Raw genomic sequence first — 55,433 nt, forward strand, 5'->3', positions numbered from 1 at the left:
CACGCTGTTGAGTTCTCAAGGAACGGACGCTTCCTTCGGACCGCCTTCCAGCGGACCCTCCGGGCTTCGTTCTTTCGTGTTTCCAGCTTATCAGACGTTTTCCGCTCCGTTTTCCGGAGTTTCATTCATCGGATTTCCCGAACTGGTCGGGGCCGCTTTCGCGACATCCACCACGTTAGCGCATTCCGAGTGTCACTCGAAATTCACACTCACACCCTGTTGACGGAAACGCCAACGAACCCATGTGAATGGGTTGCGAGAAGTGAGAGTGGGTCTTACCGGACGGGGTGGCTGCTCCAGCGACTCGTTCAACACTAGGCCACCTGGACGACATCGTCAAACGTCGAGGGCCGGATCTGTCCAGATCCGACCCTCGGTGCTCGAAGCCGCAGCTCAGAGCGGGTGCGCTTTCAGCCAGCCGAGTCGGTCGGCCGGCGCGTCAGCCAGCCGAGTCGGTCGGCCGGCGCGTCAGCCGGCGGAGACCAGCTCCGCCGCCGCCAGGTTGCGCTTGCCGCGCCGCAGCACCAGCCAGCGGCCGTGCAGCAGGTCGGCCTCGGTCGGCACCGCCTCCTCGTCCGTCACCTTGACGTTGTTGAGGTAGGCACCGCCCTCCTTGATCGTCCGACGCGCGGCCGAACGGCTCGGCGCCAGGCCGACGGCGACCAACAGGTCGACCACCGGCTGGAGTTCGGAGACCTCGGCCTTGGGGACCTCGGCCAGGGCGGCCGCCAGGGTCGGGGCCTCCAGGTCGGCGAGGTCGCCCTGGCCGAACAACGCCTTGGACGCGGCGACCGCGCGCTCGTACTGCTCGGCGCCGTGGACGAGGGTGGTGAGCTCCTCGGCGAGGGCACGCTGGGCGAGGCGGGCGGCGGGGCGCTCGCCGGTCTCGCGCTCCAGCTCCTCGATCTCCTCCTTCGAGCGGAAGCTGAAGATCCGCAGGAAGTTGGAGACGTCCCGGTCGTCCGCGTTCAGCCAGAACTGGTAGAAGGCGTACGGAGTGGTCAGCTCGGGGTCGAGCCAGACCGTGCCGGACTCGGTCTTGCCGAACTTGGTGCCGTCGGCCTTGACGATCAGCGGCGTGGCCAGCGCGTGGACGGACTTGCCGTCGGCCTTGCGGATCAGGTCCGTGCCGGCGGTCAGGTTACCCCACTGGTCGCTGCCGCCGGTCTGCAGGCTGCAGCCGTAGCGGCGGTTCAGCTCCAGGTAGTCCATGCCCTGGAGGATCTGGTAGCTGAACTCGGTGTAGCTGATGCCCGCGTCGGAGTTGAGCCGTCGGGCGACGGCCTCCTTCGCGATCATGTTGTTGACCCGGAAGTACTTGCCCACGTCACGCAGCAGGCTGATCGCCGACATCCCGGACGTCCAGTCCAGGTTGTTGACCATGCGCGCCGCGTACGGGCCCTCGAAGTCGAGGAAGCGCGAGATCTGGCCGCGCAGGCGCTCCACCCAGCCGGCCACCGTCTCGGGGTCGTTGAGCACGCGCTCGGCGGTGGGCTTCGGGTCCCCGATCAGGCCGGTGGCGCCGCCGACCAGGCCGAGCGGGAGGTTCCCCGCCTGCTGGATGCGGCGCATGGTGAGGATCTGCACCAGGTTGCCGAGGTGCAGGCTGGGGGCCGTCGGGTCGAAGCCGCAATAGAACGTGACCGGGCCGTCCGCGAACGCCTTGCGCAGTGCGTCCTCGTCGGTGGACAGGGCGATCAGCCCACGCCACCGCAGCTCGTCGACGATGTCCGTCACGGTCACGCTTCTCCTTCTGTCGGGCGTCCGCCCGTTTGCGGCCCGGTTCCGTCCGGGCCCCGGGTCGGTACGACTCCAGCCTGATAGAGCCTACGTGGTTCCGGCCAGCGAGTTCTCCCCGAGGCACCCCCTCGTTTCCCCCTGAGCACCCTCCCGGCTGCGGCTCCCCGCTCCCCCGGGCCCCTCCGTGATACCGGAAATTCCGTTGTTCGTCGGCTGCGGGCCCGTTCAGAGTGGTGTCACCGCCGTGCGGCGGCAGTGACGTGTGTGGAGACGGTCGTGCCGCCGTGGCACGCCCGTGGGAAGGGTGTGCCGAGTGCGCAACACGCTGGTTCTGAACGCGAGCTACGAGCCCCTGACGACGGTGTCGCTTCAGCGCGCCGTCGTCCTGGTGCTCCAGGACAAGGCGGTGGTGGAGCAGGCGCACCCGCTGCGCTCGATCCGGGGGACGGGTGTCGCCGTCCCGGTCCCGAGGGTGATCAGACTGCAACGGTACGTACGGGTGCCGTTCCGACAACAAGCCCCGTGGACGCGGCGGGGTGTCCTGGCCAGGGACCAGCACCTGTGCGCGTACTGCGGGCGGCGGGCCACCACGGTGGACCACCTGCAGCCCAAGTCGCGCGGTGGTGCCGACAGTTGGCTGAACACCGTGGCCGCGTGCGCGGAGGACAACCAGCGCAAGGCCGACCGGACGCCGGAGCAGGCCGGGATGAAGCTGCTGCGGCGCCCCTTCGTGCCGACCCCGCAGGCCAGTCTGATGCTGGCGCTCGGCCTGCGCGGCTCGGAGGCGCGGGAGCTCGCGGACTGGCTGCCGCCGGTGCCGGGCCTGCCCGTCCCGGCCGCGTAGCCCCGGGACGGGGGCCGCGGAAGCAGCCCGCCGGCCGGGGACGGCGGAAGCCCCCGGCCGGGGACGGCGGAGGAAGCGGCCTCAGCCCTTCGCCTGGTACCCGGCCGCCGTGCCGTAGTTGGCCGCGTGCTCGGGCACCACGACCACCTGACCGCCGCCGATCAGCACCCGCCCGGAGACCAGCAGCGAGCCGGTCCCGGGCGGGAAGTTGCCGCCGGTCGCCTCCCCGCCGCCGGCCAGCGGGAACCGGGTCAGGTGGGCGGGCTGGTCGCGGCGCTCGTCGGCGGCGACCACCAGCGAGCCGCCGTCGATGCCGACCGCCCGGACGGTGCCCTTGGCGGACATCGGGACCTTCCAGCGCTGCTTGCCGGTCTCCAGGTCGTAGCCGACCGCGGCGGCCGGCCCGCCGCCGTTCGCCGGGGTCAGGGTGGTGACCATGGCGCGGCCCTCGAAGAACACCTCGGGGGTGGCCGTGAAGGCGCCGTGGGTGACGTCCAGCCGGCCGCCCTCCGTGACCACCGGGATCTCGGCGGCCGGGTCCCCGGCGGCGCCCCAGGCGAACACCCGGTCGTTCTCCGGCTTGTCGCCGGTGGTGAGGACCACGGCCGGCTCCGCGGACAGCACGGTCACCGTCTTCGGCTGGTTGTTCAGGCCCCGCCACCAGCCGACCTTGCCGTCCGCGACGTTCAGTGAGACGGCCTGGTCGGCGGGTGTCGAGTCGGCGCAGGAGGAGGCCACCAGCACGGTCTTGCCGCTGACGCCGCCGGAGAGGGTGCAGAACTTGCCCTGCCCGGTGTACTGCCAGACGTCCTTGCCGTCCGCCGACTCCCAGGCCACCGCGTGGTCGTCGCCGATCGCCACCACCTTGTCCTCGGTGACGCCGACCCGCGCGGAGTAGGCGCCCTTGGTGTCCGAGAGGGTCTTGGTCCAGGCCGTCTTGCCCGTCTTGGTGTCCACGGCGGCCACCAGCGCGCAGGGGCTCTTCGGGTCCGCCTTCGGGCGGAACAGCACCGCGCCCAGGCCCGCCTGGTTCACGCCGGTCGACAGTCCGCAGGGGACGGCGCCGGCGGCCGGCGGCTCCACCGACCAGGTCGACTTGCCGCCGGCGCGGTCGTACGCGTGCACCCCGGAGCCGTCGGCCCGGACCACCGCGTCCGTCAGCAGCCAGCTCCCGACCAGCGTGTCGTCGCCCGCGGACTGCCCGGCCGCAGCGGGCTGCGCGGACCACGCCCGGGTGTGCGCCACGGTGAACCCGGGCTCGCCGCCGCTGCTCGCGGCCGCACTGCCGCCGCCTTCCGCACCGACCATCAGACCGGCCGTGACCAGCACCCCCAGTGCGGCCACGCCGGCGCCGGCCCGCACCAACAGGGCCTTGCGGCTGGGCACGTGCTCCCCGGTCAGCACCGCGTCGGCGGCCTTCCGGGCCTTGGCCGACAGCGAGGTGCCGGACTCCGGGCCCGGCTTCGGGCCGGACGCCGTACCCGACGCGGGAACGGGACCGCCGTCACCGCCCCTGCGGGAGGCGGACCGGGAGCGCGCGGCGGACCGGGCGGTGGACCGGGCCTCGGCCTCGGGCTCCGGAGCGTCCTCCCCGGTCGAACCCGGGGTCTTCCCCGGCCCGGTCGGCGCCGACTCCGGCTCCGGCTCGGCCTCCTCGACGTGCACGTAACCGTCCGCCGAGTACTCGGCTCCCGCCGGGACGTACAGCCCCTCCCCGGCCGGCTGCGCGGCGGCGTACGGCGCGTAGTGCTGCGCGTGCTCGGGGTACGGCGCGTACTGCGGGGGCTGCACGGCCTGTGCGTGGTCCGGGAACGGCTGGTACTGGTCCTGGCCGCCGTACTGCCCCTGGACGTAACCGCCCTCGACGTACCCGGTCTGCCCGTAGCCGCTCTGCCCGTAGCCGCTCTGCGCGTACCCGCCGGGGTCGTGGCCGGCCTGTCCGTGGTCGCCCTGTCCGTGGTCGCCCTGGTCGTAGCCGCTCTGGCCGTAGCCGGCGTGCCCGTGACCGGCGTGCGCGTAGCCGGTCCGGTCGTACTGCTGCTGCCAGTGCGCCTGCTCCTGCGCCTGCTGCCCGTAGTACCCGCCGCCCTGCCAGTCCGGCAGGCCCTGGGCCTGCTGCCCCTGGCCCGGCTGTCCCTGGGGGTGCCACGGCTGCTGCCCGGCGTGGGCGTCTCCGACGGGCTCCTGCGCCATCCGTTCCGTCCCTCCGTGCCCGCCTGCCTGCCGATGCGGCAGTCAGCATCTCACGCCCGCTCGGAGGGACGACCCTGGCCCTCGGCGTACGTTCCCGGCGGGCTGGCCGGCCGGGATCAGGCCGCGGACTCGGCGCGCAGTGCCTCGTCGATGCGGGCGGCCAGGGTGAAGTCCAGGCCGGTGAGGCCGCCGGCGCTGTGGGTGGACAGGACGAAGCGCAGGGTGCGCCAGCGGATGTCGATGTCGGGGTGGTGGTCGAGTGACTCGGCCTGCTCGGCGACGGCGACGACCACCCGGATCCCCGCGGGGAAGTCCGGGGCGTCGGCGCTGCGGACGATGCCGTCGCCCTCGCGGGTCCACTCCGGCAGCGCCGCCAGGGCCGCCGTGATCTCGTCCTCGCTCAGCCGTGCCCTGTTGCTCATCGCTGCGCTCCTGCTCGGTCGTCGGTGCTCCGGGCGCCCGGGGTCCTCCGGGGTGCCGGGGTCAGGCGGCCTTCCGACGCGGACGGGCCACCAGCTCGCCGCCGCAGTTCGGGCAGGCGCCGGCCATGGCCTCGGTGCATTCCGGGCAGAAGGTGCACTCGTAGGAACATATCGAGGCGGCGCCGTCGGCGGTCAGCGACACCGCGCAGCGCTCGCAGGTCTCACGCATCTCCAGGGCCATGGCCTACTCCTGTGACTCTCGTACGATCCGACATCTGTACAACGGCGGCCCGACGGCCGCTCACCCCACCAGCAGCTTGGTGACCGCCGCGAGGCCGACCACCACGATCACCCCGCGCAGCACGGCCGGCGGCAGCCGGCGGCCGACCTTGGCGCCGACCAGGCCGCCGACCAGCGAACCCACCGCGATCAGCCCGGCCGCCGCCCAGTTCACGGTCGAGGTGAACAGGAAGAAGAGCGCGGCGACGGCGTTGACGATCATCGCCAGGGCGTTCTTCACCCCGTTGATCCGCTGCAGGTCCTCCTGCAGCAGCATGCCCATCAGCGCCATCAGCAGGACACCCTGCGCGGCGCCGAAGTAGCCGCCGTAGATGCCGGTGAGGAACACCCCGACCAGCAGCACCGAGCTGCCGTCCGGGTCGCCACCGGGCCGGCGGCGGGCGGCGACGGCCCTGGCCACCCGGGGCTGGATCACCACCAGGACCAGCGCGAGCAGGATCAGGACCGGGACGATCGCGTCGAAGGCCGCGCTCGGCAGCTTGATCAGCAGCAGTGCGCCGAGCAGCCCGCCGAGCAGCGAGGCGGTTCCCAGACGCAGCACCCGGCGCCCCTGGTCGGCGAGTTCGCGGCGGTAGCCGATCACGCCGCTGAGCGAACCGGGCACCAGGCCGAAGGAGTTGGAGACGTTGGCGGTGACCGGTGGGATCCCGACGGCGAGCAGGACGGGGAAGGTGATCAGGGTGCCGGAACCGACGATCACATTGATCATCCCGGCGCCGACCCCGGCCACCAGGACGGCGACCGCCTCCCAGAGCGTCATGGGTCACTCCTCCTCTCGGTCCTGTCCGAGGGGATCATGCCGGACCGCCCTCCCGCCCGGCCAGGCCCGCCCACGATTCGGGACGCACGCCACACCGCCGCGGACCGGCGCCGCGGAAGCCCCGAGGGCCCGCCGCCGTACGGGAGGCGTACGGCGGCGGGCCCTCGACGGAGCACGCCTCGACCACTCACTGCGGCCGCGTCACTGCGGTCCGAATCACTCCGGGTCGATCTTGGGGAACTCCCGGGTCGGGTCCACCCGGGGACGGGCGGCGCCCTTGTCGGTGTCCACCGGCCGCGGCCCGGACGCCGGGTCGATCGGCACCTGGGTGGCCGGGGACGCCTTCGGGACGCTCGGCGCCGCGACGGCACCGCCGTTGATCCCGCCGCCGTTGCCGGTCAGGCCGTTGAAGGCACCGCCGAGGCCCTTGAGCGCGTCGCCGACCTCGCTCGGGATGATCCAGAGCTTGTTGGAGTCGCCCTTGGCCAGCTCGGGCAGGGTCTGCAGGTACTGGTAGGCGAGCAGCTTCTGGTCGGCGTCACCGTCGTGGATGGCTTCGAAGACCGTCCGGATCGCGGCCGCCTCACCGTCGGCGCGCAGCACCGCGGCCTGCGCCTCACCCTCGGCCCGCAGGACGTCCGCCTGCTTCTCACCCTCCGCCTTGAGGATCTGCGCCTGGCGCTGGCCCTCGGCGGTGAGGATCGCGGCGCGCTTGTCCCGGTCGGCGCGCATCTGCTTCTCCATCGAGTCCTGGATGGAGGTCGGCGGCTCGATCGCCTTCAGCTCGACGCGGTTGACCCGGATGCCCCACTTGCCGGTGGCCTCGTCCAGGACGCCGCGCAGACCGGCGTTGATGACCTCGCGGGAGGTCAGGGTGGACTCCAGGTCCATCGAGCCGATGATGTTGCGCAGCGTGGTGACGGTCAGCTGCTCGATCGCCTGGATGTAGCTGGCGACCTCGTAGGTGGCCGCGCGGGGGTCGGTGACCTGGTAGTAGATGACGGTGTCGATGTTGACGACCAGGTTGTCCTGGGTGATCACCGGCTGCGGCGGGAACGGGACGACCTGCTCGCGCAGGTCGATCCGGTTGCGGACGCGGTCGATGAACGGGACGACGATGTTCAGTCCGGCGTTGAGCGTCCGGGTGTAGCGGCCGAAGCGCTCCACGATCGCCGCGCTGGCCTGTGGGATGACCTGGATCGTCTTGATCAGCGCGATGAAGGCCACCACGACCAGGACGACCAGGACGATAAGGACGGGTTCCACGGACTCTCCCCTAGACGACCAGGGCGGTCGCGCCCTGGATTTCGACGACGTCGACCTGCTGCCCGGGCTGGTACACCTGCTCCGGGTGGAGCGCGCGGGCCGACCAGATCTCGCCGTTCAGCTTGATCCGGCCGCCCTCCCCGTCGACGGTTTCCGCGACGACCGCGGTGGCGCCGTGCAGCGCCTCGATGCCCATCTTGACCTGAGGGCCCTTCTGGAGCTGCCGGTAGGCGATCGGGCGGACGAAGACCACGAGCCCGACCGAGACCAGGAGGAAGGTCACGGTCTCCAGGACCACTCCCCCGCCCAGCCCGGCCACGCCGGCGGCGGCCAGCGCTCCGACCGCGAACATGGCGAACTCCGGCATCGCGGTGAGAACCAGCGGTATGCCGAGCCCTGCGGCGGCCAGGAGCCACCAGATCCAGCTGTCCACACGTCCATCCTAGGGAGCGAAGGCCTTCGAGGCGGACAGTTCCCGCAGGTCGAGGGGCGGAAACCGGTCGCACGTGCGACCGGTTCCGACGGCCTCGCGCAGGACGGGCGGAGCGGGGGCGGAACGAGGGGCGGAGGAGCGGCGGACGGGGCGTCAGCCCAGCGGCAGGCCCTGGGCCGACCAGCGGTCGCCGTGGCGCTCCAGGGTGAGCGGCAGGCCGAAGCACTTGGAGAGGTTGCGGGCGGTCAGCTCGGTGTCGATCGGGCCCGCCGTGAGCACCTTGCCCTGGCGGATCATCAGGACGTGGGTGAAGCCGGGGGCGATCTCCTCGACGTGGTGGGTGACCATCGCCATCGCCGGGGCGAACTCGTCCTGGGCGAGCGCGCCGAGCCTGCGGACCAGGTCCTCGCGCCCGCCGAGGTCCAGGCCGGCGGCCGGCTCGTCGAGCAGCAGCAGCTCGGGGTCGGTCATCAGGGCGCGGGCGATCAGGGTGCGCTTGCGCTCGCCCTCGGAGAGGGTGCCGAACTTGCGGCCGGTGAGGCCGGCCATGCCGAGGCGGTCGAGCAGCGCGAGGGCGCGGGACTCGTCCGACTGCTCGTAGCTCTCCTGCCAGCTGACCGTCATCCCGTAGGCGGCGGTGAGCACCGTCTGCAGCACGGTCTGCTCGGCCGGCAGCTTGTCGAACATGGCGGCGCCGGCCAGGCCGATCCGGGAGCGCAGCTCGAAGACGTCGATCTCGCCCAGCTTCTCGCCCAGCACGGTGACCTTGCCCGAGGTCGGGAACAGGTACGAGGAGGCGATCTGCAGCAGGGTGGTCTTGCCGGCGCCGTTCGGGCCCAGGATGACCCAGCGCTCACCCTCGGAGATGGACCACGAGACCTGGTCGACCAGCGCGCGCCCCTCCCGGACCACGGATACGTCCACCAGCTCCAGCACGTCGCTCATGCCTACGCCTTCCCCAAAAACAAGATTCTCGGCCGTCGGTGCGGGCGGCACGCCGACTCCGGCAGCCGGTGGGCACGGGTGGGTGCGCCGCACACGCATGGGCAAACCTACGCCACGCGGATGACCGCCGATTCCGTAGGCTGGCCGGATGCTCGCGACTCCTGCCGACAATCCGTACGAAGAGCCCCGTTCGGGGCGGCTGGCCGCCTGGGGCAACTCCCTGCTGGCGGGCCTGGTGCCGCCCGACAACGCCGCCGCGGCCGTGCTGGGCGCCGACGAGAGCCACCGGGTGACCGGGCTGCCCGGGGACGAGCCGGGCGAGCAGCACGGGCTGACCTGGGCGCTGGGCCGGCTGCGGGTGCTGGGGGTGAAGGGCCTGCGCCTCGCGCTGCCCTCGGCCGGGCACCCGCTGGGGCTGACCGGCCCCGGGCCGTTCAACGAGCGCGCGATGGCCGCGGGCGAGGCCGTCCTGGCGGTGGGGGTGCCGCTCGGGCTGGTGCCGGAGGTCGAGGTGTTCGGCCCGGCCGGGGACCGCTCCGCGACCGTGCTGTGGCGCTGCTCCGAGGTGAACGACACACCGCCGGCGGACGTGCCGTCGCTGCACGAGGCCGAGCGCGAGCTGGCGGACGGGCTGCGCGAGGCGACCGTGCTGCTCACCCGGCTCGACGTGGCCGGCGCCGGGCCGGAGGCGCTGCGCGCCCTGGAGGCGTACCGCCGGCGCGGGCACGCCGAGCTGCTGGCGCCCGGCTACCCGCCTCGTGCGGTGCGGGTGCTGGAGTCGGCCCGGCAGGTGTCGGCCCTGCTGTCGATCGCCTCCGGCGGCCACGGCGCGGCCGTCAGCGCCTCCGAGATGGCCGCGCGGCAGTCCGTTCTGGCGCCGCTGCGGCGCACCGCCCGACGGGCCCAGGTGGCCGCCTACAACGCCTTGGTGGACGAGCGCGAGGCCCGCTGAGGGCGCGCGGGACGGCTCTCGCACCTGGCCGGAATCCGACCCCTCGTGCACCGGACGCCGGACCGTTGGACGGTGCGCGCCGCCGGGGCGGGCCGCGGTGTCAACGCCACGGGTCCGCCTCGGCCAGGGCCGCCACCTCCGCCCGGTCGTACCGGCCGTCGGGCCCGACGGCCAGGCCGCCGCGTGCCGTGGCGGGTCTCCCCGGCGCCCCCTCGATGCGGTGTCAGCGCCCACCCTCGCACACCCCGCTGACATCCCCTCAGGCGCCGGTGGCGGCGTCCCGGGCCTCGCCGTTGCGGACCGCCCAGAGCGCGGCCTGCGTGCGGTCCGCGAGGTCCAGCTTCATCAGGATGTTGGAGACGTGGGTCTTCACCGTCTTCTCCGACAGGTGCAGGCTGCGCGCGATCTCCCGGTTGGAACGGCCGTCGGCGATGTGGCCGAGCACCTCGCGCTCGCGTTCGGTGAGGGTGCCGCCGCGGCCCTGCGGGGCGCGCGGGCCGTCGTCGGAGAGCAGGGCCTCGGCCAGCTCCGGCTGGAGCAGCACGTGGCCGGCGTGCACCGAGCGGATCGCCCCGGCCAGCGCCTCCGGGTCCACGTCCTTGTAGACGTACCCGGCGGCGCCGGCCCGCAGCGCGGGGACCATCGTGCGGTGCTCGGTGAAGCTGGTGACGATCAGGATCCGGGCCCGGCTGCCCTCGCCCTTGAGGGTGCGCAGCGCCTCGATCCCGTCGACGCCGGGCATCTTGAGGTCCATCAGGACCACGTCGGGGTCGAGTGCGCGGGCCCGCTCGACGCCCTCCGCCCCGTCGGCGGCCTCCCCGACCACCTCGATGTCGTCCTGGACCTCCAGGAACGTGCGCAGCCCGCGCCGGACCACCTGGTGGTCGTCGACCAGCAGGACGCGGATCGACGGTGTGCTCTCAGGCACCGGGGACCTCCATCTCGACGAGCGTCCCCCGGCCGGGGGACGACTCCAGGGTGAGCGTGCCGCCGACGGCGGCCGCGCGGTCGCGCATCGAGGCCAGGCCGAGGTGGCGGCCGGCCCGGCGGACGGATTCGGGGTCGAAGCCGCGCCCGTCGTCGCGCACCCGCAGCACGGCGCCGCGCGCGGGCGTCCCGGCCAGGGTGACGGTGACCCGGCCGGCCTCGGAGTGCCGCAGCGCGTTGTGCAGCGCCTCCTGGGCGACCCGCAGCAGGGCGGCTTCCTGGGCGGGCGGCAGGGCGCGGACGCCGTCGGCGGCGTAGGCGACGTCGGCGGTGTGCGCCCGGTCGAGGAGCTGCACCTGGGAGGCGAGGGTGGCGCTCAGCCCGTCCTCCTCCAGTGCCGCGGGGCGCAACTCCACGACGACGGCGCGCAGTTCGTCGGCGGCCTCGGCGGCCAGCCGGGCCACCTCGGCGAGTTCGGCGCGGGCCCGGGCCGGGTCGCGGTCGACGAGCTTGGCGGCGGCCTTGGCGGTGAGGCGCAGCGAGAAGAGCTTCTGCGAGACGGCGTCGTGCAGGTCGTGCGCGATCCGGGCGCGCTCGCCGGCCAGGGTCAGTTCGCGGCTGCGCTCGTACAGCCGGGCGTTGGAGAGGGCGAGGGCGGCGTGGGCGGCGAGGATCCGCAGCAGTTCCTCGTCGTGGTCGGTGAAGAGGCCGCCGCCGCGCTTGTTGGCGAGGAAGACGACGCCCAGCACCTGCGGTTCGTCCTCGGTCGCGTCGGTGTCCAGGATCGGCATGCCGAGGAAGGCGTCCATCTCGGGGTGGGCGGAGGGCCAGCCGCCGAAGGCGGGCGCCCGGCGGACGTCGGCGAGGCGGATGGGGCCGGTCTCGTGCAGCATCGCGGCGAGCACGCCGTGCTGGCGGGGCAGCGGGCCGATCGCCCGCCACTGCTCGTCGGTGACGCCGTCGACCACGAACTGGGCGAAGCCGCCGTGGTCGTCGGGCACGCCCAGGGCCGCGTACTCGGCGCCGAGCAGTTCCCGGGCGGAGGCGGTGATGCGGCGCAGCACCTCGCGGACCTCCAGGTGTCGGCTCATGGCGAGCAGCGCCTGGCTGACGGCCTCGATCCCGGACAGGCAGGGGTCGCAGGCGGGCAGTGGGCCCCGGGGGGCCGGGTGGTCTCCGGTGGTGCTGGGCATACCGCCAAACTACCGCCGCGGCCGGGGCGGTCGCGTCCGCCTGCGGCCGGGGCGGTCGCAGGTCCGGGGACCTAGGCCGTCGGACCCACACGGCGCCGTCGGGCCCGCGCCGCGTCGGCAGGCCGCGGTCGGCCGCGGGCCCCGCGGTCGCCACCGGGCCCACGACGCCGAGGGGCGGCCTCCCCGTTCGGGAAGGCCGCCCCTCGGCGGTCGGGCGAGGGCTCAGCCCTTCTGCATGACCTCGGGCTCGTGCCGGCGCTGGAGCCGGGTGACCAGCACGCCGATCGCGACCGAGATCACGACGAGCACGCCCGCGTCGATCGCCCACTGGGCCACCGCGTGCTTCCACAGCGGGTCGTAGTCCGGGTGCTGGAAGTCCTTGTTCCAGGGGCCCATGAGCTTGGACAGGTCGAGCGTGGTGGAGACGATGCCGGTGCCCCAGCGGGCCGGCATCAGCCAGGCGACCTGTTCCAGGCCGGGCTTGCCGAAGATCTGGAACAGGCAGCCGGTGAAGACGACCTGGACGATGGCGAACATGACCAGCAGCGGCATGGTCTTCTCGGCGGTCTTCACCAGGGCGGAGATCATCAGCCCGAACATCATGGCGGCGAAGCTGAGCAGGATCATGCCGATGGTCATCTCGATGATCGGCAGGTTCTTGACGATCAGGCCGTGCTCGGGGAGCTTGCGCGGCAGGAAGCCGACGGCGGAGATGATGGCGCCCTGGATCACGCTGAAGAAGCCCAGCACGATGATCTTGGACATCATGTACGCCGACCGGGAGAGCCCGGTGGCCCGTTCCCGTTCGTAGATCGCCCGTTCCTTGATCAGTTCCCGGACCGAGTTGGCGGCGCCGGAGAAGCAGGCCCCGATGGCCAGGATCAGCAGGATCGTCGCGGCGCCGCTGTTCAGTCCGAGCTGCGACTTCGGGTTCGGCGCGAGCCCCGGTGCGTTGGGGATCAGCACGCTGACCGCGCCGATGACCGCGGGCAGCAGCACCGACAGTGCCAGGAAGCCGCGGTCCGAGGCGAGCACCGACATGTAGCGCCGCATCAGGGTCCACAGCTGGGAGCCCCAGCTCTGCGGCTTCGGCGGCTTGACGGCCTCCTGGGCGACCTGGACGTGCTGCACCTCGCCCGCCTCGACGGTCGGGGCGGAGTACTGCTGGTAGTGCACCGAACCGCGGTAGCGGCCGGCCCAGTCGTGGTCCGGGTAGTTCTCGAAGGCCTGGAAGACGTCCGCCCAGGTCTCGTACCCGAAGAAGTGCAGCGCCTCGTCCGGCGGGCCGAAGTAGGCCACCGAACCGCCCGGCGCCATCACCAGCAGCCGGTCGCAGAGCGCGAGTTCGGCCACCGAGTGGGTGACGACCAGGATGGTGCGGCCGTCGTCGGCGAGGCCGCGCAGCATCTGCATGACCTCGCGGTCCATGCCCGGGTCGAGGCCCGACGTGGGCTCGTCCAGGAAGATCAGCGACGGCTTGGTGAGCAACTCCAGGGCGACCGAGACGCGCTTCTGCTGGCCACCGGAGAGCGCGGTGATCTTGTTGTCGGCGCGCTTGTCCAGGCGCAGCTCGTAGAGCACCTCGTCGATCCGGGCGTCGCGCTCGCGGGCTTCGGTGTCGCCGGGGAAGCGCAGCCGGGCCGCGTACTTGAGGCCCTTCCGGACGGTGAGCTCGCGGTGCAGGATCTCGGACTGCGGCACCAGGCCGATGCGCGAGCGGAGTTCGGCGAACTGCTTGTAGAGGTTGCGCCCGTCGTACAGCACCTCGCCGCGGTCGGCGGGGCGGTAGCCGGTGAGGGCGCGCAGCAGGGTGGACTTGCCGGAGCCGGACGGGCCGATGACCGCGACCAGGCTCTTCTCCGGGACGCCGAAGCTGACGTCGTTGAGCAGGATCTTCTTGGCGCCCTTGTGCTCGACCTCGACGGTCAGGTGGCGGGCGGAGAAGGAGACGGCGCCGGTGTCGACGAACTCCTGCAGCTGGTCGCCGACCAGGGTGAAGGTGGAGTGGCCGACGGTCAGGCGGTCCTGCGCGCCCATCAGCTGACGCTGGACCCGCTGGCCGTTGAGGAAGATGCCGTTGTGGCTGCCGAGGTCGACGATCTCCCAGCGGCCGTCCGGCAGTTGGCGCAGCTCGGCGTGGTGGCGGGACACCTGGAGGTCCGAGACCACGATGTCGTTGTCGAGCGCACGGCCGATGCGCAGCGTGCGCGTCATGTCGGCCAGCCGGCGGATCATCGTCGGCTGCGGACCACCGCCGTCGTGCTGCTGCGGCGGCGGCGTGAAGCCCTGGTCCTGCGGGAAGCCCTGCTGCTGCGGGAAGCCGTGCTGGGCCTGCGGCGCGTACTGCTGCTGCTGCGGGAACGGCTGCTGGGCCTGCTGCTGGCCGGCCCACGCCTGCTGCTGCGGCTGCTGGTACGGGTCCTGCTGCGGCCAGGCCTGCGGCTGCGGCACCGGGCCGCGGGCGGTGGCGGCCTCGTGCACGGGGGTGGTGTGCGGGGCGGCGGCCTGTGCGGGCGCGGAGAAACCGAGCCGGGGGCCGTTCTCCGGGTTGCCCAGGTTGACGACGGCTCCGGGGAACAGCTGGGCCTGCATGGTGCGGGCGCCGGCGACGTACGTGCCGTTGGTGCTGCCGTGGTCGTCCAGCTGCCAACCGCTGCCGTTGAAGCTGATGGTCCCGTGGTGCCAGGAGACCCTGGCGTCGTCGAACGGGAAGTCCGACTGCGGGTTGCGCCCGATGGTGTAGGACCGCCCGGGCTCCAGAGTCCGCTGCTGTCCGTTGATCTCAATGACGAGTTGCGGCACTGCTCGCCTGCCCCGCTCTCTCGGTTCCCCCGAATTTGGCCCCCCGCCGGGGGTGCGATGTTCCTGATGACTGACGGGGGGAATCATTCCAGCCCGCCGACCGCCGATGAAAGTCGGCCCGGGTGACTGTGACCAGGCTGCTACCGGAGCACGCGACCGCGGCGTCCCGCGAGGTGGGACGGGTGCCCTCGGGCCACCCGCCGACGGGTAGCGTGGGAGGCACCATGAACGCATCGCCCCTGGCCGCTGAGCCCCTCCCCGCCGCCCAGCCCCGGACCGCGGACGAGCGCACCCTGCTCGTCAAGGTGTTCGGCAAGGACCGCCCCGGCATCACCGCCGGCCTCTTCGCGACGCTGGCCGGCTTCGGCGTCGACGTCATCGACATCGAGCAGGTCGTGACCCGTGGCCGCATCACGCTGTGCGCCCTGGTCACCCCGCCCGCCGCGCCCGGCGCCGAGGGCGGGCTGCGGGCCACCGTCCACCGCTGGGCCGACGAGCAGAAGCTCCAGGCCGAGATCCTCTCCGGCATCGGCGACAACCGGCCGCGCCGCGAGGGCCGTTCGCACGTCACGGTGCTCGGTCACCCGCTGACCGCCGCCGCCGTCTCCGCGCTGACCTCCCGGATCACCGCGGCGGGCGGCAACATCGACCGGGTCTTCCGGCTCGCCAAGTACCCGGTGACGGCGGTCGAGCTGGCCGTCTCCGGTGTGGCCACCGAGGAGCTGCGGGCCGAGCTGGCCCAGGAGGCGGCCACCCAGCGGGTGGACGTCGCGGTGGTCGCGGCCGGGCTGGAGCGCCGGGCCAAGCGCCTGGTGGTCATGGATGTCGACTCCACGCTCATCCAGGACGAGGTGATCGAGCTGTTCGCCGCCCACGCGGGCTGCGAGGAGCAGGTCGCCGAGGTGACGGCGGCGGCGATGCGCGGCGAGCTGGACTTCGCCGAGTCGCTGCGGGCCCGGGTGGCGCTGCTGGCCGGGCTGGACGCCTCGGTGACGGAGAAGGTCCGTGCCGAGGTCCGCTTCACGCCGGGCGCGCGCACCCTGATCCGCACCCTGCAGCGCCTCGGCTTCCAGGTCGCGGTGGTCTCCGGCGGGTTCACCCAGGTCACCGACCACCTGGTGGAGCAGCTGGGGCTGGACTTCGCGGCGGCCAACACGCTGGAGGTGGTGGACGGCAGGTTCACCGGCCGGGTGGTCGGCGAGATCGTGGACCGGGCCGGCAAGGCGCGCTGGCTGGCCCGCTTCGCCGAGCAGGCGAAGGTGCCGCTGGAGCAGACGGTGGCGATCGGCGACGGCGCCAACGACCTGGACATGCTGAACGCGGCCGGGCTCGGGGTGGCGTTCAACGCCAAGCCGGTGGTGCGCGAGGCCGCCGACACCGCGGTGAACGTGCCGTTCCTGGACACCGTGCTCTACCTGCTGGGCATCACCCGCGAGGAGGTCGAGGCGGCCGACGCGCTGCACGGCACCCCGACCGAGGACGAGTGAGCGCGGCCCGCGGACGAGCGACCGCGGGCGGGTAGCGGCCGAGCAGCGGCCGACCGAGCAGGGCCCGCCCGAGGGCCACGACGACATCGAGGGGCGCGCGGACCGATCCGCGCGCCCCTCGACTGCGTTCCGCGTGCGTACCGGGTCAGTCCTGCGGCGTGTAGTACGAGACCAGCTCGGCCACGCCCGGCTCGACGCCCTTCCAGGAGCCGCTGAAGCTGAGCACCGCGATCGCCGCCGTCGGGAATCCGCCGAGCCGCAGCCGCTCCAGCGCGTCCCGGTCGCCCGCGTCCCCGGCCAGCACCTGGGTCAGGCCCAGCACACCGGGGTTGTGGCCGACCAGCACCACGTCCGCGTACTCCTCCGGGGTCTCCTGGAGGACCGCGATGATCTCGCCCGGGCTGGCCTCGTAGATCCGGTCCTCGTACACGGTCTTGCGGGGCCGCTTGGGCAGCTCGTGCACCGCCAGCTTCCAGGTCTCGCGGGTGCGCAGGGCCGTGGAGCAGAGCACGTAGTCGGGATTGATGCCGGAATCGACCAGCCAGCGGCCGGCGTCCGGGGCCTGGTGGCGGCCCCGGTCGGCCAGGGGCCGCTCATGGTCGTCCACGCCGTTCGGCCAGTCGGCCTTGGCATGGCGGAGAACGATGATCCTGCGGGGCGTGTCGGCGCTCATACCCAGCAAGCTTGGCAGAAAAGCCGCCCGGCGGCGCGATGCTCCCGGTTGCCGCCACCCCCTCGGGTGTCGGGTGCCATCATGCCCCGTTCACCGGGGCTTCGGACGGCGGTCGGGCTACGGTCGGACGGCCGTCAGCCCATCGAGGTGGCGACGGAGGCGATGACCGCCACCAGCACCACGATGGCGGCGAAGGCGAGGGCGATGCGGCCGAGCTGCTTGCGGCCGTCGGTGGGGTTCGGGTCGAGAACGGGCATGTCGGGAATTCTCCCATCCCGAACACGCCCGTCTCCCGGCGGCCCCGCCGCCTTGGCCGGAGCTTGACCTTCGAGCCCGGGGGCCGACCCCGGGGCCCGGCCCCGAAGAGCCCGGGCCCCGGCCGCCCGCGTCCGGCCGCCCGGTGTCAGGCCCGGACGGCCGCCGCCGGACGGACCGCCTCGTCCTCGATGTGGCGGGGCCGGGCGGCCCGCAGGCCGAACAGCATCTGCGGCACCAGCAGCAGCGCCAGGAAGCCCAGCGGCCAGTACCACTCGCCGGTGATCTGGTAGATCGGGCCGATCAGGATCACGCCCAGGACGGAGATCAGGTAGCCGACGCCCTGCGCGAAGACGGACAGCTGGGCCACCCCGCCCGCCGTCCGGGCCCGCAGCCCGATCATGGTCAGCACCAGCGGGAAGGCGCAGTTCGACAGGCCCACCAGGACGGCCCAGACCCACGGCGCCCCGTCCGGGGCGAGCGCCAGACCGGCGTAGCCGGCGATGCCGCAGCAGGCCAGTACCACCACGAAGAGCCGTTGGTCACCGCGCCGGGCGGCCAGGTTGGGCAGCACGAAGGAGACCGGCACGCCGACCACCATGGTGACCGCGAGCAACGCCCCCGAGGTGCCCTTGTCGACACCGGAGTCCTGGAAGATCTTCGGCAGCCAGCCCATCACCACGTACGCACCGGTGGCCTGGAGGCCGAAGAAGCAGGCCAGCGCCCAGGCCGTACGGCTGCGGGTGATCGGCAGCCTGGCGGGGGCGGCGGCGCCGGCGGCCCGCTCACCGCGCTCGCGCTTGGCGATCAGCACCGGCAGCCACAGCACCAGGGCGAGCGCGCCCAGTCCGGCCCAGGCGCCCAGGCCGTGGCGCCAGTCCCCGCCGAGCGCGTTGGTCAGCGGCACGCTGACCAGCGCGGCGAGCGCGGTGCCGGCGGACAGCGCCATGGAGTAGAGGCCGATCATCGGGCCGACCTTCTCCGGGAAGTACCGCTTGATCACCACCGGCAGCAGCACGTTGGCGACCGCCACGCCGGCCAGGGCGAGCGCGGTCAGCAGCAGGAACACCGCGGTCCCGCCGGCGAAGGAGCGGGCCAGCACGCCCGCGGTGATGGCGGCCATGCCGGCCGTGACCACCGCGATCGGGCCGATCCGGCGGGCCGCGGCCGGCGCGGCGAAGCCGAACAGCGCGAAGCACAGCGACGGGACGGCGGTGAGCAGCCCGGCGAGGGTCGGGTTCATCCCGAGGTCGGCGCGGACCGGGTCGAGCAGCGGCCCGAGGCTGGTGACCACGGGGCGCAGGTTGACGGCGGCAGCGGCTATCGCGACGGCGAAGAGCACGCCGAGGTACTTGGAGGGGGTCTTGGAAGGGGCGGAATCGACGGGCCGCTCGGTCTGCGGCCCGGCCTCGTTCCGCGGGGAAGCGGTGGTCTCTGCTGCGGGCATGTGCGCCATCATAGAATGATGGGATGAATTGATGCACCCTGGAATTGGCATGATGTGCCGACCGTTCATCCACCGGTCACGTTCCACCAAGGCCGCCCCGAGCCGTAGTCGCAAGGAGTCCCCGTGGCGCTGTCCTCGCCGAGGCGCACCCCGCTGTCCGACCAGGTGATCGCCCAGCTGCGCGCCCAGATCACCTCCGGGGAGTGGCCGGTGGGCTCGCGCATCCCCACCGAGGCCGCCCTGGTGGAGCAGCTGGGCGTCGCGCGCAACACCGTGCGCGAGGCCGTGCGCGCCCTCGCGCACAACGGCCTGCTCGACATCCGGCAGGGCTCCGGCACCTACGTGCTGGCCACCAGCGAACTGGCCGGGGTGATGCACCGCCGGTTCGCCGACGCCGACCAGGCGCAGGTCGCCGAGCTGCGGGCGGCGCTGGAGACGTCGGCGGCCGGCCTGGCCGCCCGGCGCCGCACCGAGCGCGACCTGGAGCTGCTGGACGGCGCGCTGGCCCGCCGGGAGAACGCCTGGCACTCCGGTGACGCCGAGGACTTCGTCCAGGCCGACGCCGCCTTCCACCAGGCCGTGGTGGCCGCCTCCCACAACGACGTGCTGCTCGCCGTCTACGCCGACCTCGGCGAGGTCACCCGTGAGCACCTGCGGCACGACGTCGGCCCCGAGCTGATCGCCGAGCGCTACATCGGCCACGACACCATCCTGGAGGCCATCCGGGCGCGCGACGCCCAGCGCGCCTCGGTCGAGGCCGGCCGCGCCATCGGCGCCTGCGGGACGACCGAGGGGTGACCCCCGGGCACCGCGGGCCGTCGCACGTCGCCGACGTGCGGGCATGACGGAACGCCGCTGCCCGGCACCCCCTGCGGGAGGGGTGCCGGGCAGCGGCGTACGGGCGGGGTGTCAGGCGCCGATGGCGTGCAGACCGCCGTCGACGTGGATGATCTCGCCGGTGGTCTTCGGGAACCAGTCCGACAGCAGCGCGACGATGCCGCGGCCGGCCGGCTCCGGGTCGCTCAGGTCCCACTTCAGCGGGGAGCGCTGGTTCCAGGTGTCGGCCAGCTGCTCGAAGCCCGGGATGGACTTGGCGGCCATCGAGCCGAGCGGACCGGCCGAGACCAGGTTGCAGCGGATGTCGCGCTCGCCCAGGTAGCGGGCGAGGTAGCGGTTGGTCGCCTCGAAGGCGGCCTTGGTCGGGCCCATCCAGTCGTACTGCGGCCAGGCGAACTGGGCGTCGAAGGTCAGGCCGACCACCGAGCCGCCGTCCTGCATCAGCGGCAGCAGCGCCATGGTCAGCGACTTCAGCGAGTACGCCGAGACGTGCATCGCCGTGGCCACGGACTCCCACGGCGTGTTCAGGAAGTTGCCGCCCAGGGCGTCCTGCGGGGCGAAGCCGATCGAGTGGACGATGCCGTCCAGGCTCGGCAGGTGCTCGCGGACCTGGTCGGCGATGCCGGCCAGGTGCTCCGGGTTGGAGACGTCCAGCTCCAGCACCTTGACCGGGTGCGGCAGCTTCTTGGCGATCCGCTCGGTCAGGCTCGGGCGCGGGAAGGCGGTGAGGATGATCTCCGCGCCCTGCTCCTGCGCGAGCTTCGCGGCGTGGAAGGCGATGGAGGACTCCATCAGCACGCCGGTGATCAGGATGCGCTTGCCTTCGAGGATTCCACTCATGATCAGTGACCCATGCCCAATCCGCCGTCGACGGGAATGACGGCTCCGGTGATGTACGCGGCCTCTTCCGACCCGAGGAACCGCACGGTGGACGCGACCTCGGCGGGCGCAGCGTAGCGGCCCAGCGGCACGCCCGCGACGATCTCCGCGCGGCGCTCGTCGCTGAGCACGGCGGTCATGTCGGTGTCGACGAAGCCGGGGGCGACCACGTTGACGGTGATGTTGCGCGGGCCGAGTTCGCGCGCCAGCGACCGGGCGAAGCCCACCAGGCCGGCCTTGGAGGCGGCGTAGTTCGCCTGGCCCGGCGAGCCGGACAGGCCCACCACGGACGAGATCAGCACGACACGGCCCTTCTTGGCGCGCATCATCAGCTTGGAGGCGCGCTTGACCACCCGGAAGGTGCCGGTCAGGTTGGTGTCCACGACGGAGGTGAAGTCCTCCTCCGACATGCGCAGCAGCAGGGTGTCGTTGGTGATGCCCGCGTTGGCGACCAGCACCTCGACCGCGCCGTGCTTCTGCTCGATCTCGGTGAAGGCGGCGTCGACCTGTGCGGCGTCCGTGATGTCGCAGCGGACCGCGAGGACGTCGTACTTCTCCAGGCCCTCGGGCACCTCGCCCGAGCGGCTGGTGATGGCGACCTTGTCGCCCGCCTCGGCGAAGGCCTGGGCGATCGCGAGGCCGATGCCCCGGTTTCCTCCGGTGACGAGAACCGAGCGGCTCAACGATCCACCTCTCTCCGTGTGTGAGCGGTACGTCGGATTGCGTACGCAGTGTGACGCTATCGGGCGGTCGGCGGTGTCGGCGCATCGGGCTCCCACAGCGCCGCACCGAAGGAACTGTCGCAATCCGACAATGCGTGCCCGCCGCACCCGGCCCGTCCCGGCGAAACCGCCCAGGCCCCGGGCCCGGCCCGGATCGGCGGGACTGTACGGGAACAACACGGGCGGGCGCACCCGTTGCCCCCTCGGTACGGGCGGGCCCGGAACCTGCCGTACCGTTCACCCGACCATCCCGGCGAGCGACGAAGGCAGAGCGGATGACCAAGGCACGGCCCGGGAGCACCCCCCGACGCGGACGACTGCTGGCCCTGACCGCCCTGGCGGCCGGCCTTGGCACGGCCGCCTGGTCGCTGCGCGACCTTCCGGCGGCGTTCGGACGCCGGCCGGACGGCGAACGCGAGGAGCGGGTGCGCAACTCCCCGCAGTACCGCGACGGCGTCTTCCACAACGCGCCCTCCGCGCTCGCCCGCACCTCGGGGGCCCCCGGCTTCGACGGTGCCACCGCCCGCCGGATGCTCTTCGAGCGCGAGGGCCGCGTCCCCGCCCACCCGGTGCCGACCGTCCGCCCGGCCACCCCGCCCGGTCCGGCCGCCGAGGGCGTGGAGATCATCTGGTACGGGCACGCCTCCGCGCTGGTGGAGATCGAGGGCTTCCGGGTACTGCTCGACCCGGTCTGGAGCGACCGCTGCTCCCCCTCCGCGCACATCGGCCCCAAGCGGCTGCACCCGGTGCCGGTCGAGCTGGAGGAGCTGCCGCCGGTCGACGCGGTGCTGATCTCGCACGACCACTACGATCACCTGGACATGGCGACGGTCAAGCGCCTGGTGCGCAGCCAGTCCGCGCCCTTCGCGGTGCCGCTCGGCATCGGCTCCCACCTGCGCCGCTGGGGCGTCCCGGAGCACCGGATCATCGAGCTGGACTGGGACGAGACCTGCAACCTGGGCGAGCTGGTGCTCACCCTGACCGCCGCGCACCACTTCTCCGGCCGCGGGCTGACCCGCAACACCACCCTCTGGGGCTCCTGGGTGATCGCCGGCCCGAACCGCAAGGTGTTCTACACCGGCGACTCCGGCTACTTCGAGGGCTACGCGCGGATCGGCGAGCAGCACGGCCCGTTCGACGCCGCGCTGGTCCAGATCGGCGCCTACGACGCGGCCTGGGCGGACATCCACATGACCCCCGAGGACGCCGTCCTCGCCCACCGGGACCTGACGGCCGGCCTGCTGGTGCCCGTCCACTGGTGCACCTTCAACCTGGGCCTGCACCGGTGGGCCGAGCCGATCGAGCGGCTGGTCGACGAGGCCAAGGCGCACGCCGTCCCGCTGGCGGTGCCGCGCCCCGGCGAGCGGGTGGACGTCGACAACCCGCCGGAGCTCGACGGCTGGTGGGAGTCCGTCGGCTGACGGCCCGCCGCGGCGCGGGCCCCGACGGCCCGCCACGGAGGCGGTCGACGGCCCGGAAAAAGGCTGCCGGTCTGACGGTCGTACTGGCCGAAACCGCAGCGCACCGGACGAAATGCGCTGGCCGGAAGCCCGGTGGACGGGAATGATGCGGTGCGGACGCCCCTGTGGCGCCGCACCGCCACCCTCCGCGACCTGGGAGCCCGATTGCCTCCGATCCCTCCGGCCGACCGCTCCGGCGCCCCGACCGGGCGCGCCGTCGACCCGCTGTTCCTCGCCCTGCCGCTGCGCACCCTCGCCGACGCCGCCCTCACCCGGGCCCGCGAACTCGGCGCGAGCCACGCCGACTTCCGTCTGGAGCGGATCCGCAGCGCCTCCTGGCGGCTGCGCGACGCCCGTCCGGCCGGCACCTCCGACGGCGTTCAGCTGGGCTTCGCCGTCCGGGTGCTGCTGGACGGCGCCTGGGGCTTCGCCGCCGGCGTGGACCTCACCACCGCCGCCGCGGCGAAGGTCGCCGAGCAGGCCGTCGCGGTGGCCCGTCTGTCCGGCGGGATCAGCCGGGCGGCCGGCTCCACCGAGCGGGTCGAGCTGGCCGACGAGCCGGTCCACCGGGACGTCACCTGGGTCTCCGCGTACGAGGTCAACCCCTTCGAGGTGCCGGACGCCGAGAAGACCGCGCTGCTCGCCGAGCGCAGCTCCCGGCTGCTGGCCGCCGAGGGCGTCTCGCACGTCCAGGCGGCCTTGAAGACCATCCAGGAGAACAAGTTCTACGCGGACACCGCGGGCACGGTGACCACCCAGCAGCGGATCCGGGTGCACTCCGAGCTGGAGGCCACCTCGGTCGACGAGCGCACCGGCGCCTTCGACTCGATGATGACGCTGGCCCCGCCGGTCGGCCGCGGCTACGAGTACGTCACCGGCACCGGCTGGGACTGGGACGCCGAGCTGGCCGAGCTGCCCGTCCTGCTCGCCGAGAAGATGAAGGCCCCGAGCGTCGAGGCCGGCCGCTACGACCTGGTCATCGACCCGACCAACCTGTGGCTCACCATCCACGAGTCGATCGGCCACGCCACCGAGCTCGACCGCGCGCTCGGCTACGAGGCCGCCTACGCCGGCACCTCCTTCGCCACCTTCGACAAGCTCGGTTCGCTGAAGTACGGCTCCGAGCTGATGCACGTCACCGGCGACCGCACCGCCGAGCACGGCCTGTCCACCATCGGATACGACGACGAGGGCGTCGCCACCCAGTCCTGGGACCTGGTCCGGGACGGCGTCCTGGTCGGCTACCAACTGGACCGCGGCATGGCCAAGTTGAAGGGCTTCGAGCGCTCCAACGGCTGCGCCTTCGCGGACTCCCCGGCGCACGTCCCGGTCCAGCGGATGGCCAACGTCTCGCTCCAGCCGGCCGCCGACGGCCCGGACACCGAGGGCCTGTTCGCCGACGTGGAGAACGGCCTGTACATCGTCGGCGACCGCTCCTGGTCGATCGACATGCAGCGGTACAACTTCCAGTTCACCGGACAGCGCGCCTACGCCATCAAGAACGGCGAACTCGCCGGCCAGGTCAAGGACTTCGCCTACCAGGCCACCACCACCGACTTCTGGGGCTCGATGGCGGCGGTCGGCGGCCCGCAGACCTACGTCCTCGGCGGCGCCTTCAACTGCGGCAAGGCGCAGCCCGGTCAGGTCGCGGCCGTCAGCCACGGCTGCCCGTCGGCGCTGTTCCGGAACGTCAACGTGCTCAACACCCAGCAGGAGGCGGGTCACTGATGACCGCGATGCAGCCCCACGAACTCGTCGAGCTGGCGCTCGGCCTCTCCCGCGCCGACGGCTGCGTGGTGATCGCCGACGAGGACTCCACCGCCAACCTGCGCTGGGCGGGCAACGCCCTGACCACCAACGGCGTCACCCGCGGCCGCCGGCTGACCGTGATCGCCACCGTCGCCGGCGCCGAGGGCACCGCCTCCGGCGTGGTCTCCCGCGACGCCGTCACCCCGGAGGAGGTCGAGGGCCTGGTCCGGGCCGCCGAGGAGGCCGCCCGCGCGGCCGGCCCGGCCGAGGACGCCCAGCCCCTGGTCGCCGACCGGCCCGCGTCCCCGGACTTCACCCAGCCGCCCGCGGAGACCTCCGTCGCGGTCTTCGACGCCTTCGGCCCGGCCCTCGGCGAGGCCTTCGCCCGCGCCGCCGCCCGGGGCGAGCTGCTGTACGGCTTCGCCCGGCACGAGGTGACCTCCAGCTACCTGGGCAGCTCCACCGGCCTGCGGCTGCGCCACGACCAGCCCACCGGCATGGTCGAGTTCAACGCCAAGACCGCCGACCTGTCCGGCTCGGCCTGGATCGGCGCCGCCACCCGGGACTTCACCGACGTCGACGTCGCCGCCCTGCACACCGAACTGACCAAGCGCCTCGGCTGGGGCGCCCGCAAGGTGGACCTGCCGGCCGGCCGCTACGAGACGCTGCTGCCGCCGTCGGCCGTCGCCGACCTGATGGTCTACCTCAGCTGGTCCTGCGGCGGCCGGGACGCCCACGAGGGCCGGACGGTGTTCTCCAAGCCCGGCGGCGGCACCCGGATCGGCGACAAGCTCAGCGGGCTGCCGCTGACGCTGCGCTCCGACCCGCAGGAGCCCGGCCTGCAGGCCCCGCCGTTCGTGCTCACGCACTCCACCGGCGGGGACGCCTCGGTCTTCGACAACGGCGAGCCGGTCGCCGCCACCGAGTGGATCCGCGGGGGCGTGCTGAACGACCTCGTCACCAGCCGCCACTCGGCCGGCCTGACCGGGCTGCCGGTCCGTCCGGCGATCGACAACCTCGTCCTGGAGACGGCCGACCAGGAGTCGGCGCCGACCCTGGACGAGATGATCGCCCGCACCGAACGCGGCCTGCTGCTCACCTGCCTCTGGTACATCCGCGAGGTGGACCCGGCGACGCTGCTGCTCACCGGCCTCACCCGGGACGGCGTCTACCTGGTGGAGAACGGCGAGGTCGTCGGCGCGGTCAACAACTTCCGGTTCAACGAGTCCCCGGTGGACCTCCTGGACCGGATCACCGAGGTGGGCCGCACCGAGCACTGCCTGCCCCGCGAGTGGAGCGACTGGTTCACCCGCACCGCGATGCCACCCGTGCGTGTCGCGGACTTCAACATGAGTTCGGTCAGCCAGGCCTCATAGCCACTGACCGACGGGGGATACGAGAGACATGATGGACGAGAAGCGGCTGGTCAAGACCAGCAAGATGCTGGCCCGCATCCTGCGGCACGACCCCGACCGGGTGGGTGTCACGCTGGACGAGGCCGGCTGGGTCCGGATCGACGTGCTGCTCGCCGCGCTGGCGGCCAAGGGCAACCGGCTGACCCGGGTCGAGCTGGACCACGTGGTGACCACCAACAACAAACGCCGCTTCGGCTACTCACCGGACGGCCTCTCGATCCGCGCGAATCAGGGCCACACGGTGGCGGTCGACCTCGGTCTGGCCGCCGCCGTGCCGCCCCACGTGCTCTACCACGGCACCGCCGACCGGCACCTCGCGGCGATCTTCCGCGAGGGCCTGCGCCCGATGGCCCGCCAGGACGTCCACCTCTCGGCCGACACCGAGACGGCGACCAGGGTCGGCGCCCGGCACGGCCGCCCGGTGGTGCTGACGGTGCACGCCGCCGCGATGGCGGCGGCCGGCCACGAGTTCCGGGTCAGCGAGAACGGCGTCTGGCTCACCGACGCCGTACCGCCGCAGTACCTCTCCCGGCGCTCGTAGCCGGGCACCCGCCCCCGGCGGGTCCACCCGACGCGCGCCCTCGACGCGCACACCCGCCGGCCGCCCCGGGCCGGGCCGTCCGCTCCGCCGTACAGGCCCATCGGGCACCCGACCGGGTGGGTCCGCCCCACCCGGTCTCGTCGCCCCGACCACCCGGGCGTACCGTGAGGAGGCCGCGCGGCCAGGCGCGCGGGTGCGTGACGAGGGCGGTAGGACACATGGGCAAGAGCGCCGGCGACGGCCGGGTCTTCCGGATCACGGGGGCGCGCAGCAGCCTCAGCGAGGACGTCCGGGGGCGCCAGCGCCGCTACGTCGTCTCGATGCTGCTCCGCACCGTCTGCGTACTGCTCGCGGTGGTGCTGTGGGACGTCCAGCGCTGGCTGGCGTTCGTGGCACTGGCCGGCGGCGTGCTGCTGCCCTACTTCGCCGTGTTGATAGCGAACGCCGGCCGGGAGCGGGCCCCGGGCCTGCCGAGCGCCTTCGACATCCCCTCGGACACCCCGTTGATGCTGGGCCCCGGTGGGAGGGGTGGGGCGGGTGCGACTGCCGGTACAGGAGAGGCAAAGGCCTCTGCCACCGATCCTTCACAGGACGTGAACTGACCGTCCTTTTCACCCCGCTTCGCCCGCGCCCCGCTCGGCGAAAGCTCAAAAGAAGCTCAGATTAATCATGCAAGACCTCCCCATCCGGGGGTCGTGGCGTGACATACTGCGTACGCGCTCCGCATCCCCCGTCGGAGCGACGGACCGACGCCGGGCAGCTCCCCCCGTGGCTGCCCGGCGTCGCCATGCCCGGATCCGGTCGTCCCCACCGGGCGTGACAGACTGGCGGTGCATTCTTCCCGCCTAACGCTGAGGACGGCCCGATGGACACCCCGCAGACGCCGATCTGCTCCGCCAAGGGCTGCCGGGCGGACGCCGGCTGGGTGCTGGTGTGGAACAACCCCAAGCTGCACACCCCGGACCGCCGCAAGACCTGGCTCGCCTGCGACGAGCACCGCGAGCACCTGTCGCAGTTCCTCGGCGTGCGCGGCTTCCTCAAGGAGGTCGTCGCCTTCGCCGACTGGGCCCCCGAGCCCGGCACCCCGGCCTGACCGCGGTCCGACCCGACCGCACCCCGGGCGCAGCACACCGAGCGCAGGCCGCCCACCGCGGCCCGCTCGCCGCCCCGTCCTAGCCGCCGATCGCGGACATCGGCCGCTCCGGCTGGAGGAACTCCGGGTCGTCGATCCCGGCCCCGGCCTTCTTGCCCCACATCGCCGCCCGCCACAGCGCGGCCAGCTCGGCGTCGTCCGCGCCGGAGCGCAGCGCCGTGCGCAGGTCCGTCTCCCCGGTCGCGAACAGGCAGTTGCGCACCTGGCCGTCGGCCGTCAGCCGGGTGCGGTCGCAGGCGCGGCAGAACGGGCGGGTGACGGAGGCGATCACGCCGACCCGGGCCGGGCCGCCGTCCACCAGCCAGCGTTCGGCGGGGGCCGCGCCCCGACTGCCGGAGGGCTCCGGGGTGAGCGCGAAGCGGGCGCGGAGCAGCTCCAGGATCTCCTCCGCGGTGACCATCGAGGAGCGGTCCCAGCCGTGCTGGGCGTCCAGCGGCATCTGCTCGATGAAGCGCAGCTCGTAGCCCCGCTCCAGGCACCAGGCCAGCAGGTCGCCCGCCTCGTGGTCGTTGACCCCGCGCATCAGCACCGCGTTCAGCTTGACCGGCGCCAGCCCGGCGGCCTCGGCGGCGGCCAGCCCGTCCAGTACGTCCTGGTGGCGCCGGCGGCGGGTGAGGGTGTGGAACACCTCGGGGTCGAGGGTGTCCAGCGAGACGTTGACCCGGTCGAGGCCGGCCTCGCGCAGCGCCGTCGCGGTGCGGGCCAGCCCGATGCCGTTGGTGGTCAGCGAGATTTCGGGGCGGGGCTCCAGCTCCGCGCAGGCGGCGACCACGGGGACCAGTCCGGGGCGCAGCAGCGGCTCGCCGCCGGTGAAGCGGACCTCGCGGACGCCCAGGTCGCGCACGGCGATCGCGACCAGCCGGACGATCTCCTCGTCGGTCAGCAGCTCCGGCTTGGCCAGCCACTGCAGGCCCTCCTCGGGCATGCAGTAGGTGCAGCGCAGGTTGCACCGGTCCGTGAGGGAGACCCGCAGGTCCACGGCCTGTCGTCCGAAGCTGTCGAGCAGCACGTGCGTCCTTCCCCGAGATGCGGCCGGCCCGGCCACCGTCACGGCGGGCCGGGCCAGCATAGTCATCGCGGAACGATCAATGGGCGCCCAGTCCGGTCAGTGAGCGGACCTCCAGTTCAGCGTACTTCGCCGGGTCGGGTCGTTCGGTGGACAGCAGGGTGCCGAGCCAGCCCGCCAGGAAGCCGATCGGGATGGAGACCAGGCCGGGGTTCTCCAGCGGGAACCAGTGGAAGTCGGCGTGCGGGAACAGCGACTTCTCGCTCCCGGACAGCACCGGGGAGAACGCCACCAGCACCACCGAGGAGATCAGGCCGGCGTAGACCGAGCTGACCGCGCCGACGGTGGTGAAGCGCTTCCAGAACAGCGAGTACAGCAGGGTCGGCAGGTTCGCCGAGGCGGCCACCGCGAAGGCGAGCGCCACCAGGGCTGCGGTGCTGAGCTTGCCGGCGTAGAGGCTGAGCACGATGGAGATCGCGCCGATCACCACCGCGGCCCACTTCGCCGAGAGCACCTCCTCCTTCTCGCTCGCCTTCCCGCGCCGGATCACGTTGGCGTACAAGTCGTGCGCGAAGGAGGCCGAGGAGGCGAGGGTGAGCCCGGCGACCACGGCGAGGATGGTGGCGAAGGCGACCGCCGAGATCACCGCGAGCATGATCGCCCCGCCGGTGGTCCCGGCCCCGCCGCCGAGCTGCTCGGCGAGCAGCGGCGCCGCGGTGTTCCCGGACGGCGTCTTGCCCTCGACGGCCACCATGCCGCTGCGGCCGACCAGGGCCGCCGCGCCGAAGCCGAGCGCCAGGGTCATCAGGTAGAAGACGCCGATGATGCCGATCGCCCAGAGCACCGACTTCCGGGCCGCCTTGGCGGTGGGGACGGTGTAGAAGCGGACCAGGATGTGCGGCAGGCCGGCGGTGCCGAGCACCAGGGCGATCCCGAGGCTGATGAAGTCGAGCTTGGAGGTGTCGCTGGCACCGTACTTCAGCCCGGGTTCGAGGAAGGCCGCGCCCTTGCCGCTGGCGGAGGCCGCCGCGCCGAGCAGCTCGGAGGGGTTGAAGTGGTACTTGGCGAGCACCAGGACGGTCATCAGTGCGGCACCGGCGATCAGCAGGACCGCCTTGACGATCTGCACCCAGGTGGTGCCCTTCATGCCCCCTATCACCACGTAGATGATCATCAGCGCGCCCACCGCCAGGATGGTCCAGCGCTTGGCGCCGTCCCCGGTGACCCCCAGCAGCAGCGCCACCAGCGCCCCCGCGCCGACCATCTGGGCGAGCAGGTAGAAGATCGACACCACGATGGTGGACACGCCGGCCGCGGTGCGCACCGGACGCTGGCGCATCCGGAACGCGAGCACGTCCGCCATGGTGAAGCGGCCGGAGTTGCGCAGCGGTTCGGCGATCAGCAGCAGCGCGACCAGCCAGGCGACCAGGAAGCCGATCGAGTACAGGAAGCCGTCGTAGCCGTTGAGCGCGATCAGCCCGGCGATGCCGAGGAAGGAGGCGGCGGACATGTAGTCGCCGGAGATGGCCAGACCGTTCTGGAAGCCGGTGAAGCCGCGGCCGCCGGCGTAGAAGTCGGAGGCGCTCCGGTTCTGCCGCCCGGCCCAGACGGTGATGACCAGGGTGGCCACCACGAAGACCCCGAACAGGGTCATCGTCAGGCCGCGGTGCTCGGTGGCGGAGCTGGAGAGCAATGTCATTCGGCGGACTCCCGGGGGGCGTGGACGACGGCACCGTGCGCCTCGCGGATCGCGGTGGCGGCGGGGTCGATCCGCCGGTCCGCGTAGCGGGCGTACCAGGCGGCGATCGCGAAGGTGGTGGCGAACTGCAGCAGCCCGAGCACCAGGGCGACGTTGACGTGCCCGGCGACCTTGGCGCGCATCAGGCCGGGGGCGTAGCAGGAGAGCAGGACGTAGAGCAGGTACCAGAGCACGAAGCCGATGGTGACCGGGAAGGCGAAGCTCCGGAACGAGCGCCGGAGGGTACGGAACTCCTCGCTTTCGTCGATGAGTTGGACTTCCGTGGGGGCAGTGGTGATCGGCGGCGAATCCACTCTTTCTCCTCACTCCTTCGGCGTAGCTGGCACACAGGGGAACGATCGAACGTGAGGGGCGTCACATGTGGCTGACGCGCCGCGCAATGCTAGGAGCGTCGTGCCCATACCGGATAGGAGTTGACCGCGATCAGCCAGGCGTTCACCCCCTCGCGCCACCCGAATGGCCGAAAACGACCACTTGCACCCCTTCGGACCACCCCCGGCGCATGCGAAAGGGGCGGCACCGACCAGCGGTGCCACCCCTCGTGACGACGCGTCAGAAGGCGATCCGGACCTTCAGAGCCGAGCGGTCGTCCATCGCCCGGTAGCCGTCCGGCACGCCGTCCAGGTCGACCGTGCGGTCGAACACCAGGCCCGGCTCGATGGCCCCGGAGAGCACGTCCGGCAGCAGCTCGGGGATGTACGCGCGGGCCGGGGCGACGCCACCGTTCAGCGAAACGTTTCGGCCGAACATCTGACCGATGTCCACGCCCGCGCTGCCGCCGTGCGGCACCCCGACGTAGCCCACCGCGCCGCCGTCGCGGGCGATCGAGACGGCCGTCCGCATCGACTCCTCGGTGCCGACCGCCTCCAGCACCGCGTGCGCGCCCTGGCCCCCGGTCAGCTCCTTGACCGCCTCGACGGCGGCGTCCCCGCGCTCGGCGACCACGTCCGTCGCCCCGAAGCGACGGGCCAGCTCGGTCCGGGCGGTGTGCCGGCCCAGCGCGATGATCCGGCCCGCGCCCAGCCGGTGCGCCGCCAGGACGCCGCACAGGCCCACCGCGCCGTCGCCGACCACCGCGACCGTCGAACCGGGCCGCACCCGCGCCGAGACCGCCGCGTGGTGCCCGGTCGACATCACGTCCGACAGCGCCAGCAGCCCGGGCAGCAGCTTCTCGTCACCGGCCGCCTCCTTCGGCAGCTTCACCAGCGTCCCGTCCGCGAACGGCACCCGCACGGCCTCGCCCTGCCCGCCGTCCGAGCCGACCTGCCCCCAGAACCCGCCGTGCGGGCAGGAGGTGTGCAGGCCTTCGCGACAGAAATCACACGTCCCGTCCGACCAGACGAACGGCGCCAGCACCAGGTCGCCCTTGGCGAAGCCGCGCACCTCGGCGCCGGCCTCCTCGACCACGCCCAGGAACTCGTGCCCGATCCGCTGGCCGGCCACCCGCTGGGCCACCCCGCGGTACGCCCACAGGTCGCTGCCGCAGATGCAGGCGTTCAGCACGCGGAGCACCACGTCCGTCGGGTGCTGGATCACCGGGTCCGGTACGTCCTCGATCCGGATGTCGTTGGGGCCGTGGATCACGGTGGCACGCATGCGCTGTCCTTAACTGAAACGAACTCGACCAGGTGTACGACACCCCCGTCGACCACTCTATTCCGGCCGGTCGGTCGGAACATTCCGGCCGGGCCCCTCCGCCCCGCCCCTTATCCTGTTGGACCATGCAACCGATCCAGCCCGCGCCGAGGACCGCCCCGGTCCCCGCACAGCGCTCCGCCGCCCCCACCGAGGGCTTCGCGGTCGTCGACGTCGAGACCACTGGTCTCGGCCGTACGGACCGCGTCATCTCGGCGGGCGTCTACCAGCTGGACCCGGACGGCGAGGTCACCGACCACTGGTACACCCTGGTCAACCCCGAGCGGGACCCGGGCCCGGTCTGGATCCACGGCCTGACCACCGAGCTGCTCTCCTCCGCCCCGACCTTCCCGCAGGTCGCCGATGAGTTCGCCGACCGGCTGCGCGGCCGGGTCCTGGTCGCGCACAACGCGCTCTTCGACTGGAACATGATCTCCCGCGAGTTCTCCCGGGCCGGTCTGCACGCCCCGGTCGAGCAGCGGCTGTGCACCATGGTCCTCTCCCGCGACCTGCGCCTGCCGCTGCCCAACGGCAAGCTGGCCTCGCTCGCCGCGCACTTCGGCGTCCGGCAGCGCCACGCCCACAACGCCCTGGACGACGCCCGGGTGCTCGCCGAGGCCTTCCGCCCCAGCCTGCACCTCGCCCGCCTCGGCGGCGTCCCGCTGCCGCTGCAGAACTGCGTCGCGGTCACCGACCTCGGCGAGGACGAGCCCGCCGCCCCCGGCCGCGCCTCCTGGACCGGCGCGAACTACCGCCAGGCCAAGAAGCGCCCGCCCTGCCCGCACCCCAACCCGGGACGCTGGCAGGACGGCGAGCCGCTGGTCCAGGGCATGCGGGTGGCCTTCACCGGCGACACCGCGACCGACCGCGAGCTGCTGGAGGACCGCGCCGTCGAGGCCGGCCTGCACATCGCCACCTCCGTGAGCCGCCTCACCAGCCTGCTGGTCACCAACGAACCGGACAGCTGGAGCGGCAAGGCCCGCAAGGCCCGTGAGGTCGGCACCCCCGTGGTCACCGAGGACGCCTTCCTGCAGCTGCTGCGCGAGGTCGCCCCGCACCCCGGTGCGTGAGCCCGTTGTGAGGTCGGCGTACCGTTCCCATGTGTACCGTTTTCTGCTGACCCGCCAGTGGCTGATCACCATGCTGATCGCGCTGCTGCTGATCCCCGCGACGATCAAGCTGGGCTTCTGGCAGCTGCACCGCCACGAGGCGCGGGTGGCCCGGAACGAGCTGATCGGCAAGGCCCTCACGGACGCCCCGGTCCCCTTCGACACGCTGTCCCCGACGCCCGGCTTCGCGGTCCCCAAGGACCTCACCTGGCGCGCGGTGACCGCCACCGGCCAGTACGACCCGGCACACGAGTTCGTGGTCCGCAAGCGGACCGACTCCAGCGGGGACACGATCGGCTACTTCGTCGTGACCCCGCTGAAGCTCTCCGACGGCAAGGGCAGCGTCCTGGTCAACCGCGGCTGGGTCGCCTCCGGCGCCACCGCCACCGAGTACCCGCCCGTCCCCGCCGCCCCCACCGGTGAGGTCTCCGTCACCGGACGGATGCGCGCCGACGAGACCTACGGCGCCAGCGGCATCAAGGACCGGTCCGGCCTGCCGGACCGCCAGTTCAACCTGATCAACACCGCCGAGCAGGTCAAGGAGACCGGCGCCACCCTCCTCGGCGGCTACCTCGAACTCTCCGCCACCACCCCGGCCCCGGCCGACCAGCCACAGCTGATCCCCGAGCCCAACCACTCCGACATCGGCCCGCACATGGCCTACGCCATCCAGTGGTGGCTGTTCACGGCGATGATCCCGGTCGGCGTCTGGATCCTCGCCCGCCGCGAGGCCAAGGACCGCGCCAAGCAGGCCGCCGAGCCCGAGACCGTCGCCGAACCCGTCCCGGCCTAGGCTCCGGCCTCAAGCGCGGAGCACGTCGTCCAGCTCCCGCAGCAGCCGCGCCTTCGCCCGCGCCCCCACCACCGACCGCACCGGCTGCCCGCCGCGGAACACCATCAGCGTCGGCATCGAGAGCACCCCGTACGCCGCCTGCGTCCGCGGGTTGTGGTCCACGTCGAGGCTCACCACCCGCAGCCGGTGCGCCTCCTCCCGGGCGATGTCCGCCAGCACCGGGGCCATCATCCGGCACGGCGGACACCAGTCCGCCGTGAAGTCCACCAGCACCGGCCCCTCGGCCGCCAACACCTCCGCGGCGAACGTGTCGTCCGTCACCGCCGGCACACCCGTGATCTCCACCATCGTCTACTCCTCCGCCAGTTCACACCGTGGTGGTCGCTCGGAAGCCGCGAGGTCGTCCCGCGCCCGCACCGCCCGCTCGAACTGCCCGGCCACCCGCGCACGCGCCTCCTGCAGCCGCGCGATGCAGTCGTCCAACTCGGCGAGCTTGCGCTCGTACACCTCCAGCGAGGCCGGGCACGAGTCCCCCTCCGGGTGACCCGCCCGCAGGCACTCCACGAACGGCCGGGTCTCCTCCAGCCCGAACCCGGCGTCCTGGAGCATCCGGATCTCCCGCAACAGCCGCAGGTCCCCCTCGTCGTACGCCCGGTACCCGTTGCCCGCCCGCCGGGCCGGCAACAGACCCAACTGCTCGTAGTACCGCAGCGCCCGCGTGGTCGTCCCCGCCCGCTCCGCCAACTCCCCGATCCGCATGCCGAACCCGCTCCTCCCGCACTTCCGGCGACGACCGTAAACCTTCCCCCCGGCGTCAACGCCAGCCCGCACCGCCGAACGCCCGCCCCACCCGGCAAGATGTCCCCCATGGATCTCGGACTCGAAGACAAGGCCTACATCGTCACCGGCGCCACCCGGGGCCTCGGCCTCGCCGCCGCCCGCGAACTCGCCGCCGACGGCGCCCGCGTCCTGGTCAGCGGCCGCACCCGACAGGCCGTCGACAAGGCCGTGGCCGAACTCGACGCCCTCGGCACCGCCCGCGGCATGGTCGCCGACAACGCCTCCCCCGACACCCCCGAGCGCCTGATCGCCGAGGCCAGGCAGCACTTCGGCCGTTTCGACGGCATCCTGATCAGCGTCGGCGGCCCCCAGGCCGGCCCGGTCGAGACCACCCCCGAGGAGGCCTGGCGCGACGCCTTCGAGTCCGTCTTCCTCGGCGCCCTCCGCCTCGCCCGCGCGGCCGCAGCCGAACTCTCCGACGGCGGCGTGATCGGCTTCGTGCTCTCCAGCTCGGTCCGCCAGCCGATCCCCGGCCTCGGCGTGTCCAACGGCCTGCGCCCGGGCCTCGCGATGGCCGCAAAGACGCTCGCCGACGAGCTCGGCCCCCGCGGCATCCGCGTGGTCGGCCTGCTGCCCGCCCGGATCGACACCGACCGGGTCCGCGAACTCGACGCCCTCGCCGACGACCCGCAGGCCGCCCGCACCGCGGCCAGCGCCGGCATCCCGCTCGGCCGCTACGGCACCCCCGAGGAGTTCGGCAAGGTCGCCGCCTTCATGCTCTCCCCGGCCGCCTCCTACCTGACCGGCCTGATGGTCCCGGTCGACGGCGGCGCCCTGCGCACCCTCTGATCCCTACACCACCCGCGACCGCCTCCGCCGCCGCCGGGGCCACCGGTGCCGCGGCTCGGCGGGGGCCGCCTGCAACACCCGGATCCGCAGGTCGGCGGGCAGCTCCGGCAGGCTCAGACTGCGGCACGCGTCGGTCCGGGGCCCGTCCTCGAAGTGCGCCACGAGCCCGGCCGGATCCCCGCCCGGCGTCAACCGCACCGCACCGCGCAACCGCGGGTGCCGCGGCGCCCGCACCAGCCGGATCCCCGCCCGCTCGACCTCGGGCAGCACGGCCGTCCCGCTCTCCATCGCCTCCTCCAACGCCCGGGCGCCGACCCGCAGCCGGAGCCCGCTCACCCCCGGCGTGGGCACCGCGATGCTGGACAGCCCGGTGCGCCGCAGCTGCGCCACCAGCCACCACACCATCCCCGCCATCAGCACGGCCAGCCCGCCGATCACCGTCGGCCACCACCACGTCGAGTCCACCCACCGGCTGCGCGTGCGCACGCTCACCACCGGCTGGTCCGGCGACGTCCACGGCCACCAGTTCGGCGGGCTCACGCCCAACCGCCGGTACAGGTCGAGCCCGCCCGCCAGCACCAGCACCCCGACACCCAGCACCACCAGGCCCACCGCCCCCAGCAGCACCCGGTTGACGACCACCCGCGTCACGGCGCGGCCCCCGTTCCCGGCCCGGCCCCCGTGCCAGGTCCCGTCTCGGGCTCTGCCTCCGCCGTTGCCGCTGTCCCCGCCTCGGGCTCTGTCTCCGCCCTTGCCGCTGTCCCCGCCTCGGGCTCTGCCTCCGCCGCTGCCGCTGTCCCCGCTGCGGGCTCTGCCTCCGCCGTCGCCGCTGTCCCCGCTGCGGTCGCCGCCTCCGACTCCGCCTCCGGGCCGGCCCCCGCGTCGCCGCCCGCCGCGCGCCCACCGGCCGTGCGCACGTCCAACCGCAACGGCCGGGCCAACCCCACCCGGTCCAGCTCGTCCCGCAACTGCCGCTGCACCGAAGCCGGATCGGCCGGACCGACCAGCGAGACCCGGGCCCTGCGCCGCCCGACCTTGATCCTCAGGTGGTCGATCCCGGCCAGCCCCGCTGCCCGGTCCGTCAGCAGGTGCCCGATCCCGGCCCGCTCGACGGCCGCCGCGGTGCCCCCGTAGGGCCGCAGCACCAGCCACCGCCCCAGCCCGGGCGCGATCGCCAGCCACAGCAGCCACCCGCCCAGCAGTGCGGCCACCCCGGCCCCGACCAGCACCCACGTGTCATCCAGGTGCCGAGTCGCCAGCTCGTCCACGATCTGCGCCCGCCACGCCCGCGCCGGCTGCCCGGCGCGGACCGCGATCACGTCGTACAGCAGCGCCCCCGCGGCCAGCAGCAGCACGGTCGCCACCGCCGTGGCCGCCACCGTCCGCGGCGCCCGCAGCCTCCGTACCTTCCCCGCCCCCGCTCCCGGGCCCTCGACGGCCTCCGCGTTCGCGCCGGTCGCAGGCACGTCACTCGCAGGCGCGCCGCCCGCAGACACGTCGCCCGCAGGTGCGTCGCTCACGTCGCTCACGACGCCCCCACCAGCTTCTCGACCACGACCACCACGTCCGACACCCTGGTCCCGGTCAGGCTCAGCACCCGCTCGGCGATCGCCGCCCGCATCGTCCGGGCCAGCCCCGCGATGTCCGCCGGGAAGGGCAGCTCGACCTCGACCCGGACCGTCACCGTGCTCCCGGGCACCGCCACCGAGACGTGCGGCGGCACCCCCTTCGCCCGCCCGGCGGGCCAGGCGCCGACCTGCACCTCCCGGGCCGCCCGGGCCGCGATCCTGGCGTAGACCCGGTCGGCGACCCGCAGCCGCCCCCGCCGCCCCGACACCGGAACCGGGCCGGGGGCAGAGGCCGCCATCAACGGCGCCGGTCGCGGCCGCGGAACAGGTCCCCGAGCTCACCCAGCTCGATGTCCCCCTCCAGCAGACGCCCGCCCACGAAGCCGACCAGTCCGAGCGCGCCCACCAGCAGGAACGCCGCGAACCCCCCGAAGTACCCGGCGAAGCCGAGGGCCATGCCCACCACCAGGCCGACGATGGCCAGGTTCATCCGCTACTCCCTCGTTCCTCGCTGCGTGGTGCGCCGTCGGCGCCGCCCGCTACTTGAGCTTGGCCCGTTGCCCCGGCGCCACCACCGGCTCCTCTTCCTCCTCGAACTCCGGTTCGTCCGGGAGGTGGACGTCGTTGACCGCGATGTTCACCTCGACGACCTCCAGGCCGGTCATCCGCTCGACCGCCGCGATGATGTTCTCCCGCACCTGGCGGGCGAGTTCGGGGATGACCACGCCGTACTCGACCACCAGTGCGATGTCGATCGCGGTCTGCTTCTCGCCGACCTCGGCCTTGATGCCCCGCCCGATGCTGGACTTGCCACCGGGCACCCGGTCCCGCATCGCGCCGAACGTCCGCGCGAGACCGGAGCCCAACGCGTGGATCCCGGACACCTCCCGGGCGGCCATCCCGGCGATCTTCTCCACCACGCCGACGGCCAGCGCCGTACGGCCGCGCTCCCCGACCGCTTTCGCACCGCCCGGGGAGCCCGGCGGCGGACCGGGGGTCGGAGCACCGCCGGCGTTCTTGTGCAGGGTCGCGGGCGTCGGAGTGTCAGGCATGGGCACATCTCCCGTCGTACGGCTCCAGCTATATCGCAAACCTCCCCAACTCTGGCATTTCGCCACGTTCCGCGCCCGCCGAACGACACCCGGCCGGCGCCCACCCGGGGTCTGCGGCGCACCCCGGAAACGCCGAAGGCCCGACCCGGGGCATCCCCCGAGGTCGGGCCGTCGGTCGTAGCGCGAGGCCGAAGGGCGCGAGGTCAGTCGCCGATCCCGGCGAGCTCCCGCAGCCGACGGGCCTGGGCCACCCGCTCGGCCGAGCGCTGCTCCCCGAAGGAGCGTCCGGCGGCACCCTGCAGCAGCGCCTTGGTCTCGATCACCGCGCCGCGCGGAGCGGCCAGCAGGGCCGCCGCGAGGTCGCGGGCGGCGGCGTCCAGCTCGGCGCCCGGCACGGCCAGGTTGGCCAGCCCGATCGCGGTGGCCTCCTCGGCGTGGACCCAGCGGCCGGTGGCGCAGATCTCCAGCGCACGGGCGTAGCCGACGAGGTCGGTGAGCGGCTTGGTGCCGGCCAGGTCGGGGACGAGGCCGAGCGAGGTCTCCTTCATCGCGAACTGCACGTCCTCCGCGACCACCCGCAGGTCGCAGCCGAGGGCGAGCTGGAAGCCCGCGCCGACGGCGTGCCCCTGGACGGCGGCGATGGAGATCAGGTCCGGGCGGCGCCACCAGGTGAAGGCCTCCTGGTAAGAGGCGATGGTGTCGTCCAGCTCCTTGTCGGCCGCGGCCGCGAGCTGCAGGAAGGTGGGCTCGCCGGGGATGCCCTCGGCGGTGAACATGGCCCGGTCCAGCCCGGCCGAGAAGGAGACGCCCTCGGCGCGCAGCAGGACGACCCGGACGCTGCCGGGCAGCTCGCGGCCCGCGTCGGTGAGGGCGCGCCAGAGCGCGGGCGACTGGGCGTTGCGCCGCTTGGGCTGACAGAGGGTGACGACGGCGAGTTCGCCCTCGATCTCCAGGCGGACGCCGTCCCGCTCCCAGCTCGGGGCCTGCGGGTCGGTGGCGGGGGCGGTCATGCGTGGACCTCCGGTGGCGGGGGATGTGGCTACCGGAGAGTAACAAAACTGGGCGCGCGAGGGCAGGGGCCCGGCCCGGAAAGATCGACGGAGCTCGGGCGGGACGGGGGCGGGGGCGGAACACACCCCGGACATGACGATCGGCGGCCGGTCCACACGACCCGAGGGCGGACGCCCGGCTGTCGGTCAGCCGTCGTCTCCTCGGTCGGCGCCCTGCCGCCGCGTCATCCAGCCAATAGCTGACGAACCGTCAGGAACCGGCCCCGGCAGTCGCCTTGTTCTTGCCCCGCGTGGCACCGCCGCGGCCCCGGAGGATCACTCCGGACTCGCTCAGCATCCGGTGCACGAAGCCGTACGAACGACCGGTCTCCTCCGCGAGAGCGCGAATGCTCGCCCCGGAGTCGTACTTCTTCTTGAGATCGGCCGCGAGCTTCTCACGCGCGGCACCGGTCACCCGGCTGCCCTTTTTCAGAGTCTCGGCCACCCGTGCCTCCTCGTAGCGTTGCTCGGTCAGATTCCCATGATCACCCATCCACCGCGTCCTGGCCACCCATTCGACAAGGTCGATGTCGGAAATGCGTGGTCCTCCGGTGGTGATCCGAGCGCACCAGGGCGCTCACGCAGAGTGCACGCCCCCGGGCGGGCGCCGCCGTTCGCCGCGAAAGGGCTGATCAGCAGCGTCGGCCCGACCACGATCGAGTGGCGGGCCGACGGGAAGTCCTTAAACGGAATCCGGGTCTACTTCATTCCCGGACACGCCGTAGGGACTAGTTTTTCTGGTCCGAAAAGCGGATGCCGCGTCTACTTCCGGTCAGGCCAGCGAGACCAGATCGGCGTAGGACGGGTTCCAGAGGTCCTCCACGCCGTCCGGCAGCAGGATGATCCGCTCCGGGTCGAGCGCCTCGACCGCGCCCTCGTCGTGGGTGACCAGCACGACCGCGCCGGAGAACTCGCGCAGGGCGCCCAGGATCTCCTCGCGGCTGGCCGGGTCGAGGTTGTTGGTGGGCTCGTCGAGCAGCAGCACGTTGGCGGAGGAGACCACCAGGGTGGCCAGCGCCAGACGGGTCTTCTCACCGCCGGAGAGCACCCCGGCCGGCTTGTCGACGTCGTCGCCGGAGAACAGGAAGGAGCCGAGGATCTTGCGGATCTGCACCAGGTCGGTGTCCGGCGCGGCCGAGCGCATGTTCTCCAGGACGCTGCGCTCCGGGTCCAGGGTCTCGTGCTCCTGGGCGTAGTAGCCGATCTTCAGGCCGTGGCCCGGGATCACCTCGCCGGTGTCCGGCTGCTCGACCCCGGCCAGCATCCGCAGCAGGGTGGTCTTGCCGGCACCGTTGAAGCCCAGCACGACGACCCGGGAGCCGCGGTCGATCGCCAGGTCGACGTCGGTGAAGATCTCCAGCGAGCCGTAGGACTTGGACAGGCCGCTGGCGGTCAGCGGGGTCTTGCCGCAGGGGGCCGGCTCCGGGAAGCGCAGCTTGGCGACCTTGTCGTTCATCCGGACCTGCTCCAGACCGGAGAGCAGCTTGTCGGCGCGGCGGGCCATGTTCTGCGCGGCCACCGTCTTGGTGGCCTTGGCGCGCATCTTGTCGGCCTGCGCGTTCAGGGTCGCGGCCTTCTTCTCGGCGTTGGCGCGCTCGCGCTTGCGGCGCTTCTCGTCGTCCTCGCGCTGCTGCTGGTACTGCTTCCAGCCCATGTTGTAGACGTCGATGCAGGAGCGGTTGGCGTCCAGGTAGAAGACCTTGTTGACGACCGTCTCGACCAGGTCGACGTCGTGCGAGATGACGATGAAGCCGCCCTTGTACGTCTTCAGGAAGTCCCGCAGCCAGACGATCGAGTCCGCGTCCAGGTGGTTGGTGGGCTCGTCGAGGAGCAGCACGTCGGAGTCCGAGAAGAGGATCCGGGCCAGCTCGACTCGGCGGCGCTGACCACCGGAGAGGGTGTGCAGCGGCTGGGCGAGGATGCGGTCCGGCAGGCCCAGCGCGGCGGCGATGGTGGCGGCCTCGGCCTCGGCGGCGTACCCGCCCTTGGTGAGGAACTCGGTCTCCAGGCGGGCGTACTTCTTCATCGCGTTGTCGCGGGTGGCGCCCTTGCCGTTCGCCATCCGGTCCTCGTTCTCGCGCATCTTCTTCAGCACGGTGTCGAGGCCGCGGGCGGAGAGGATGCGGTCCTTGGCGAGGACGTCCAGGTCGCCGGTGCGCGGGTCCTGCGGGAGGTAGCCGACCTCGCCCGAACGGGTGACGGTCCCGGCGGCGGGCAGGCCCTCGCCGGCCAGCACCTTGGTGAGCGTGGTCTTGCCGGCGCCGTTGCGCCCGACCAGGCCGATCCGGTCGCCGGAGGCGACCTTGAAGCTCGCGGACTCGATCAGGATCCGGGCACCGGCGCGCAGCTCAAGGGCGTTGGCGGAAATCATGGCTGGGAACTACTCCTGGGACGTGGGCGGGCGGCCGGGCGGTGGGCCGGGGCCGGGCGAGCGGGAAGGGGCTTCATCGACGGTCGGCGCAGCACACGGAGCGCCGCCGCCCGCTATTGCCCGGAGAAGATAGCCATGGCGGCAAGTCTACCGGGCGCCGCGAAACGCCCCGGGGGACTACCGTCCGGGGGTACCCGTCGACCCCGACGGCCCGTCGGTTACGGCTGCTGCGCGGCTGGCTGGTCGTCCGCCGGCGCCGTGGGAGCCGCGCCGTCGGGCCCGGCCGGGGTGTCCGGGCCGGCCGGGGTGTCGGCCGGGGCCGGGGGTGCGGTCGTGGTGTCGGCCGGGGGCGCGGTCGTGGTGTCGGGCGCGACCGGGGCCACCGGGGTCGCGGGGCTCACCGGGGCGGCCGGGGCCGCCGACGGGTCGACGCATCCGCCCTGCGGCCGGACGGCGGCGAACGGCGCGTCGAGGGCGCCGCACGCGGTCTCGGGCGCGGCCACCTTGGTGTCGAAGATCTTCGGCGGCACGATCGGGCCGTCGGTGATCTCCACCCGGGTGCGGTCCAGCACCTTGACCGTCGCGGCCGGGCCGGTGCTCATCGACCAGCCGTTGCTGTCCAGCCGGTAGCCGGTGATGCCGCCGGAGACGGCCAGCCCGCTGCTGTTGGTGCAGGTGCGCGGGATCAGCACGGCGTAGTCGGTGTGCACGGCGCGCAGCGGGTCGTAGGCGCAGCCGTTGGCCGGCTTGTCGTTGTAGCGCAGGTCGCCGTCGGCGTCGCGCAGGCCCATGGTCAGGTTCGGCGTCACCAGGGCCAGCCAGGGCGAGCCGTCCCGCTGGACGGTGTGCAGCGCCCCGGCGGCCCGCTGCTTGGCGAGCTGCTTGCGCTGGGCGTCGGTCCGCTTGTCGGCGCCGGGCTCGCCGTCACCGCGCAGCCAGTCGGCCAGGCCCGGTACCGCGCGGTGCCAGCGCACCTCGTGGTCGCCCGGGCGCACCGAGGTGACCATGCCGTCGTCCCAGACCACGATCGCGTTGTCCCCGGCCATCGCCAGGTAGAGCGCCTCGGCGCCCTCGCGGCGGTAGGACCAGGCCTGCTCGCCGGTCTGCTTGTGGAAGGCCTCCAGGCCGGGCCCGACCCGCAGGTCCAGGTCGGCCGCGCTGAGCGATTCCGAGTTCACCGGCGTCGCCTCCGCGCCCGGACCGGCCACCCGGTCGCCGAACGGCACCGGCTTGTTCGCGTGGGCCGCCGCGCCGGCCGCAAGGACCAGCATCACCGCCAGGGCAGGCAGGATCGAGCGGGGGGTCAGTACACGCAGCGGCTTCCGGGACACGGCCGGAGCGTACCTTTCGCCGGGCGGGCGAGTCAGCCCGGTTCCAGGTTCCGACCGCGCGGCCGACCGTGTGCCCGGCCCCGCGTGCCCCGCCCGTACGCCCACCCGCCCACCTGCGCGGTTCGGCACCCCGACCGTTGCGCGGGGCGGTCCGGGGCGGGCCGCGGGGGCCCGAACGGACCGTTACAGATCTGATACACGAGGGCCGGTCGCGGAGCGTTGCGGCAGACGGCGTTCGAATATCGCCCACTTTAGGGTGACATTCGGCTTTTCGATCCTCCGGCGGGCCTACTGTCGGCGAGCGGGGCGCCACGGTCCGTCCACGCCGAGACCGGGCGCCCCGTACACGCGATGTCCGGAGGAGAGACCATGCGCATCGGCCGTCCGACCCTGGCCGCCGCCGCCCTGCTGCTGATGGCCACGGCCAGCGTCCCGGCCGGCTCGCCGCTCAGCCGGGCCGAACGGCACTCCCTCTCCTCCGACGCCTTCGAGCCGCGCGGCGCCGCCCCCCGCCCGCCGGTCCAGCGGCCGAGGCACGAGCCGCCGTTCGGGGCCTTCGTCGGCTCCTGGGACAACTACATCCCGCAGATCGGCCGGTACGCGCAGTGGCTGGGCGGCGCGAACCTCCAGGTCGGCCACACCTACCTGGCCGGCAACGGCTGGGCCGACGTCGAGGGCGAGCCGGTGGTACTCGGCATGTGGTCGCAGTGGCGGCTGGCCGACCCGTCCCGGCTTCTCGTGCTCGGCGTGCCGATGCTGGTGCCCAACGAGGCGCACGTGTCGGACGGCGAGGTGGCCAGGCTGCTCGCCCAGGGCGGCCGCGGGGACTTCGACAGGCACTTCCTCAAGCTCGCCCGGCGGCTGGTCGCGCTCGGCGGCGCGGACACCGTGCTCACCCTCGGCTGGGAGATGAACGGCACCACCTACACCCACCGCTGCAAGCCCGACCCCTCCGCCTGGAAGGCGTACTGGCGGCGGATCGTCGGGGTGATGCGCTCGGTGCCCGGGCAGCGGTTCCGCTTCGACTTCGCGCCCAACCGGGGCCTGGACGCCATCCCGTGGACCAAGTGCTACCCCGGCGACGACGTGGTCGACGTCATCGGCATGGACAGCTACGACCAGCCCGCCGGGGCCACCTTCGACGACTACGTGCGCGAGCCGTACGGCCTGCAGGACCAGGTGGAGTTCGCCGCCAAGCGCGGCAAGCCGGTCTCGTACCCGGAGTGGGGGCTGTTCCGCAACGGCGACAACCCGGAGTTCGTCCAGCGGATGGTCGACTGGATCCGCACCCATGACACCGCGTACCAGACCGTCACGGACTACTGCCCGCACGGCTTCTTCCAGTGCTCCGGCAATCCGCGCTCGGCGGCGCGGTTCAAGCAGCTGATGTCCGGATCCAAGGGGGCGCCGGCGGTGGTACCGACGGCGCCCCCGGCGCCGACCTCTCCCGCAGCGCCCGCCTCTCCCCCGGCGCCGACCGCGACCGCCTCGCCGGGTGCCCCCGCCCCGTCGGGCACCGCCGTCCCGTCGAGCGTGGCGGCGACGCCGAGCGTGGCGGCGACGCCGAGGCCGACGCCGGGCCCGACCGCGAGCCCCTCGACGGCTGCCACGCCCGCCCGGCGCTGAGCGGTCAGCCGCGGCGGGCCAGCAGCGCCTCCTTGAGCCTGGGGAAGCGGGTGCTCAGGCGGTGCGCCGCCGCCTGCCGGACGCGCACCGCCGCCGCCCGGGCGGCCGCCGCCGGCGCCGCCCCCGAGGGGCCCAGCAGCAGCCGCTGGTTGGGCAGCGGGTCCGGGCGCCAGCGCTGCTTGTACGGCTCCCGGCCTCGCAGCAGGCCGAGCAGCGGGATGCCGGCGCCGACCGTCTCGTCCAGCGCCGCGCTGAACAGCAGCCCGGCGATGTCCAGCCGCTCGCGCAGCACCGGGTGCGCCCCGTACAGGTACAACCCGCCGAAGGAGGGGCAGAGCAGCAGCAGGTTCACCGCGACCAGCTCGCCGTCCAGGTGGAAGCGGTGGACGGCGGCCCTGCCGGTGGCGACCAGGCCGGTGGTGGACTCGGTCAGGTGCCGGACGAACCGCTCGGTGCGGTGCTCCGGGGTGACGCCGCGCTCCTGCCACTGCAGGAAGTGCAGCCGAAGCAGCCCCTCCAGCGCCTCCGGCACCTCGGCCGGCGGCGTCGAGCTGACCTGCACCCCGGCCTCGGCGATCTTGCGCAGCTTCACCCGGCTGCGCTGCGCGGTCTTGCCGGGCACCCGCTTGAGCAGCCGCTCCATCGGGACGGCCGGCAGGTACTGGCAGAGCGAGTCCTCGAAGCGGCGGCGGTCGCCGCGCCAGTGCGCGAACACCCGCTGCACCGCCGCCTCGGGGTGCACCTCGCGCAGCTCCAGCCAGTGCCAGGGGCGGGTGAGCGGGAGGGCGGCGGCGAACTCGGCGGCGGCGCGGTCGGCGCAGTCGTCGTCGAGCAGGACGTCGGTGTAGTCGACCAGCCCGGCGCCGAGGCCGGTCAGGCCGCCGAACGGTCCGCCGCGGCGCCGGAAGGCGCCCGCGCCGACCAGCCGGCCGTCCCGGCGGACCAGCACCACGACCAGCGCGCCCGGGCGGCCGTAGTACCGCCACCAGGACCGCTGCCAGGCGGCCGCCTGGAAGAAGGTGGCGGTCCGGCAGCGGGCGGCCAGGTCGTCCCACTCCTCGGCGAGGGTGTCCAGGGCGTCGTCCTCGCGGCGCAGCTCGGTGGTCCAGGTCGGCGCCGCCGACTGGGCCGGCGGGCCGGGTCTGCGGATCTCGGTGCTCATCGGGCGCTCCCGGCCGGGGTCTTCTCCTTGGCGGCTGTCGGCTTGGCGGCTGTCGCCTTGACGGCCGTCTTCCTCGCGGCCGTCTTCCTCGCGGCCGGCGCCCCGGCCGGTGCCTCGGCAGGTTCCCCGACGGGTTCCCCGGCTGCGGGCTCCGGGGCCACGGGCCCGGCGTCGGCGGCCGCGGCCGTCCCGCCGGCCTTCGTGTCCGCCCTCGTGTCCGCCTTCGGGCCGGCCTTCGTGCCCGGGGCGGCCTCGGCCGGCTGCTCCCCGGTGCGCGGGCGCGGCGGCGTCGGGGCCCCGGCCGGTACGGCGCCCTCGGCGGTGTCCGGTGCCGCGGCCCCGTCCCGACGGCGGGTCATCATCACCAGGGCGCCCAGCAGCAGCCCGGCCGCGCCGCCGACCGCGACGTCCAGCCTGCCGGAGGGCGTGGTCGGCTTGTCCGGCGCGGCGGCCGGGGCCAGCGTCACCAGCCGGACGTTGGTGTCCTTGCTGCTGGTGTTGGCGAAGGAGACCAGCGAGCGGGCCACCGCGTCGGCCGTCCGGGCGGCGTCCTGGGCGCGCGTCCCGGTGCCGGTGATCTCGATCATCGGCGCGTCCGGGGAAGTCGTCCCGTGCACCAGCTCCTCCAGCTCGGCCCGGGTTCGGCCGGTCTCGGCGGCCGCCACCGCGAGCACCTGCGGCTGGCCCGCCAGCCGCCCGTACGCCTGGGCGAAGTTGGTCGCGGTCGCCGCCTCCCCCGGGTTCTGCGGGACGACGAGGACGTAGGCGTTGGTGGCGTACGAGGGGGGCGAGACGACGGCGTACCCGGCGCCGGCCGCGGCGCCCAGCGGAACCGCGAGCGCCACCGGCCACCAGCGGCGGACCAGGCGGCGGGCGCTTCGGCGCGGTGTGGTCATGGGGGTGGCTCCTTGGGGATGGGACGGTGGTTCCGGCGGTGGCGGGCGGTCAGACGCGGGCCAGCCGGTCGTAGAGGGCGCCCAGGTCGGCGGCGACCCGGGCGATGTCGTAGTGGCCGACGGCCGGCGGGTTCGGCAGCGGGTCGGGGGTGTGGTCGTCGAGGTGTCGCAGGTCGCGCAGCGCGGCGACGTAGGCGGCGGGCTCGGACGGGATCCGGCGGGCCTGCGGGGCCGCGGTGGGCGGCAGCTCGTCGAGCGCCGGGCAGGCGCTGTGCCGCACCGGCAGCCCGGCCGCGAGGCCCTCCAGGACGCCGAGGCCGAAGGTCTCCGCGGTGGACGGCGCGGCCAGCACGTCCACGGCGGCCAGCAGCTCCGGCACGTCGTCGCGCTCGCCGGTGAGCACCAGCCGCTCCCGGACGCCGAGTTCGGCGGCCCGGCGCTCCAGCGCGGCGCGTTCCGGACCCTCGCCGACCAGCACCAGCCGGGTGGCCGGGTCGAGTTCGGCGAGCGCCTCGACCAGCACGTCGAAGCGCTTGCCGGGGACCAGCCTGCCCACCCCGCCGATCGCCCAGCTCGTCTCCGGCAGGCCGAGTTCGGCCCGCAGCCGTCGGCGCGTGGCGGCCCGGTCGACGGGCGGGAGGCGGTAGCGGCCGGTGTCGATGCCGTTGGGGATCAGCTCGATCCGGGTCGGCGGCACCCCCCAGGAACGCAGCGTCTGGGCGACCTGCCGGGAGACCGCGACGGTGGTGCTGCCGAGCCGTTCGGCCGCCAGGTAGAGGCCCTTCACGCCCCGGGTGACCGGGCGGCCCTCGATCACCCCGGCGTGCAGCGAGTGCTCGGTGGAGACCACCGCGCGCACCCCGGCCAGCCGCGCGGCCAGCCGGCCGTACAGCTGCGCCCGGTAGAGGTGGGTGTGCACCAGGTCGTAGCGCCCGGCCCGGACCAGCCGCACCAGCCGGGGCAGCGCGCCGAGGTCCCGGTTGCCGCGCATGCCGAGGTGGTGGACGGTCACGCCGTCGGCGCGCAGGGCGGCGGCGACCGCGCCGGGGTTGGTCAGGGCGAGCACCTCGCACTGCTGGTGCGCGGGCAGGTGCTTCAGCAGCAGGTGGAGTTGGCGCTCCGCACCGCCGGAGGCGAGCCCGGTGACGATGTGCAGCACCCTCATGGCCGGCGCTCCGTGTTCTCCCGCTCGCCGCGCGCGCGGCGCAGCTCGGTGACGGCGTCGCGCAACCGGTGCCGGCCCTTCTTGGCGCGCAGTCGCCAGGCGCCGTCGCGGTCGCCGACGTAGCAGCGCGGCAGGGCGAAGCGGCCGGTGAGCGGGGAGTGCGCGATGGCGCAGGCGTAGTCGTACCCGGCGTCGCGGACGGCCAGGGCGGCGGGCAGGTCGACGGCTCCGTACGGGTAGCAGAAGCCGGTGACCGGGCCGCCGACCACCTCCTCCAGCAGGCGCCGGCTGTCCCGGGCCTGCACCGCGAGGGCTTCGGCCGGCAGGCCGGGCAGCGCCTGGTGGCCGAGGCCGTGCGAGCCGATCTCCCAGCCGGCGGCGGCGAGTTCGGTGACCTCCGGGACGGTGAGCAGCTTCTTGCGCGGGCCTTCGGTGTCCCAGTCGTTGGCGCGGCCGAGCAGGTCGGCGACCACGTACGCGGTGGCGGTGAAGCCGTAGGCCTGGAGGATCGGCACCGCGTAGCGGGCGAAGTCCGCGTAGCCGTCGTCGAAGGTGAGGCCGACCAGTTTGTCGTCCCGGCCCTGGGCGCGGGCCCGCATCAGCTCGCGGACCGAGACGCCGCGCCGCCCGCGCCGGTGCAGCCAGGCGATCTGCTCGGCGAACCGCTCGGGGCTGACGGTGAGCCTGTACGGGTCCTCCTTCTCGACCGCCACCGAGTGGTACATCAGGATCCACGGCGAGGCGGAGCCGGGGATCGGCGGTTCACCGACCGGGTGACGGCTCCTGGGCAGTCGCGCCCGGTGCGGCGGGGCGTTGCCGACGCCCGCCTGGGCCGAGCGGACGGTTCCCCGTTCATTGTCCATGGGGACGCTTCCCTTCATCGGCGAGGGTTGGCGGGTTCAGGGCCCGGGCGGCGGCGAGGACCGGGCCGCGCACCTCGCTGGCACCGAGGCCGGTGCCGAGGGCGGCGAAGGTCAGCGCCACGGTGAGGCCCCCGAGGAGGGTGGAGAGCAGCGGGTCGGCGGCCAGTCCGGCGACGGCGGTGCCGAGCACGGTGGCGCCGCCGGCGGCGGCGACCAGGCGGCCGTGGCCGCCGAGCACCCGGCGCAGCCGCAGCGGGATGCCGCGCAGCACCAGGCCGTGCAGCAGCAGCGCGGCGGTGGTGGTGATGCCGGCCGCGTTGCCGGCGGCGAGTCCGAGCGCACCGAGGCCGGGCGTGGCGAGCAGACCGGTGGCGACGGTGACGCCGAGGCCGAGCACCATCGCGGCGGCCGGGTACCAGTCCAGCAGCCGGCGGCGGCCGTCCTCGGTGCCGGGATCGCCGGCCCGGCGGACCACCGGGCGCAGCGAGAAGTACGGCCGGATCATCACGCCGATCAGTGCCTGGGCGGGCAGGCCGAAGCTGTAGACCCGGATGACGTCGGCGGTGGCGGCGGTGTCGCGGGGGCCGAACGCGCCGCGCTCGAACAGCAGCGAGACGACGGAGGGGGCGCAGGCCATCAGGAAGGCGGTGCCGAGCAGGACGACCGCCGCCGCCTGGCCGAGGTCCTTCTCGACCCGGTCGCGGGCGGCGGTGAGGTCCCCGGCGGCGAGCGCCCGGGCGACCAGCGGGAAGGTGACGGTGCAGATCAGGATGCCCGCCGTCATGGCGAGTTGGGAGACCTTGGCGGCGTAGTTGAGGTGCGAGATGGTGCCGGGCGGCAGCGCCGAGCCGAGGTAGCGCTCGACGAACACCTGCGACTGCCGGGTCAGGGTGAAGGCGCCCACCGGCAGCAGGGCGAGCGGCATCAGCACCAGCGCCTTGCCCGGGCGGCGGGCGCGGCCGGCGCCGGACTGCCCGTGGCGCAGCCGGCGCAGGAACGGACCGGCCAGCAGGCCGGCCATCAGCAGGCTGCCGGCCGCGACGCCGAGGGCCGCGGAGCGCACGCCGAGCGAGGCGTGGAAGCCGAGCAGCACGGCCAGGATGCCGAGGTTGTAGACGACGTAGATGCCGGCCGGGGCGGTGAAGCGGTGGTGGGCGCGCAGCGCGGCGGCCAGGTAGCCGGCGATGCCGAAGGGCAGCACGGTGATCGCGGTGATCCGGGTGCAGGTGACGGCGAGGCCGGGGTCGGGCAGGCCGGGGGCGAGCAGCGCGACCAGCTGCGGGGCGCCGACGGCGGTGGCCAGGGCGAGGCCGCTGAGCGCGAGCAGCAGCCAGGGCAGGGTGGCGCGGACCAGTTGGCGGACCGGGTCGGGGGCGTCCGGGTCCTCCTCGCGCAGCACCAGGGCGAGGGCGAAGGCGGGCACCATGAGGAAGGACATGGCGTCCTCGATCAGCAGCGGCGCGGCGGTCTCGGGGACGGTCCAGGCGACCAGGAAGGCGTCGGTGCCCTGGTTGGCGCCGAAGTAGCGGGCCAGCAGGAGGTCGCGCAGCAGGCCGAGACCGGAGCCGGCGGCGCTGAGCAGGGCGGTGATCCCGAAGGCCCTGGCGAGGAAGCCGCCCCGGGGCGCCGGGCCGGGCACGGCGGCCGGGTGCTCGCCGGGCGCGCTGCGCGGGGCCGGGAGGGTGGAGGCCAGGGCGGCCGGGCGGTCGGTGGTCACTGTTCCGCCTCCCCGTCGGCGGCGTGTCCCTCCGGCCGGGGGCGGTGGGCCGCGGCGCGGGCGGCGAGGCCGAGGACCACGGAGGTCAGCACGGTCGTGGTGCCGCCGATGTCGGCGTACAGGTAGTCCACCAGCACCCAGGTGAGCAGGGCGAGCGCCGCGAGGCCGAGGCCGCGGGAGCGGCGCAGGCAGCCGAGCAGGAGGCCGAGGAAGAGCGCGGCGTAGGCGGTGATGCCGATCAGGCCCTGCTCGCTGAGGGCCAGGAAGTACATGTTGTGCGGGGAGAGCAGCGGTTCGCGCTGGAAGCCGATGGTGGGGTCGGCGGCGTCGCTGCCGGAGGACAGCCGCAACGGGGCGTGGCTGTCGCGCAGTTGCTGGAAGGCCTTGGGTCCGGCGCCGTGGACGGGGTGGTCCTGCCAGATCCGCCCGGCGGTGGCCCACAGGTCGTAGCGGTCGGAGACGGACTGGTCGGGCGCGGCGGAGACGGAGCCGATCGAGCTGAGCCGCTTGGTGACGCCGGAGCCGCCGAGGCCGAGGCCGCCGACCAGGACGACCGCGGCGGCCAGGCCGAGGACGGCGCTGCGCACGGCGAGCCGGGCGTCGGCGCGCAGCAGCAGCACGGTGGCGGCGGCGCCGGTGGCGATCCAGCTGCCGCGGCTGAACGAGACGGCGAGCGGGAAGGCGAGGAAGGCGGCGGCGGCGAACATCGACCGCCGCAGCCGGGCGTCGCCGCCGGGCCTGCGCTCGCCCAGCGCCAGCGCGAGGGCGGCGAGCAGCCCGAAGCTGACCACCGTGGACATCGCCATGACGTCCAGCGCGCCGAAGGTGCCGACGGCCCGGATCGGCTGGCCGGTGTAGGACGCGCCGGTGTGGGTGAGGTACTGCTTCGCGCCGACCACGCCCTGGATCAGCGCCGCGAGGACGAAGGAGCCGAGGACCAGTCGCTGGTCGGTGCGGTCGCGCAGCGAGCAGAGCACCGCGGCGGGCACCAGCACGAAGACCTGGACCAGCCGGACGAAGCCGGTGACGCTGGTGGCCGGGTCGATCGAGCCCACGGTGGCGACGGCGGCGGCGACCACGATCCCGGCGAACAGCGCTCCGGTGCTCCGGTCGACGGCGGGTTGCCGTCCGCGCAGCAGGTCCACCGCGGTGAGGGCGACCAGGGCCAGCGAGGCGAGGTCGGCGGCGGTGATGTGGACGGCGGCGGTGACGTCCTTCTCGCCGGTCGGCACGCAGACCAGCAGGACGGTGGCCGCGGCGAGCAGGCTGGGCCGGTCGGCGAGTGCGGGCAGCGCCTTCCGTAAGGCGGGACGCGGGACGGCGGGCAGGGTCAGGGCCACGGGGGTCAGCTCCCGTCCGGGTGGAGCATCAGGGCCGCGGTGCGGCACAGGATCTTGACGTCCTGCCAGAGGCTCCAGCTCTCGATGTAGCGGTTGTCGAACCGGGCGCGGTCCTCGATGGAGGTGTCCCCGCGCAGGCCGTTGACCTGGGCCAGGCCGGTGAGGCCGACCGGGACGCGGTGGCGGTCGGCGTACTCGGGGTAGGCCTGGCCGAAGCGCATCACGAAGTACGGGCGTTCGGGGCGCGGGCCGACCAGGCTCATGTCGCCGCGCAGCACGTTCCACAGCTGCGGCAGCTCGTCCAGCGAGCTCTTGCGCAGCAGCCGGCCGACGGCGCCCATCCGGTGGTCCTGCGAGATGTTCCAGCGGGTCGCGGACTCGTGCTCGTTGCTCGGGCGCAGGGTGCGGAACTTGAGGACGGTGAAGACCCGGCCGTCCAGCCCGGTGCGCTGCTGGCGGAACAGCACGCCCGGGCCGGTGTCGAAGCGGACGGCGAGGGCGCAGAGCGCGAGGACGGGGGCGAGCAGCAGCAGGCCGAACGCGGCGGCGGTGATGTCCAGGGCGCGTTTGGCGGCCCAGCCGGGCCGGCGCATCGCCGGGCCGGCGACCCGCAGGCAGGGGAAGCCCCACAGGTGGTCGCCGCCGGCGATCGGGGCGGTGGGCAGCGCGCCGAACTCGCGCAACGCGGGCACCAGCCAGATCTGGCAGCCGAGCCGGGCGGCGTCCCGCAGGGCGGCGGCGGTCTCGGCCTCGTCGGCGGCGCCGGCGGTGGCGATCACGTGCTGGATCCGGTGCCGGCGCACCTCGCGCTCCAGCACCTCGCGGCCGCCGAGGACGGGCGGGTCGGTGTCACCGGCCAGCAGCGGCGGGTCGGCGTCGAGGAAGCCGACCGGGCGCATCCCGTACTCGGCGTGCTCGCGGAGGGCGGCGGCGACCCGCCGGCCGAGCCCGCCGGCGCCGAGCACCAGGACCGGGTTGGGGCGGCTGCGGCGGATCCGCCGGACGAGGTGGTAGAGGACGGCCCGGCCGATGGCGGCGATCAGCAGTTGGGTGCCGAGCAGGACGGTGAGGCGGGCCGGGGTGGCCGGGCCGCAGTCGGGCCAGCGGCCGCCCAGGCAGCCGGACAGGGTGACGGCGAAGGCGGTGGCGACCACCGCCCGGGCGGCCAGCGCGGGCAGTTCGTCCAGGACGGACAGGGTGAGCCGGGCCCGGTAGAGGCCGCCGACCAGGTTGAGCAGGATCAGCAGGGGCAGGACGGCGGGCACGCCGAGCAGGGGGTCGAGCGGGGCGCCCGGGTCGATCGCGCGGTTGGCGATGCCGCCGGCGGAGCACAGCGCGATGGTGTCGGCCTGGACCAGGGCGAGCGGCAGGGCCAGCCGGTTGCGGACCGTCCCGCGGTGCCGGCGCGGCGCCGGGACCGTCCGGCTGCGGGCCGCCCCCACCGGGCGGTCGAGCAGTCCGGTACCCGGCCGGCGGGGGCCGGACAGGGGCCCGCCGGATCGCGGCACGCTGTCATGGTCAATGGTCATCAGCGCACGATCTCCCCTGCTGTGTGCCCGGGGTGACGGCGCCCCGGCACCGGTTTGCGCGGGGCGGCCGTCCCGGCCTGGTGGGCGCGGTCCTGACAGCACCTGCTGCCGCCGGTGGCTTTCGGCTCTCCCGCGGCGAAGCCGATCGCGGAGGGGCGGGTCGCACCGGACTCGGTCGCGAGGGGCTCAGCCGTGAATTCCCCGCATGGAATCCGAACGAAGCAGGCAAAATCCGACAATACCGAACCTGGCGCGGTGGGCTGGAAGTTGACTTGCCGTTTCATTCCAGCCGCCCATTAATAGGTAATTCGGATTTGACGTCTCGCCCTTATCCGGTTGAGGGTGCGAATACGCCGGCGCCGGACCGGCTGGCATTCACGGCTTGTGAAACGATCAGATCCGCTCTGGGACACGGGCCCGGCGGCGCCCGGCGACCGGCCCGGCACCCAGCAGATGGCGGTAGAGAACGTCCACCTGTTCGACCACGGTGCGCACGTCGTGCCTCGCGACGACGTGCTCGCGCAGTCGCGCGCCGCGTCGCTCGCACTCGATCGAATCGGACAGCGCTTCCGCCATTCGGGTGGCGAGGGCCGGCACGTCCTCGGGCGGGACCACCGCGTGCTCCCGCTCCGCCGCCGGCAGGCACTCCCGCGCACCCGGCACGTCGGTCAGCAGCACCGGCCGGGCGGCCGCCATCGCCTCCAGCGGGGCCAGCGCCATCCCCTCCCAGCGCGAGGGCAGCACCACCAGGTCGGCCGCAGCCAGCCACGGGCGCGGGTCCGCCACGTCCCCCACCAGCCGCACCCGGGCGGGCTCGGCGGTCTCCCGGACCAGCTCCGCCACCCGCTGCTCCTCCGGCCCGCCGCCGACCAGCGCCAGCCGGGCCTGCGGCACCCGGCGCAGCACCTCCGGCCAGGCCGCCAGCAGCACGTCCTGGCCCTTCTGCCGGCACAGCCGCCCCACGCAGACCGCGAGCGGGGCGTCCAGGTCCAGGCCGAGCGCGATCCGGGCGGCCCGGCGGTCGGCGGGCGCGTAGTGCCGGACGTCCACGCCGTTGGGCACCACCGCCCAGTCGGCGTGCACCCCGGCGGCCACGCCGTCGGCCCGCTCCTGGACGCTGACGCACAGCAGCCGGTGCGCCCAACGGGTGGCGAAGCGCTCCCAGCGCAGGGTGGCGGCGGCCAGCGCGCCGTCCACGGCGGCGAAGGACCAGGCGTGCGGCTGGAAGACGGTCGGAACGGCGCCGCGCACCGCCAGCCGGCCGGCCAGTCCCGCCTTGGCGCTGTGCAGGTGGACCACGTCGGGCGCGGCCGCGCGGACGATCCGGCGCAGCCGCCAGGCCTCGGCGGCGGTGCCCGGGCCCGGCGAGCGCCCGGCGGGCCAGTCCTGGACCAGCGCGCCCACCGCGGCGGCCTCCTCGGCCAGCCGCCCGCCGTGCGGACAGGCGACCAGCACCCGGTGGCCGGCCTCGCGCTGCCCCCGGACCAGGTCGGTGACGACGCGGGCGACCCCGCCGTCCACCGGTTGCGAAATGTGAAGGATCGTCATATGCACGGCGGCGAGCCTAGGGTGGCTCCCCCGTGCCGGGCGGCCCCCGTCACCCGGAGGTGGCGGTTCGGCCACCCGTACGGCTTTCGCGTCGTACGGGTGGCCGAGCCGCTCGAATTCCCACGCGATTCACGTGCATCGGTGGATCTACGCGCTCGAATCGCGCTGCCGTCGAATTCCGGCGCGCCGCCCGGCGGGCCCCGGCCGGCTTCGGCGGGCCTCGGCGAGGCTCGGCGGACCTCAGCGACGCTCGGCGGACCTCAGCGACGCTCGGCGGACCTCAGCGAGGCTCGGCCGGCCCCGACGGACCTCGGCGGTCCTCAGCGGACCTCGGCGGCCAGGTTGGCCAGCACCTCGTCGTGGATCCGGTTCAGGCCCTTCGGGGCGAAGGTGCGCTCGAAGAAGCCGCCGATGCCGGTCGCGCCCTGCCAGGTGGCGGTCACGGTGACCTTGCTGCGGCCCTCGCCGGCCGCGGCGACGGTCCAGGTGATCACCATGCTGGAGTTGGCGTCCTTCTCCACCAGCTGGTCGGGCTTCGGCGCCGACACGGTGAAGAGGCAGTCGCGCACCCGCTTCTCGGTGGCCTGCAGCTTCCAGTGCACCTGGGTGCCGGCGCCGGTGCCGCCGACCCGGACCTCGTACTCGCTGTACTGCGCGGGCAGCAGCTTCGGGCGGGTCACCTGGTAGTCGGCCAGCACCTCGTACACCCGCTCGGGGGCCGCGTCGTAGACCCGCTCGGTGGTGGCCTGCACCTGTCCCATGACCTTGCTCTCCTCGTGTGGTGGTAGCGCTCTCACCGGCAAGCCAATCACAGGGTCACGCCCGTGACGCGGCGGGATGGACACCTCACGGTGCCGAGCGGTCGAGCCGGCCGTTCCGGGCACGGACCC

Annotated in this window: 54 protein-coding genes; 14 read left to right on the plus strand and 40 right to left on the minus strand. The window is 73.7% G+C overall.

What is annotated here, in order from left to right; genetic code table 11:
• Positions 1-468 precede the first annotated feature (468 nt).
• The gene (tyrS, locus tag ACIGG8_RS09755; RefSeq protein ID WP_396547004.1) at positions 469-1,737 is read right to left on the minus strand and encodes a tyrosine--tRNA ligase; all 1,269 of its coding nucleotides are present in this window, start codon (positions 1,735-1,737) and stop codon (positions 469-471) included.
• Between the two features lie 316 nt (positions 1,738-2,053).
• Between tyrS and ACIGG8_RS09760 the strand changes: the two genes are divergently transcribed.
• Positions 2,054-2,584 carry an HNH endonuclease gene (locus ACIGG8_RS09760; protein ID WP_350525248.1) on the plus strand — a complete coding sequence of 177 codons (531 nt, stop codon included), beginning with the start codon at positions 2,054-2,056 and terminating at the stop codon, positions 2,582-2,584.
• Positions 2,585-2,665: 81 nt separating this feature from the next.
• On the opposite strand, the gene ACIGG8_RS09765 is transcribed toward ACIGG8_RS09760, so the two are convergent.
• The 7 genes from ACIGG8_RS09765 to ACIGG8_RS09795 form a co-directional block, all read right to left on the minus strand.
• The gene (locus ACIGG8_RS09765) at positions 2,666-4,777 is read right to left on the minus strand and encodes a PQQ-binding-like beta-propeller repeat protein (RefSeq protein ID WP_396546771.1); all 2,112 of its coding nucleotides are present in this window, start codon (positions 4,775-4,777) and stop codon (positions 2,666-2,668) included.
• Positions 4,778-4,893: 116 nt separating this feature from the next.
• The gene (locus ACIGG8_RS09770) at positions 4,894-5,199 is read right to left on the minus strand and encodes a 4a-hydroxytetrahydrobiopterin dehydratase (protein ID WP_396546772.1); all 306 of its coding nucleotides are present in this window, start codon (positions 5,197-5,199) and stop codon (positions 4,894-4,896) included.
• A gap of 61 nt (positions 5,200-5,260) precedes the next feature.
• Positions 5,261-5,440, minus strand: coding sequence for a DUF1272 domain-containing protein (locus ACIGG8_RS09775; RefSeq protein WP_350525251.1), 180 nt, complete (start codon positions 5,438-5,440; stop codon positions 5,261-5,263).
• 60 nt (positions 5,441-5,500) lie between these two features.
• A complete protein-coding gene (locus ACIGG8_RS09780; protein ID WP_396546774.1) occupies positions 5,501-6,259 on the minus strand; it encodes a sulfite exporter TauE/SafE family protein in 759 nt (252 codons plus the stop codon).
• A 216-nt stretch (positions 6,260-6,475) separates the two neighbouring features.
• Positions 6,476-7,525: an SPFH domain-containing protein gene (locus tag ACIGG8_RS09785; protein WP_350525253.1), complete on the minus strand. Its 1,050-nt coding sequence runs from the start codon at positions 7,523-7,525 to the stop codon at positions 6,476-6,478.
• A gap of 10 nt (positions 7,526-7,535) precedes the next feature.
• The gene (locus ACIGG8_RS09790) at positions 7,536-7,958 is read right to left on the minus strand and encodes an NfeD family protein (RefSeq protein ID WP_350525254.1); all 423 of its coding nucleotides are present in this window, start codon (positions 7,956-7,958) and stop codon (positions 7,536-7,538) included.
• 153 nt (positions 7,959-8,111) lie between these two features.
• On the minus strand, positions 8,112-8,903 hold the full coding sequence (locus ACIGG8_RS09795; protein WP_350525255.1) for an ABC transporter ATP-binding protein: 792 nt from the start codon (positions 8,901-8,903) through the stop codon (positions 8,112-8,114).
• 148 nt (positions 8,904-9,051) lie between these two features.
• Between ACIGG8_RS09795 and ACIGG8_RS09800 the strand changes: the two genes are divergently transcribed.
• Positions 9,052-9,855 carry a hypothetical protein gene (locus ACIGG8_RS09800; protein WP_396546776.1) on the plus strand — a complete coding sequence of 268 codons (804 nt, stop codon included), beginning with the start codon at positions 9,052-9,054 and terminating at the stop codon, positions 9,853-9,855.
• Positions 9,856-10,114: 259 nt separating this feature from the next.
• Here ACIGG8_RS09800 and ACIGG8_RS09805 read toward each other — a convergent pair whose 3' ends face one another.
• The 3 genes from ACIGG8_RS09805 to ACIGG8_RS09815 all read right to left on the minus strand — a co-directional run bounded on the left by ACIGG8_RS09805 (position 10,115) and on the right by ACIGG8_RS09815 (position 14,777).
• Entirely contained in the window at positions 10,115-10,783 is a 669-nt protein-coding gene (locus tag ACIGG8_RS09805) for a response regulator (protein WP_396546778.1), read from the minus strand.
• Positions 10,776-11,873, minus strand: coding sequence for a GAF domain-containing sensor histidine kinase (locus tag ACIGG8_RS09810; RefSeq protein WP_396547006.1), 1,098 nt, complete (start codon positions 11,871-11,873; stop codon positions 10,776-10,778). Before ACIGG8_RS09810 ends, ACIGG8_RS09805 begins: the two co-directional genes overlap by 8 nt.
• A 324-nt stretch (positions 11,874-12,197) precedes the next feature.
• Positions 12,198-14,777: an FHA domain-containing protein gene (locus ACIGG8_RS09815; protein WP_396546779.1), complete on the minus strand. Its 2,580-nt coding sequence runs from the start codon at positions 14,775-14,777 to the stop codon at positions 12,198-12,200.
• Positions 14,778-15,001: 224 nt separating this feature from the next.
• Here ACIGG8_RS09815 and serB point away from each other — a divergent pair, with 224 nt between their 5' ends.
• A complete protein-coding gene (serB, locus tag ACIGG8_RS09820; RefSeq protein ID WP_350525260.1) occupies positions 15,002-16,264 on the plus strand; it encodes a phosphoserine phosphatase SerB in 1,263 nt (420 codons plus the stop codon).
• 145 nt (positions 16,265-16,409) lie between these two features.
• Here serB and ACIGG8_RS09825 read toward each other — a convergent pair whose 3' ends face one another.
• The 3 genes from ACIGG8_RS09825 to ACIGG8_RS09835 all read right to left on the minus strand — a co-directional run bounded on the left by ACIGG8_RS09825 (position 16,410) and on the right by ACIGG8_RS09835 (position 18,648).
• Positions 16,410-16,937 (minus strand): histidine phosphatase family protein, encoded by a 528-nt coding sequence (locus ACIGG8_RS09825; protein ID WP_350525261.1) that lies wholly within the window; start codon positions 16,935-16,937, stop codon positions 16,410-16,412.
• Between the two features lie 134 nt (positions 16,938-17,071).
• Positions 17,072-17,194, minus strand: a complete 123-nt coding sequence (locus tag ACIGG8_RS09830) for an SGM_5486 family transporter-associated protein (protein ID WP_267883116.1) — start codon at positions 17,192-17,194, stop codon at positions 17,072-17,074.
• A gap of 146 nt (positions 17,195-17,340) precedes the next feature.
• Positions 17,341-18,648, minus strand: coding sequence for a CynX/NimT family MFS transporter (locus tag ACIGG8_RS09835; protein WP_396547008.1), 1,308 nt, complete (start codon positions 18,646-18,648; stop codon positions 17,341-17,343).
• 114 nt (positions 18,649-18,762) lie between these two features.
• Between ACIGG8_RS09835 and ACIGG8_RS09840 the strand changes: the two genes are divergently transcribed.
• Positions 18,763-19,437 (plus strand): FadR/GntR family transcriptional regulator, encoded by a 675-nt coding sequence (locus ACIGG8_RS09840; protein ID WP_350525263.1) that lies wholly within the window; start codon positions 18,763-18,765, stop codon positions 19,435-19,437.
• A gap of 111 nt (positions 19,438-19,548) precedes the next feature.
• On the opposite strand, the gene fabI is transcribed toward ACIGG8_RS09840, so the two are convergent.
• A complete protein-coding gene (gene fabI / locus ACIGG8_RS09845) occupies positions 19,549-20,316 on the minus strand; it encodes an enoyl-ACP reductase FabI (RefSeq protein WP_350525264.1) in 768 nt (255 codons plus the stop codon).
• 2 nt (positions 20,317-20,318) lie between these two features.
• On the minus strand, positions 20,319-21,038 hold the full coding sequence (gene fabG, locus ACIGG8_RS09850; protein WP_396546781.1) for a 3-oxoacyl-[acyl-carrier-protein] reductase: 720 nt from the start codon (positions 21,036-21,038) through the stop codon (positions 20,319-20,321).
• Between the two features lie 314 nt (positions 21,039-21,352).
• Between fabG and ACIGG8_RS09855 the strand changes: the two genes are divergently transcribed.
• The 6 genes from ACIGG8_RS09855 to ACIGG8_RS09880 all read left to right on the plus strand — a co-directional run bounded on the left by ACIGG8_RS09855 (position 21,353) and on the right by ACIGG8_RS09880 (position 27,335).
• Positions 21,353-22,498 (plus strand): MBL fold metallo-hydrolase, encoded by a 1,146-nt coding sequence (locus ACIGG8_RS09855; protein WP_396546783.1) that lies wholly within the window; start codon positions 21,353-21,355, stop codon positions 22,496-22,498.
• 204 nt (positions 22,499-22,702) lie between these two features.
• Positions 22,703-24,265 carry a TldD/PmbA family protein gene (locus ACIGG8_RS09860; protein ID WP_396546785.1) on the plus strand — a complete coding sequence of 521 codons (1,563 nt, stop codon included), beginning with the start codon at positions 22,703-22,705 and terminating at the stop codon, positions 24,263-24,265.
• A complete protein-coding gene (locus tag ACIGG8_RS09865) occupies positions 24,265-25,662 on the plus strand; it encodes a metallopeptidase TldD-related protein (RefSeq protein ID WP_396546786.1) in 1,398 nt (465 codons plus the stop codon). The genes ACIGG8_RS09860 and ACIGG8_RS09865 overlap by 1 nt, the downstream gene beginning before the upstream one ends.
• A 31-nt stretch (positions 25,663-25,693) precedes the next feature.
• Positions 25,694-26,242 carry an RNA 2'-phosphotransferase gene (locus ACIGG8_RS09870; protein ID WP_396547010.1) on the plus strand — a complete coding sequence of 183 codons (549 nt, stop codon included), beginning with the start codon at positions 25,694-25,696 and terminating at the stop codon, positions 26,240-26,242.
• A 218-nt stretch (positions 26,243-26,460) separates the two neighbouring features.
• Positions 26,461-26,844, plus strand: a complete 384-nt coding sequence (locus ACIGG8_RS09875) for a DUF3099 domain-containing protein (RefSeq protein ID WP_350525268.1) — start codon at positions 26,461-26,463, stop codon at positions 26,842-26,844.
• A gap of 263 nt (positions 26,845-27,107) precedes the next feature.
• Positions 27,108-27,335 (plus strand): hypothetical protein, encoded by a 228-nt coding sequence (locus ACIGG8_RS09880; protein ID WP_396546788.1) that lies wholly within the window; start codon positions 27,108-27,110, stop codon positions 27,333-27,335.
• A gap of 79 nt (positions 27,336-27,414) precedes the next feature.
• On the opposite strand, the gene moaA is transcribed toward ACIGG8_RS09880, so the two are convergent.
• The 4 genes from moaA to ACIGG8_RS09900 all read right to left on the minus strand — a co-directional run bounded on the left by moaA (position 27,415) and on the right by ACIGG8_RS09900 (position 31,756).
• The gene (gene moaA, locus ACIGG8_RS09885) at positions 27,415-28,404 is read right to left on the minus strand and encodes a GTP 3',8-cyclase MoaA (protein ID WP_396547012.1); all 990 of its coding nucleotides are present in this window, start codon (positions 28,402-28,404) and stop codon (positions 27,415-27,417) included.
• A 76-nt stretch (positions 28,405-28,480) separates the two neighbouring features.
• The gene (locus ACIGG8_RS09890; protein ID WP_350525271.1) at positions 28,481-30,100 is read right to left on the minus strand and encodes a cation acetate symporter; all 1,620 of its coding nucleotides are present in this window, start codon (positions 30,098-30,100) and stop codon (positions 28,481-28,483) included.
• Positions 30,097-30,453, minus strand: a complete 357-nt coding sequence (locus tag ACIGG8_RS09895; protein WP_396546790.1) for a DUF485 domain-containing protein — start codon at positions 30,451-30,453, stop codon at positions 30,097-30,099. Before ACIGG8_RS09895 ends, ACIGG8_RS09890 begins: the two co-directional genes overlap by 4 nt.
• 259 nt (positions 30,454-30,712) lie before the next feature.
• Entirely contained in the window at positions 30,713-31,756 is a 1,044-nt protein-coding gene (locus ACIGG8_RS09900) for a zinc-dependent alcohol dehydrogenase family protein (protein ID WP_396546792.1), read from the minus strand.
• A gap of 125 nt (positions 31,757-31,881) precedes the next feature.
• On the opposite strand from ACIGG8_RS09900, the gene ACIGG8_RS09905 reads away from it, so the two are divergent.
• Positions 31,882-32,865, plus strand: a complete 984-nt coding sequence (locus tag ACIGG8_RS09905) for a DEDDh family exonuclease (RefSeq protein WP_350525274.1) — start codon at positions 31,882-31,884, stop codon at positions 32,863-32,865.
• Between the two features lie 31 nt (positions 32,866-32,896).
• Positions 32,897-33,697, plus strand: a complete 801-nt coding sequence (locus ACIGG8_RS09910; RefSeq protein ID WP_396546794.1) for an SURF1 family protein — start codon at positions 32,897-32,899, stop codon at positions 33,695-33,697.
• Between the two features lie 9 nt (positions 33,698-33,706).
• Here the strand turns inward: ACIGG8_RS09910 and trxA are convergent, their stop codons facing one another.
• Together trxA and ACIGG8_RS09920 are read right to left on the minus strand one after the other, a co-directional pair.
• Positions 33,707-34,045, minus strand: a complete 339-nt coding sequence (gene trxA, locus ACIGG8_RS09915; protein ID WP_396546796.1) for a thioredoxin — start codon at positions 34,043-34,045, stop codon at positions 33,707-33,709.
• A gap of 3 nt (positions 34,046-34,048) precedes the next feature.
• Positions 34,049-34,456: a MerR family transcriptional regulator gene (locus tag ACIGG8_RS09920; protein WP_396546798.1), complete on the minus strand. Its 408-nt coding sequence runs from the start codon at positions 34,454-34,456 to the stop codon at positions 34,049-34,051.
• A 108-nt stretch (positions 34,457-34,564) separates the two neighbouring features.
• Between ACIGG8_RS09920 and ACIGG8_RS09925 the strand changes: the two genes are divergently transcribed.
• Positions 34,565-35,326 (plus strand): SDR family oxidoreductase, encoded by a 762-nt coding sequence (locus tag ACIGG8_RS09925; RefSeq protein ID WP_396546799.1) that lies wholly within the window; start codon positions 34,565-34,567, stop codon positions 35,324-35,326.
• A gap of 3 nt (positions 35,327-35,329) precedes the next feature.
• On the opposite strand, the gene ACIGG8_RS09930 is transcribed toward ACIGG8_RS09925, so the two are convergent.
• The 9 genes from ACIGG8_RS09930 to ACIGG8_RS09970 all read right to left on the minus strand — a co-directional run bounded on the left by ACIGG8_RS09930 (position 35,330) and on the right by ACIGG8_RS09970 (position 42,697).
• Positions 35,330-35,977 carry an alkaline shock response membrane anchor protein AmaP gene (locus ACIGG8_RS09930; RefSeq protein ID WP_396546801.1) on the minus strand — a complete coding sequence of 216 codons (648 nt, stop codon included), beginning with the start codon at positions 35,975-35,977 and terminating at the stop codon, positions 35,330-35,332.
• Positions 35,974-36,690, minus strand: a complete 717-nt coding sequence (locus ACIGG8_RS09935) for a DUF6286 domain-containing protein (RefSeq protein ID WP_396546803.1) — start codon at positions 36,688-36,690, stop codon at positions 35,974-35,976. The genes ACIGG8_RS09930 and ACIGG8_RS09935 overlap by 4 nt, the downstream gene beginning before the upstream one ends.
• A gap of 161 nt (positions 36,691-36,851) precedes the next feature.
• Positions 36,852-37,193 (minus strand): hypothetical protein, encoded by a 342-nt coding sequence (locus tag ACIGG8_RS09940; RefSeq protein WP_396546805.1) that lies wholly within the window; start codon positions 37,191-37,193, stop codon positions 36,852-36,854.
• On the minus strand, positions 37,193-37,384 hold the full coding sequence (locus ACIGG8_RS09945; RefSeq protein WP_350525282.1) for a hypothetical protein: 192 nt from the start codon (positions 37,382-37,384) through the stop codon (positions 37,193-37,195). Before ACIGG8_RS09945 ends, ACIGG8_RS09940 begins: the two co-directional genes overlap by 1 nt.
• Positions 37,385-37,433: 49 nt before the next feature.
• Entirely contained in the window at positions 37,434-37,946 is a 513-nt protein-coding gene (locus tag ACIGG8_RS09950) for an Asp23/Gls24 family envelope stress response protein (protein ID WP_350525283.1), read from the minus strand.
• A gap of 203 nt (positions 37,947-38,149) precedes the next feature.
• Positions 38,150-38,956, minus strand: a complete 807-nt coding sequence (locus ACIGG8_RS09955; RefSeq protein ID WP_396546808.1) for an enoyl-CoA hydratase/isomerase family protein — start codon at positions 38,954-38,956, stop codon at positions 38,150-38,152.
• Between the two features lie 250 nt (positions 38,957-39,206).
• Entirely contained in the window at positions 39,207-39,440 is a 234-nt protein-coding gene (locus ACIGG8_RS09960) for a helix-turn-helix domain-containing protein (RefSeq protein WP_030059940.1), read from the minus strand.
• Between the two features lie 327 nt (positions 39,441-39,767).
• Positions 39,768-41,366 (minus strand): ABC-F family ATP-binding cassette domain-containing protein, encoded by a 1,599-nt coding sequence (locus tag ACIGG8_RS09965; protein WP_396546810.1) that lies wholly within the window; start codon positions 41,364-41,366, stop codon positions 39,768-39,770.
• Positions 41,367-41,584: 218 nt separating this feature from the next.
• Positions 41,585-42,697: a hypothetical protein gene (locus tag ACIGG8_RS09970; protein ID WP_396546812.1), complete on the minus strand. Its 1,113-nt coding sequence runs from the start codon at positions 42,695-42,697 to the stop codon at positions 41,585-41,587.
• A 369-nt stretch (positions 42,698-43,066) separates the two neighbouring features.
• Between ACIGG8_RS09970 and ACIGG8_RS09975 the strand changes: the two genes are divergently transcribed.
• Positions 43,067-44,323 (plus strand): glycosyl hydrolase, encoded by a 1,257-nt coding sequence (locus ACIGG8_RS09975; protein ID WP_396546814.1) that lies wholly within the window; start codon positions 43,067-43,069, stop codon positions 44,321-44,323.
• A 4-nt stretch (positions 44,324-44,327) separates the two neighbouring features.
• Here ACIGG8_RS09975 and ACIGG8_RS09980 read toward each other — a convergent pair whose 3' ends face one another.
• The 9 genes from ACIGG8_RS09980 to ACIGG8_RS10020 all read right to left on the minus strand — a co-directional run bounded on the left by ACIGG8_RS09980 (position 44,328) and on the right by ACIGG8_RS10020 (position 55,304).
• Positions 44,328-45,485, minus strand: coding sequence for a GNAT family N-acetyltransferase (locus tag ACIGG8_RS09980; protein ID WP_396546815.1), 1,158 nt, complete (start codon positions 45,483-45,485; stop codon positions 44,328-44,330).
• The gene (locus tag ACIGG8_RS09985; RefSeq protein ID WP_396546817.1) at positions 45,482-46,381 is read right to left on the minus strand and encodes a Wzz/FepE/Etk N-terminal domain-containing protein; all 900 of its coding nucleotides are present in this window, start codon (positions 46,379-46,381) and stop codon (positions 45,482-45,484) included. Before ACIGG8_RS09985 ends, ACIGG8_RS09980 begins: the two co-directional genes overlap by 4 nt.
• A 49-nt stretch (positions 46,382-46,430) precedes the next feature.
• The gene (locus tag ACIGG8_RS09990) at positions 46,431-47,546 is read right to left on the minus strand and encodes a glycosyltransferase (protein WP_396546819.1); all 1,116 of its coding nucleotides are present in this window, start codon (positions 47,544-47,546) and stop codon (positions 46,431-46,433) included.
• On the minus strand, positions 47,543-48,409 hold the full coding sequence (locus tag ACIGG8_RS09995; RefSeq protein WP_396546820.1) for a polysaccharide deacetylase family protein: 867 nt from the start codon (positions 48,407-48,409) through the stop codon (positions 47,543-47,545). Before ACIGG8_RS09995 ends, ACIGG8_RS09990 begins: the two co-directional genes overlap by 4 nt.
• Positions 48,399-50,126 carry a murein biosynthesis integral membrane protein MurJ gene (gene murJ, locus ACIGG8_RS10000; RefSeq protein ID WP_396546822.1) on the minus strand — a complete coding sequence of 576 codons (1,728 nt, stop codon included), beginning with the start codon at positions 50,124-50,126 and terminating at the stop codon, positions 48,399-48,401. The genes ACIGG8_RS09995 and murJ overlap by 11 nt, the downstream gene beginning before the upstream one ends.
• The gene (locus ACIGG8_RS10005) at positions 50,123-51,466 is read right to left on the minus strand and encodes an O-antigen ligase family protein (protein WP_396546824.1); all 1,344 of its coding nucleotides are present in this window, start codon (positions 51,464-51,466) and stop codon (positions 50,123-50,125) included. Before ACIGG8_RS10005 ends, murJ begins: the two co-directional genes overlap by 4 nt.
• A gap of 5 nt (positions 51,467-51,471) precedes the next feature.
• Entirely contained in the window at positions 51,472-52,995 is a 1,524-nt protein-coding gene (locus ACIGG8_RS10010; RefSeq protein ID WP_396546826.1) for a sugar transferase, read from the minus strand.
• A gap of 393 nt (positions 52,996-53,388) precedes the next feature.
• Positions 53,389-54,543 carry a glycosyltransferase gene (locus ACIGG8_RS10015; protein WP_396546828.1) on the minus strand — a complete coding sequence of 385 codons (1,155 nt, stop codon included), beginning with the start codon at positions 54,541-54,543 and terminating at the stop codon, positions 53,389-53,391.
• Positions 54,544-54,863: 320 nt separating this feature from the next.
• Positions 54,864-55,304, minus strand: coding sequence for an SRPBCC family protein (locus ACIGG8_RS10020; protein WP_350525296.1), 441 nt, complete (start codon positions 55,302-55,304; stop codon positions 54,864-54,866).
• Positions 55,305-55,433 lie beyond the last annotated feature (129 nt).

This window comes from Kitasatospora sp. NPDC085464 (assembly GCF_044541955.1).
Taxonomy (GTDB): Bacteria; Actinomycetota; Actinomycetes; order Streptomycetales; family Streptomycetaceae; genus Kitasatospora.

Excerpts from the sequence above, each read along its gene's own strand:
- ACIGG8_RS09770 (WP_396546772.1), bottom strand. The coding sequence starts at position 5,199 with ATGAGCAACAGGGCACGGCTGAGCGAGGACGAGATCACGGCGGCCCTG.
- ACIGG8_RS09925 (WP_396546799.1), top strand. The coding sequence starts at position 34,565 with ATGGATCTCGGACTCGAAGACAAGGCCTACATCGTCACCGGCGCCACC.
- ACIGG8_RS10020 (WP_350525296.1), bottom strand. The coding sequence starts at position 55,304 with ATGGGACAGGTGCAGGCCACCACCGAGCGGGTCTACGACGCGGCCCCC.
- ACIGG8_RS09985 (WP_396546817.1), bottom strand. The coding sequence starts at position 46,381 with ATGACCACACCGCGCCGAAGCGCCCGCCGCCTGGTCCGCCGCTGGTGG.
- ACIGG8_RS10010 (WP_396546826.1), bottom strand. The coding sequence starts at position 52,995 with ATGACCATTGACCATGACAGCGTGCCGCGATCCGGCGGGCCCCTGTCC.
- ACIGG8_RS09795 (WP_350525255.1), bottom strand. The coding sequence starts at position 8,903 with ATGAGCGACGTGCTGGAGCTGGTGGACGTATCCGTGGTCCGGGAGGGG.
- ACIGG8_RS09855 (WP_396546783.1), top strand. The coding sequence starts at position 21,353 with ATGACCAAGGCACGGCCCGGGAGCACCCCCCGACGCGGACGACTGCTG.
- ACIGG8_RS09980 (WP_396546815.1), bottom strand. The coding sequence starts at position 45,485 with ATGAGCACCGAGATCCGCAGACCCGGCCCGCCGGCCCAGTCGGCGGCG.
- ACIGG8_RS09765 (WP_396546771.1), bottom strand. The coding sequence starts at position 4,777 with ATGGCGCAGGAGCCCGTCGGAGACGCCCACGCCGGGCAGCAGCCGTGG.
- ACIGG8_RS09940 (WP_396546805.1), bottom strand. The coding sequence starts at position 37,193 with ATGGCGGCCTCTGCCCCCGGCCCGGTTCCGGTGTCGGGGCGGCGGGGG.
- ACIGG8_RS09890 (WP_350525271.1), bottom strand. The coding sequence starts at position 30,100 with ATGACATTGCTCTCCAGCTCCGCCACCGAGCACCGCGGCCTGACGATG.
- ACIGG8_RS09800 (WP_396546776.1), top strand. The coding sequence starts at position 9,052 with ATGCTCGCGACTCCTGCCGACAATCCGTACGAAGAGCCCCGTTCGGGG.
- ACIGG8_RS10015 (WP_396546828.1), bottom strand. The coding sequence starts at position 54,543 with ATGACGATCCTTCACATTTCGCAACCGGTGGACGGCGGGGTCGCCCGC.
- ACIGG8_RS09780 (WP_396546774.1), bottom strand. The coding sequence starts at position 6,259 with ATGACGCTCTGGGAGGCGGTCGCCGTCCTGGTGGCCGGGGTCGGCGCC.
- ACIGG8_RS09965 (WP_396546810.1), bottom strand. The coding sequence starts at position 41,366 with ATGATTTCCGCCAACGCCCTTGAGCTGCGCGCCGGTGCCCGGATCCTG.
- ACIGG8_RS09865 (WP_396546786.1), top strand. The coding sequence starts at position 24,265 with ATGACCGCGATGCAGCCCCACGAACTCGTCGAGCTGGCGCTCGGCCTC.
- ACIGG8_RS09830 (WP_267883116.1), bottom strand. The coding sequence starts at position 17,194 with ATGCCCGTTCTCGACCCGAACCCCACCGACGGCCGCAAGCAGCTCGGC.
- ACIGG8_RS09955 (WP_396546808.1), bottom strand. The coding sequence starts at position 38,956 with ATGACCGCCCCCGCCACCGACCCGCAGGCCCCGAGCTGGGAGCGGGAC.
- ACIGG8_RS09870 (WP_396547010.1), top strand. The coding sequence starts at position 25,694 with ATGGACGAGAAGCGGCTGGTCAAGACCAGCAAGATGCTGGCCCGCATC.
- ACIGG8_RS09900 (WP_396546792.1), bottom strand. The coding sequence starts at position 31,756 with ATGCGTGCCACCGTGATCCACGGCCCCAACGACATCCGGATCGAGGAC.
- ACIGG8_RS09920 (WP_396546798.1), bottom strand. The coding sequence starts at position 34,456 with ATGCGGATCGGGGAGTTGGCGGAGCGGGCGGGGACGACCACGCGGGCG.
- ACIGG8_RS09835 (WP_396547008.1), bottom strand. The coding sequence starts at position 18,648 with ATGGCGCACATGCCCGCAGCAGAGACCACCGCTTCCCCGCGGAACGAG.
- ACIGG8_RS09950 (WP_350525283.1), bottom strand. The coding sequence starts at position 37,946 with ATGCCTGACACTCCGACGCCCGCGACCCTGCACAAGAACGCCGGCGGT.
- ACIGG8_RS09990 (WP_396546819.1), bottom strand. The coding sequence starts at position 47,546 with ATGAGGGTGCTGCACATCGTCACCGGGCTCGCCTCCGGCGGTGCGGAG.
- trxA (WP_396546796.1), bottom strand. The coding sequence starts at position 34,045 with ATGGTGGAGATCACGGGTGTGCCGGCGGTGACGGACGACACGTTCGCC.
- ACIGG8_RS09945 (WP_350525282.1), bottom strand. The coding sequence starts at position 37,384 with ATGAACCTGGCCATCGTCGGCCTGGTGGTGGGCATGGCCCTCGGCTTC.
- ACIGG8_RS09775 (WP_350525251.1), bottom strand. The coding sequence starts at position 5,440 with ATGGCCCTGGAGATGCGTGAGACCTGCGAGCGCTGCGCGGTGTCGCTG.
- ACIGG8_RS09905 (WP_350525274.1), top strand. The coding sequence starts at position 31,882 with ATGCAACCGATCCAGCCCGCGCCGAGGACCGCCCCGGTCCCCGCACAG.
- ACIGG8_RS09825 (WP_350525261.1), bottom strand. The coding sequence starts at position 16,937 with ATGAGCGCCGACACGCCCCGCAGGATCATCGTTCTCCGCCATGCCAAG.
- ACIGG8_RS09875 (WP_350525268.1), top strand. The coding sequence starts at position 26,461 with ATGGGCAAGAGCGCCGGCGACGGCCGGGTCTTCCGGATCACGGGGGCG.
- ACIGG8_RS09995 (WP_396546820.1), bottom strand. The coding sequence starts at position 48,409 with ATGGACAATGAACGGGGAACCGTCCGCTCGGCCCAGGCGGGCGTCGGC.
- ACIGG8_RS09880 (WP_396546788.1), top strand. The coding sequence starts at position 27,108 with ATGGACACCCCGCAGACGCCGATCTGCTCCGCCAAGGGCTGCCGGGCG.
- fabI (WP_350525264.1), bottom strand. The coding sequence starts at position 20,316 with ATGAGTGGAATCCTCGAAGGCAAGCGCATCCTGATCACCGGCGTGCTG.
- ACIGG8_RS09975 (WP_396546814.1), top strand. The coding sequence starts at position 43,067 with ATGCGCATCGGCCGTCCGACCCTGGCCGCCGCCGCCCTGCTGCTGATG.
- ACIGG8_RS09810 (WP_396547006.1), bottom strand. The coding sequence starts at position 11,873 with ATGAGCCGACACCTGGAGGTCCGCGAGGTGCTGCGCCGCATCACCGCC.
- serB (WP_350525260.1), top strand. The coding sequence starts at position 15,002 with ATGAACGCATCGCCCCTGGCCGCTGAGCCCCTCCCCGCCGCCCAGCCC.